Origin of the sequence: Photobacterium sp. GB-36, from assembly GCF_003026135.1 — a bacterium.
In the GTDB taxonomy this organism is placed as follows: Bacteria; Pseudomonadota; Gammaproteobacteria; order Enterobacterales; family Vibrionaceae; genus Photobacterium.
In genome coordinates this window covers 1-57,671 of sequence record NZ_PYNY01000014.1, presented here as the reverse complement: position 1 = coordinate 57,671, position 57,671 = coordinate 1, and the positions used below count along the sequence as shown (strand labels likewise).

The window sequence follows — 57,671 nt, the reverse complement described above, 5'->3', positions numbered from 1 at the left end:
TGCTTTCTCTGTTACGTCATATTTGCGTTAATTCGACTGTTTTTCCAACATTTGAACCCAAAAAACGCAGAGATCTATGATTATTTTCTCCTTACCCCTTGAAATGTTCGTTATAGACCCTATCTTGTGTTTCAGTTGTAGAGCTAGATAGCAGTTTAGTCTATCTCACCTCGACGCCACCTAAGTGTGTCGTTATAATAACGCGCTTTAATTTCTAAGTTGGATGAGCATATCTGACAGTTTAGAAATAAAGTAAAAGAATTGAGGCGTTATGGTTTTCGAGCCGTAACACGAAAAGGATGCCACCGTCAGTAAATGGCTGTTCGGCAACATCACTCAGAAAGCTGAGTAAGTTTTGAGGTTAAATATAATGCAAGTTACCGTTGAAACCACTGAAGGCCTAGAACGCCAACTAACAATCACTGTTCCTGCTGCAAACATCGAAGATGCAGTAACAGCTGAACTAAAGAAAATTGCTAAAACTCGTCGTTTCGACGGTTTCCGCCCTGGTAAAGCACCAATTAAGATGGTTGCTAAAATGTTTGGCGCATCAGTACGTCAAGACATCCTAGGTGAAGTAATGCACCGTCACTTTATCGAAGCTATCGTTAAAGAGAAAATCAATCCAGCAGGCGCGCCAACATTTACTCCAGTAGAAGTTGCTGAAGGTAAAGACCTAGTATTCAAAGCGACTTTCGAAGTATTTCCTGAGATCGCACTTCAAGGTCTAGATAAAGTTGTTGTTGAGAAGCCAGTTGTTGAAGTAACTGAAGCTGACGTTGATACAATGCTTGATACTCTACGTAAGCAACAAGCTACGTGGACTGAAGTAGATGCAGCCGCTGATGCAAACAGCCGTGTAACTATCGACTTCGTTGGTACTATCGACGGTGAAGAGTTCGAGGGCGGTAAAGCTGAAGGTTTCGCACTTGCTATGGGCCAAGGTCGTATGATCCCTGGTTTCGAAGAAGGCGTTGTAGGTAAAAAAGCGGGTGAAGAGTTTACTGTTGAAGTAACGTTCCCTGAAGAATACCACGCTGAAAACCTAAAAGGTAAAGCTGCAGCATTCGCTATTAAACTTCACAAAGTTGAAGCACAAGAGCTTCCTGAACTAACTGAAGAGTTCGTTGCTAAGTTCGGTGTTGAAGACGGTTCTGTTGACGGTCTTAAAGCTGAAGTTCGTAAGAACATGGAGCGTGAACTTAAGCAAGCTGTTAAAGGTCGCATCAAAGATCAAGTTCTTAACGGTCTTGTTGAGCAAAACGACATCACAGTTCCTGCTGCACTTATCGATCAAGAAATCGAAGCACTACGTCAGCAAGCTGCACAACGTTTTGGCGGTGATGCTAAGAATATGCCTGAACTACCACGTGAGTTGTTCGAAGAGCAAGCTAAACGTCGTGTAGTTGTAGGTCTTCTAGTTGGTGAAGTGATCAAGTCAGAAGAGCTAAAAGCAGACGAAGAGCGCGTTAAAGCAATCATCGCTGAAATGGCTTCTGCATACGAAGATCCATCAGAAGTAGTTAAATACTACGAAACTAACGAACAGCTAATGAACAACATGCGTAATGTTGCTCTAGAAGAGCAAGCGATTGACGCACTTCTAGCTAAAGCACAGGTTTCTGATAAAGACGTTAGCTTCAACGAGCTAATGAATCCTGCTGCTTAATTTGCTGAAATTGATGTAGAGATTTGACATTATCTCAAGTCTTCTGCTAACAATGGTCCGTGTGAGTCATTTCATTCGGGCCATTTATTTTAGGGAAATAACGTTATGAGCTACCAAGAAAAAAACGCCATGTCACCAATTTTGGATGCGCTGGTACCTATGGTGGTCGAGCAGACTTCTCGTGGTGAGCGTTCTTATGATATCTATTCTCGTCTCTTAAAAGAGCGTGTGATTTTCTTAACTGGTCAGGTTGAAGATCACATGGCTAATTTAGTAGTAGCACAGCTACTATTTTTAGAGTCAGAAAACCCAGATAAAGACATCTTCCTATACATCAACTCTCCAGGTGGTTCTGTTACTGCGGGTATGTCAATTTATGACACTATGCAGTTCATTAAGCCAAATGTGAGTACTGTATGTATGGGGCAAGCATGTTCAATGGGAGCATTCTTACTTGCTGGTGGTGCGAAAGGTAAGCGTTACTGTCTACCGAACTCACGTGTAATGATTCACCAGCCATTAGGTGGTTTCCAAGGACAAGCATCGGATATTCAAATCCATGCACAAGAAATTCTAACAATCAAACAACGTCTAAACGGTTTATTGGCTGAACATACAGGCCAACCACTAGAGGTTGTTGAGCGTGATACTGACCGTGATAACTTTATGTCTGCAGAACAAGCTGTAGAATATGGTTTAGTGGATGCCGTGTTGAGTCAACGTGACTAAGTACTTATTTAGCTGATTAACTCTAGATAGTTAACGCAGCAAAATAAGCCGACTTGTTATACACTCAAGACAAGGCAATGATGGGAATACCCCAATAAGAGGTTAGCGAATGACAGATAAGCGAAAAGAGAGTGGTAGCAGTAAGCTATTGTATTGCTCTTTCTGCGGTAAAAGTCAGCATGAAGTTCGCAAGCTGATTGCAGGCCCTTCTGTTTATATTTGTGATGAATGCGTTGATTTATGCAACGATATTATTCGCGAAGAAATTAAAGAAGTGATGCCTAAACGCGATGGCGATGAACTGCCGACTCCGCAAGAAATTCGTAACAACCTAGATGATTACGTAATTGGGCAAGCACATGCGAAAAAAGTGCTAGCTGTTGCGGTATATAATCACTACAAACGTCTACGTAATGGCGATACAACTAGTGAAGGTGTTGAACTAGGTAAGAGTAACATCTTACTTATCGGCCCTACTGGTAGTGGTAAAACACTATTAGCTGAAACACTAGCACGAATGTTAGATGTTCCATTTACGATGGCTGACGCAACCACGCTGACTGAAGCGGGTTATGTGGGTGAAGACGTAGAAAATATTATCCAGAAATTGCTACAGAAATGTGATTACGACGTGGCGAAAGCTGAACGTGGTATTGTTTACATTGATGAAATCGATAAGATTTCTCGCAAATCAGATAACCCATCGATTACTCGTGATGTATCTGGTGAAGGTGTACAGCAAGCATTACTGAAGTTGATCGAAGGTACTGTTGCATCTGTGCCACCACAAGGTGGTCGTAAGCATCCTCAACAAGAATTCTTACAGGTTGATACTTCTAAGATCCTATTTATCTGTGGTGGTGCATTTGCAGGCCTAGATAAAGTTGTTGAGCAGCGTGTAGCAACAGGTACTGGTATTGGCTTTGGCGCAGAAGTGCGTTCAAAAGACCAAGCCGACACATTAAGTGATCTGTTTGAAAAAGTTGAGCCTGAAGATCTTGTTAAATACGGCTTAATTCCGGAATTTATCGGTCGTCTACCAGTCACTGCAACATTAGGTGAGCTTGACGAAGAAGCTCTGGTTCAGATCCTTCGTGAGCCTAAGAACGCACTAACTAAACAGTATGCTGCGTTATTAGAGCTAGAGAATGTTGAGCTTGAGTTTCGTGATGATGCACTGGTTGCTATTGCACGTAAAGCAATGGAACGTAAAACAGGTGCTCGTGGCCTACGATCTATTGTGGAAGCGGTACTGCTTGATACTATGTATGAGCTCCCGTCTCAGCAAGGTGTAAGTAAAGTTGTTATCGATGAGTCAGTAATTAAAGGTGAGTCTGAGCCTCTACTGATTTATGAAAACACGGAAGCACCAGCAGCTGCAGCTGAGTAAGTGTCTAATAAGTGCACATAAAGGCTAAAAAAAGGAGGCATAAGCCTCCTTTTTTATTTTCTGTTACTTCTTTCGTTGAATAATCATGTTTCACCCCCATATACTCAATATAAGCTAACTTTCTAGTCGTATTAAGTAAGTGACTCAACCAGTTACTTAATACGATTAGTATTGACAGGAAGAGAGATGAATATGAACCTGGAGCGTTCTGAGCGCCTTGAGATCCCGGTTCTGCCACTACGTGACGTGGTGGTGTACCCTCATATGGTTATTCCATTGTTTGTGGGACGGGAAAAATCTATTCGTTGCCTAGAATCGGCAATGGAGAACAATAAACAGATTCTGTTGGTTGCCCAAAAAGAAGCAGCGACAGATGAACCGTCAATCACTGATCTTTATGATGTCGGTACTGTTGCAACTATTTTACAGCTATTGAAGCTACCTGACGGTACCGTAAAAGTCTTGGTTGAAGGCCAACAACGTGCCAAAGTTGAAGATTTAGCTGATGATGAGTTCTTTACTGCTCATGCTGAATATCTGGTTACGCCTGAAATGGATGAACGCGAACAAGAAGTACTTGTTCGCACCGCTATCAGCCAGTTTGAAGGCTTTATCAAGCTAAATAAAAAGATCCCGCCTGAAGTATTAACTTCACTTAACGGTATCGATGAAGCGGCCCGCCTAGCAGATACCATTGCTGCGCATATGCCGCTGAAACTGGCTGATAAGCAAAAAGTATTAGAAATCGTTGATATTACAGAACGTTTAGAGTTCTTAATGGCAATGATGGAATCCGAGATTGATTTGCTTCAAGTTGAAAAGCGTATCCGTGGACGCGTTAAGAAGCAAATGGAAAAATCTCAGCGTGAGTATTACTTAAATGAGCAAATGAAAGCTATCCAAAAAGAATTGGGTGAGCTTGATGATGCGCCAGATGAGTTTGAAGCGCTAAAGAAAAAGATTGAAGAATCTAAAATGCCAGCCGAAGCTCGTGAAAAAACCGAGCAAGAGCTGCAAAAGTTAAAAATGATGTCGCCAATGTCAGCGGAAGCAACCGTTGTTCGTGGTTACATTGATTGGATGCTAAGCGTGCCTTGGTATAAGCGCTCTAAAGTGAAGAAGAGCCTTGCAAAAGCCGAAGAAGTGCTTAATGCCGATCATTACGGCCTTGAGCGTGTGAAAGAACGCATTCTTGAGTATCTTGCAGTACAAAGCCGTGTAAACAAGCTAAAAGGCCCAATTCTATGTTTAGTTGGTCCTCCAGGTGTTGGTAAAACCTCTCTAGGTCAATCGATCGCTGCGGCAACGGGCCGTAAGTATGTTCGTATGGCATTAGGTGGTGTACGTGATGAAGCGGAAATTCGTGGTCACCGCCGTACTTATATTGGTTCTATGCCGGGTAAATTGATTCAGAAAATGGCAAAAGTAGAGGTGAAAAACCCACTTTTCCTATTGGATGAAATTGATAAAATGTCATCTGATATGCGAGGCGATCCGGCTTCAGCGTTGCTAGAAGTGCTAGATCCTGAGCAAAACAGTGCATTTAATGATCACTACTTAGAAGTGGATTACGATTTATCTGATGTGATGTTCGTCGCTACATCTAATTCGATGAATATCCCAGGTCCATTGCTTGACCGTATGGAAGTTATTCGTCTATCGGGCTATACCGAAGATGAAAAGCTAAACATTGCTAAGAACCATTTACTTGATAAGCAAATTAAACGTAATGGTTTAAAAGCGGGTGAGTTGACTGTTGATGATTCTGCGATTATTGGCATTATTCGTTACTACACACGTGAAGCGGGTGTTCGTAGCCTTGAGCGTGAAATATCTAAACTTTGCCGTAAAGCAGTGAAAGAAATTTTACTTAATAAAGACATTAAACACGTTGAAATCAGCCAAGATAATTTAAAAGATTACTTAGGTGTTCAGCGTTGCGACTACGGTAAAGCTGACGAAAGTAATCGCATTGGTCAAGTGACAGGACTTGCGTGGACGGAAGTAGGTGGTGACTTATTAACCATTGAAACAGAGTCTATGCCAGGTAAAGGTAAGTTAACTTATACCGGTTCACTCGGCGATGTGATGCAAGAGTCGATTCAAGCGGCAATGACGGTGGTACGTTCTCGTGCTGAGCGTTTAGGTATTGCAGCTGATTTCTACGAAAAACGTGATATTCACGTTCACGTACCTGAAGGTGCGACCCCGAAAGATGGCCCAAGTGCGGGTATTGCAATGTGTACAGCACTTGTATCTAGCCTAACGGGTAATCCTGTTCGTGCTGATGTGGCTATGACGGGGGAAATTACACTTCGTGGTGAAGTTTTACCTATCGGTGGTTTGAAAGAAAAACTATTAGCAGCACACCGCGGTGGCATTAAAACAGTGCTTATTCCCAAAGAGAACGAGCGTGATTTGGAAGAGATCCCAGAGAACGTAATCGCCGACTTGGAAGTACGTCCAGTACGTTGGATTGATGAAGTGTTAACTGTTGCACTTCAGAATAATCCAACAGGTATTGAGCTGGTAAATGCTCAAAATAGTGACCTGTAGCAAAATTACCTAAATAAAAAACGCTTTCAAAGACAAAAGTCCTTGTCAGCGTTTTTTTGTCTGGCTATAAGTTAACTCTAATCCGCGCTAAGCGATGTATTATTAAGGCCTGTTAAGTTTCTATCAATACAATCAGGTCTAGAAACAATTTATTGTCTACTATTCACAGCGTCTCAGTGACGAGTTACGGGTAGGCAAGTTCATTAAGGGGATTTAATCGTGAACAAAACTCAACTAGTAGATAAAATCGCAGAAAGCGCAGATATTTCAAAAGCATCAGCGGGTCGTGCTTTAGACGCATTCATCGAAGCGGTATCAGATACATTGAAAGACGGTGAGCAAGTTGCATTGGTTGGTTTTGGTACTTTCTCTGTACGTGAACGTGCAGCTCGTACTGGCCGTAACCCACAGACAGGTGCAGAAATTCAAATTGCAGCTGCAAAAGTACCTGGTTTTAAACCGGGTAAAGCGTTAAAAGACTCTGTTAACTAAGAAATAGTTGGTTTTTTCTGACTGTTTTGTCATGTTATCATGGCTTAAATATTGCTACTGGAAAGGGTATACTGATCCAGTACAACAAAGGCGCATCGGTTGATGCGCTTTTTTTACTTTATAATGATGCCTATTTGACTAGGGATTTATTGTTTTGTTTCTTAACCAATATAAAGATAAAGAACATTTCATTAGTCAAATCGGTATCAAGTTATCATACTATACGCTTTGTGGCTTATTGTGTTGGTGCTATCTTTAGTTTAAAAACTAATACAACAGGTTATTTACGTTTTAGTCAGTAACGGCTTAATAATATTGAAGGTTCGGCTATCGCGTTGATACCGATATTTTGTGCACACATTTGTAGTTCGAAACCGTGCCAGATCGAACAAGTAGGAGAGACGGCAAATTATGATGGAGCGATTGCGCGAAGGCGCTAACAGCATCTGGGTTAAGATTATTCTTAGCTTAATTATTTTTTCTTTTGTATTTGCTGGTGTCGGCAGTTATCTGGCGGGCGGTAATGAGCAAGTTGCAGCAAAAGTTAATGGTAAAGAAATTAGTCAGCGTGCATTCGAGCAGGCTTATCAAAATCAACGTAACCAAATGCAGCAACGTTTAGGTGATTACTTCTCAACACTAATGGGTGATCCTGCTTACGTACAGCAACTCCGTAATAGCGTGCTTGAGCGTATGGTTAATGATGAGTTGATTGAGCAACGCGCAACAAAGCTAGGCCTGAGTGTGAGCGATGCTCAAGTTAAGCAAGCGATTGTAGCAATGCCTGCTTTCCAAGTTAATGGTGTGTTCAATAATGAACAATATAATTTAACGTTACGTCGTGCTGGAATTTCTCCTGAGCAGTTTGCAGAGTCAATCCGTAAAGACATGCTACGTCAACAATTCTTAAGCGCATTAGAAGGCAGTGACTTCGCACTTAAAAATGAATTGAATGAACTTCGTAAACTTGAATCACAAGAGCGCGTTGTTCGTACTTTGAAGCTAAACCTTGCAGACTTTACCGATAAAGTAACGGTAACGGATGCAGAAGCTAAAGCTTATTATGATGAGAATAAAACGCAGTTTACACGCCCAGCTCAAGTGAAAGTGTCTTACATTGAACTGTCAGATAAAAATCTAGTGAACAATATTAAGATCACTGATAAAGAAGCTGAAGTGTATTACAACGAACATAAGAGCAAATACAGTACTGCTGAGAAGATTCAAGTTAGCCATATCTTAGTAAAAGGTGATAGTGATGCTTCTAAAGCAAAAGCGGAAGCATTACTGGCTGAGTTGAAAGCTGGTGCTAACTTTGCTGATGTTGCGAAAAAATCATCCGATGATACTTTCAGTGCAAAAGATGGCGGTAAGCTTGATTGGTTCGGTAAAGGTGTGATGGATCCTGCGTTTGAAAAAGCAGCATTTTCATTAGCAAAACCAGGTGATATGTCTGGCCTTGTGAAGTCACCTTATGGTTACCACATTATTTTACTGGATGGTATCGAAGAGCCTAAAGTTAAACCTTTTGCTGATGTTAAAGCGAGCATTGTCGCTGAACTTCAAGAGCAGCAAGTAGCAGAGCAATTCTATAAGCTACAAAGCAAGCTAGCTGAGACAGCATTTGAATCACCAGATTCACTAGATGAAGCAGCAGAAGCTGTAAAGGCTAAGATCATTAAAACAGGCTTTATCTCATTACAAGATGAGACCGGTGTGTTAAGTGATAAGAAAGTGCAAGAAGCATTACAAAGCCCTGAGGTTCATGATGACGGTATGAACTCTGATGTAATTGAGATTGCACCAGAGCATGTTGTTGTGGTTCGTGTTGATGATGCACGCCCTGAATCAGTGCTGCCATTTACTGATGTTGAAGCAAAAGTGAAAACACTATTGGCTCAACAAAAAGGTGAGAAGCAAGCAACTGAGAAGGCGGATTCTATCATTGCAGCATTACGTGACGGTAAGTCAGATGTTGTAGCAAAAGATGGCTTAAGTTTCTCTGGCGATCAAACCATAACACGTTCAGGTCCTGATGCTAATGTTGCACGTGTTGCGTTTACATTACCTAAACCAAAAGACGGTAAAGTGTCTTATGGTGTAACACGTGACAACAAAGGTAATGTTGAAATTATTGCATTAGATAAAGTTGTGAATGTTACACCATCGAAAGATGATGTTGATACTCAGTTTGCAACCCAAGTTGAGAATATGTTTGCTCAACAAGATCTATCAACAACACTTCAGACTTTACGTGAGTCGGCGAAAGTGACTTACCCAATGTTGGACAAACCAGCAAATTAATTGAAATTTACATTTCTATTAACGGGCCGCTATTGTGCGGCCCGTCGTTTTTTTATCTTTTATTTTTAAATAATCCCCTCATCGTCCCGCTTTTCTTTTTATCCTTTTTAAACACTCATACCAATAAAGGATAAAAATATGTTGCCATCTCGCTTGTTTAAAGCTATTTCGTTGGCTGGTGGATTAGCACTCGCCTCTTTAAGTTACGCTGCTGACAATACGCATGAAGGTATTGATATCAAAATTAATATTAACACTGCTAATGTTGAGCAATTGGATACATTGCTAATCGGCATTGGTGCTGAGAAAGCACAAGCGATAATTAATTATCGAAAAGTGCATGGTAAATTTGCGAGCGTTGATGATCTAACTAAAGTGAAAGGGATCGGTGAGGCGACTGTCGATAAAAATAGAAAGCGTATTGAATTGTAATTATTAATATTAACGGGAGCGAGCGTGCTCCCGTATATTGATCGTCATTTAAAGCGGTTATATTCAACTTGAGCGTTGATTTTTTGCTTGATAAGCAAGGCATACAGTATGCCTGTGATTGCGCCAATCAAATGGGCTTCAGTTGCTACACGAACGCCAATCAATTCTTCAGAACTCACAGAGCCTCCAAAGTATTGTTCCCAACCTATCTTAATGATTAGCCCGAGGAGTAAGAGCCATCCCCCCCGCGTTTTTGATTGGATATCACGAATACAACCCCAAGCGAAGATGCCATGTAGCACACCTGAAAATCCAGCATACCAAGTAATACTGGTAGCAAAGAGCCCAATACCTATAGTGAACGATAAAATTAAGATCAATAAGCTATAAGACTTAGCATGAAAATGGGCACGGAAAATATAGCTAATGATTGCAAAGGCGCTAGCATTCATTGCAAGATGCACCCAATTGGTATGCGTGAAATTTCCTGATAGGATCCGCCATAATTCGCCATTGATAATGTCTTGGCGATCCCAAACTAATAATGGCTGACATTGTGGTAATTGAGCTATAACCATCATGATTATCGCAATAATAATATAATTTCGAATAGACAAGGCAACCTCAATGAGTCGGTACTGTGATAACTGTGGTAAAGCAAACAAAGCCTGCATTTGCCACTGGATTAAACCTATTGCAACTCAAACAGAGTTATGGATTTTACAACATCCATCAGAAGTTAAACGAGCAATTGGTACTGCAAGAATACTATCACTTTCTTTACCCAATAGCCGACTTTGGGTAGGTGAGGATTTTTCGCAGCATGAGGAATTAAATGCAGCTTTAACTGATTCCGAACGTGATATTTATGTAGTTTACCCAGGAGAGCGTGCGATAGCACTGTCTGATGTAGCAGAGCAGGCTCAGCCATCTCGAAACAACGTGATTATTTTACTTGATGGGACTTGGAAGAAAGCCTATAAAATGTGGCAACTATCGACCAATTTACATCACTTACCGTTAGTCAATTTAGATAATGTAGAGACTGGAAACTATCGTATTAGAAAATCGCCAAAAGAGCAGGGAGTATCAACGGTTGAGGCGGGATATTTAGCATTATCAGTGTTAGAGCCAATATCTTTAAATCTTCAGCCATTGCTCGATACATTCGAAAATATGATTAATTTTCAAATTCAACAAATGCCGCCCGGCGTATTTGATAAAAACTATAAGGATTAGTTGGCACACAAAAGGGAGCATGGGCTCCCTTTATATTCACTGGTTAATGATTAAAAACCATAACCATTATTGCTGATACCTGTTTCAGAGGTAGGTAAGAATAATGTGCTATAGAGACGTTGAGAGAATCCATCTGTCATGCCTGAAATGTAATCGGCAATGATCCTAAGCTCGTTATCTTCTTGCTCTTTTGCTTCTAACCACCGCATGCGAGTATTATCTGGTAACAATCGTTCTGGATCAGAAGCAAAAGCTTCAAAGAGTTCCATGATCAATTGCTGCCCTTTATATTCTGACAGTTGTATCTCCGGTTTTTTTACCACATAGATACTTACGAACTGTTTAAGCACCTCTAAAGCGCGCTCCATCGGCTCGGATAAAAAGGCATTCCATTGTAATAATGGCTCATCAAAAAAATCAGTACCGTTTTGAATCGTAGGACTAATGGTTATAGAGGTAAGTAAACCATTGACCAGCGCGCCAATGGCATCTTTGCGCTGATGGTGGCTAGCAAACATCAGCTCGCTGATATCACTTATCCGTTCTTCTAGCCATGGATCACCACATTCTGCTATTTTTGAGGCAACCGCTTCTTGCCAATCATCACGTGTCACAATCCCCATTACGATGGCATCTTCTAAGTCATGGACACCGTATGCAATGTCATCAGCTAATTCCATGATTGAACAATCTAATGATTTAAAACGTGTCTTACAGGGCTCTTTTGGCGATAAACGCTCACAACGCATTTGCGCAAAGAGGGCTTTATCTTTGCCTGATAACGGGCTTAATACCCAGTCAAAGACCTCTTTATCGTCCACATATAAGCCTTTCGCTGGATACCAGTCTTTTGCTTTAAGGTGACGAAAGTTCACGACATCAGGTGCGCGCTCTGGAGCGGTAGTTTCACTGAGTAGAGCTGGGTATTTTAGTAAACCAAGCAAGGTACGTCTGGCGAGGTTCATACCGTATCCTTCGGTATAAGGTTCGAGTAAGGTTACAATACGAAAGGTTTGTGCGTTTCCTTCAAAGCCGCCATGATTTCGCATCATGTAATTTAAAGCGACTTCACCGCCATGACCAAATGGTGGGTGACCGATATCATGTGCTAAGCACAAACTTTCCATTAAACTGGTTGAAGGGAGTAATGATTTAAACTCAGGTTGTTTTAATTTGAGTTGTGCAACAATCCCTGTACCGATTTGGGATGCTTCTAGCGAGTGGGTGAGTCGAGTCCGATAGAAGTCGTGATTACCAGCGCCATGGACTTGAGTTTTTGCTTGTAAACGACGAAAGGCGGCAGAATGAAGAATACGGGCTCGATCGCGCTGAAAAGCTGAGCGATGATCATCACGGCGCATTTTTTGTTCGTTATAAAAGCGTTCTTCCCATATAGGTGAGATAGTAAATTCAGTCATTAACTAATGTCGTCCAAAGTAAGATTAAAGCTATCAGCAAATGTCTCAAGAAAATAGGTCATCTCAGGTGTTTTGCGTTGCTCAAGGGTTTGTTCCAATCTTTTCTTCGCTCGAGTAAATTCATGGTTCCCTGCACTGAGCTCTTCAAGGCATTTTATATAAGCGCATAATGTATCGGCTTGTTTAACAATAGCTGCATTTTCAGTATCAATTTTATGGCTATCAAGCAGAGAGGCATAATCATCCTGAAATTCTGCAGGAAGCATAGAAATAAGTCGTTGCTCTGCCGCTAATTCGATTTTCTTATATTCTTCAGCAATTGCAGGGTTATAGTATTTTATTGGGGTTGGCATATCACCTGTGAGTACTTCACTAACATCGTGAAACATACCTTGCAGCGCGATACGTTCAGGGTTTAGGTTCCCACCAAATTTACGGTTTTTAATTAACGCAAGTGCATGAGCGACAAAAGCAACTTGAAGGCTGTGCTCGGAGATATTTTCAGTTTCGACACTTCGCATTAATGGCCAGCGTTGAATTAAACGCATACGAGCAAGGTGAGCGAAGAAATGACTTTTTTCCATGATGATCAATTCTCTTAAACTAAATGTGCTGATGAGCAGCATCTATAGACGTTATGCACTAAAGGTAACAGAAGTTAGGGAAATATTGACAGTTTTTAGTTAATAAAAAGCCCCGGTTTACCGAGGCTTAAGAATTGTTTGTAAAGGTTATTGACGATAGCTATGTAAGAAGCGCTCTAAGCGTCCCATTGCCAGTTCAAGATCATCGACATGGGGTAAGGTTACAATGCGGAAGTGATCCGGTTGTTTCCAGTTAAATCCGGTTCCATGTACAACAAGCACTTTCTCTTGTAGTAAAAAGTCCATTGCCATTTTTTGGTCGTCTTGAATATTAAATTTCTTCTGATCTAATTTCGGGAATAGATACAACGCGCCTTTTGGCTTAACACAAGAAATTCCAGGGATTTGAGTTAATAAATCATAAGCTTTATTGCGCTGTTCGAGCAGGCGTCCACCCGGCAAGATTAATTCATTAATGCTTTGGTAACCACCTAATGCAGTTTGAATGGCATGCTGCATAGGTACGTTGGCACACAAACGCATTGATGACAGCATTTCTAACCCTTCGATGTAACCTTTAGCTCGGTGTCTTGGCCCTGAAATAACCATCCAACCTGCACGGAAACCACACACTCGGTATGACTTTGAAAGGCCATTGAAGGTTACACAAACTACATCTTCTGCTAATGGGGCAATAGAGGTATGTTGTGCACCATCGTATAGAATTTTGTCGTAGATCTCATCGGCGAAAATAATCAAATCGTGCTGACGTGCAATTTCAACCACTTCGATCAGAAAATCTCGGCTATATACCGCACCCGTCGGGTTATTCGGATTGATTAAAACAATACCGCGAGTATTTGGCGTGATTTTTTTCTTTATATCATCAAGATCTGGATACCAATCTGATTGTTCATCACATGTGTAGTGAACCGGTGTGCCACCAGATAATGAGACTGCTGCTGTCCATAATGGGTAATCAGGTGATGGAACCAATATTTCATCTTTATGGTTTAGCAGTGCTTGCATTGCCATAACGATTAATTCAGAGACACCGTTACCGATATAAACATCTTCGACATCAAGATCAAGTAAGCCGCGCTTTTGGTAGTGTTGAACAACGGCTTTACGCGCAGAATAAATGCCTTTTGAATCACAGTAACCTTGGGATGTTGGTAGATTACGGATCACATCCACGAGAATTTCATCAGGGGCATCAAAACCAAACGGTGCTGGATTACCGATGTTTAGTTTGAGTATTTTTTGCCCTTCTTCTTCCATACGCTTAGCGTGTTTCAGAACGGGACCACGTATGTCATAGCAAACATTATTAAGCTTGGATGACATCCCGAATTTTTGCATATGAGGCTTTCCTGATGATTATTAGGTATAACCACAAATTACACTATAAAAGAGGGATATAGGAACACCTTTTAGAAGATAATTATGTAAAATAGTGTTTTGTTTTCTTTTGGCAGAATGAAAATGGCGTGTTTAACTAGAATCAGCAAAGTTGAACAGAGGTTTCTGCTAGTCAGATAAGTAATACAAATGTGTTACTTCATTAGTCAGATGCTTTCTTGTGAGGTAGAATAATACATCATTCTTCTTTACTAAGAGAATTAGCAGTTATTCTCTCTCTTTAGGAAATAAGTGTCTATTCTTAGTAAGGAAAATATGTCTAAGAGAGTGACATATGTATCTTTCAGCCAGGGATGAGCCGTATTGGTGTAATAGAGCTGAGCGAGGTTATCTTGACTGCGTTACAACAAGCCGTTGAACGATTAATTGCTAAATTAGAGCAAGCATCTGCAACAACCCAGCGTATATTGGTTAAATTAGATCTATCAAAACATATCGACCTGATTGATTGGATGGATACACAAGCTTTGTATCCCAAATTCTATTGGCAATCGCGTAATTGCCGAGAAGAGGTTGTCGCGCTAGGACAAATAAAAACATTTACTGATCCTAAAGCCGCTGAGAAAGTGATTTCTAATGAGCAGCGAGTGTGGGGCGGGCGATCTTTTGATGGAAGAACAGAGCGAAATAAACGTTGTCTCTCCTCCTTTTTCTTTTTACCGCTGCTTGAATTAAGCCGTCTGGATAATGAATGGCATATTGCTGTTAATGTCGGTGAAGATCGCGCACGTATTTTGACGGCATTACAACAGTTGATGTTTGATACATCGTTGATCAGTGGTATTCACAGTAAAATTTTAAATCGCAGTTATACGCCAGATTTTTCTGGTTGGTCAAACATGCTGACACGAGCATTAGATGCGATTGAACATAAAGAATTTGAAAAAGTGGTGCTTGCTCGACGAACAAAGTTACAGCTTGATAAACCTGTATCACCCGCTCAATTACTGAAAGCGAGTTGCGCTAATAACAGCAATAGTTTTCACTTTTTACTGGCGCTGGATGAAAAGCATGGCTTTATGGGCTCAACGCCAGAACGTTTATTTCAACGCCATGAACATGCGATACAAACTGAAGCGTTGGCAGGTACGATTGGGCGTGGTAAAGATGATGTAGAAGATCAGCAATTAGCACAATGGTTATTATCTGATAATAAAAATCGCTACGAAAATCGTTTAGTGGTTGATGATATTGTTAATCGATTGGTGCCCTGTAGCCAATCGATGAATGTGTCTCAAACTCCTGAGTTGGTTCAACTACGTAAAGTCCAGCATTTAAAGCGAAGTATTGATGCTGAATTAAATAGTGGCGTCTTTAGTGCAGATCTATTAGAAAATTTACAACCAACCGCTGCGATTGCCGGATTACCTCGTGATCCTGCGCTTCATTTTATTGCTGAACACGAACCTTTTTCTCGCGGTTGGTATAGTGGTGCGGTGGGTTATATTAGCCAGCAGCATAGTGAGTTTTGTGTGGCTATTCGTAGTGCATTAATCATTGAAGGTGAAGTTCATTTATTTGCAGGAGCAGGCATTGTACCGGGCTCAGTAGCAGAAAGTGAATGGAAAGAACTTGATCGAAAAACATCAACACTCTGTAGTTTATTTGAGCAAGAGACGGATAGCTCGTTAGCTGCTGAAATGGAGTATAAAAGCGCATCATGCAATTAACCTTATCGAATAGTCTTTCTTATAGGGCTGCATTAAATAGTTGTTGGGCTGAGCTGATACTTGAAGAGTTAGTCCGACAAGGTGTTCAACATGTTTGTATTGCGCCAGGTTCTCGTTCCACACCATTGACGTTAGCGGCAGCAAAGCAGTCAAAACTGACTATTCACACTCATTTTGATGAACGTGGTTTAGGCTTTCTCGCATTAGGTTTAGCCAAAGCATCACAAACCCCCATTGCGGTGATTGTGACATCAGGTACAGCAGTCGCTAATTTATTACCTGCCGTTGCTGAATCTGGGCTAACAAAAGAAAAATTAGTGCTGTTAACCTCAGATCGTCCTGTTGAATTACTGCAATGTGGCGCAAATCAAGCCATACGCCAGCATGGTATTTTTTCGCAACATGTAACAGAGTTTGTTGATCTACCCGCCCCTACACTTGATATCTCTCCTAATTGGTTATTAGGCGTGGTTGATGAGTTGATGCATCAACAGCAGTTACGTGGCGGAGCCATCCATTTAAATTGTCATTACCCTGAGCCGCTATATGGTGAGGCGATAGATTTTTCGGCCTATCTAGCGCCAGTTAAAAAGTGGCAGGCAACGGTATTACCGTATTGCCAACATCAACAAGCGACTAGCGCTGATATCGTCATTGATTCAGTGCAATGGCAGCGGTTGTGCGACAAAAAAGGCATAATTGTTGCGGGTAAGTTAGCGACCAATGAACTTGCTGATGTGAAAGCGTTAGCAGCCCGATTAGGCTGGCCATTATTGGTCGATCCTCAAGCTGGAGGCTCGAGCGAATATGCGGGGTTTGATGGTTGGTTACAAAATCCAGCCTGTGCCGAAGTTTTGTCTCAAGCACAAGTATTACTGCAATTTAGTGCACGGATTGTTTCTAAACGTTTATTACAGTTTATTGGCGATCAGCCGTGGGATGATTATTGGTTAATCGATCCACAACAAGGACGTTTAGACCCTCATCATCATTCTGGTTCTCGTATTCAAGCGAATGTGAGCGCGTGGACTTGTGCAGCGCTTCTTGATGAAAAAACATCACCACATAGTGGATGGGCATTACCGTTAGTGGGCGCGTCTAAGCGTTATCGTGAAATAGCGAAGCAGCATTGTGACAATTTATCTGAAATGTCATTAGCGACATTATTGAGAGATTGGCTCGCACCTGATTCTGAGTTGTTTCTCGGTAATAGCATGATTGTTCGACTGCTAGATATGTTTGGTGATTTACCAACTACAGCGACATTTACCAACCGTGGTGCATCAGGTATTGATGGATTAATAGCAACAGCGGCTGGTGTGCAACGCGCTAGAAAAGCACCATTAGTGATGCTATTAGGCGATACGTCATTTTTATACGATCTTAATTCTCTCGCATTATTAAAACAAACTGCATTACCTATGGTCGTGGTGGTTACGAATAATGATGGTGGCGGTATTTTTGATATGTTACCAGTACCAGAGCAGCAAAAAGATGATTTTTATCGTATGCCTCATGGTTTTGAATTTAGCCATGCAGCTGCCATGTTTGGATTTAACTATCAAAGCCCAACAACAGTTGCTGAAGCCCAAACTGCGGTAGTGAATGCACAACAAGTTAACCAGACAACGATCATCGAAATTAAAACGCCTGCTGGAGAAGCTGGGCAGATGTTAAAAGAGATCTTTTCTGAGGTAAAACGTGCGTCTTTACTCTGAAGTATTTGGAAAACGCCCGCAAGCAGGCCAACCCGTGATTGTTTTTCTTCATGGGCTATTAGGCTCAGGGCGGGACTGGCGATTAATTACTTCAGCACTAATGCATCACTATTGTTGTGTAACTATCGATCTGCCTGGGCATGGCTTTAGTGCGTCAGTATCTATGCCACTAGATGATTCTGATATTGGCTTTAAACAGAGTTATCAGGCGATACTCAAAACGTTGGAACACCGTGGTATTCAACGTTTCGTTTTGGTGGGGTATTCGTTAGGTGCGCGACTTGCTATGTATCTGGCAACGCAATTATCAAATGAGGATACCACGAAGCGTGGGCCAAGGTTGCAAGGTATCTTTTTAGAGGGTGGGCACTTTGGATTACCGCTTTTAGACCGTGCGGCGCGTCTTGATAGTGATAAAACATGGGCTGCACGTTTTTCTCAACAATCTCTAATTTCAGTGCTGAATGATTGGTATCAACAAACTGTTTTTTCATCACTGAACCATGACCAAAGACAAAGCTTAGTCGCTAAACGTAGTGATAACCTTGGCCAAGGTGTCGCGAATATGTTGCTAGCAACGTCATTATCTAAACAACCATTATTACTCACACCGCTACAAAACTTAAAATTACCCGTTCGTTATGTTTGTGGTGAATATGATGCGAAATTTCGTCAGATCGCTATGCAATCAGAGCTAAGCGTAGAAGTGATCCCTGATGCTGGGCATAATATTCATGTAGAACAACCACATGCATTTACATCTGCCTTATCTGCTTTTATTCAAAAGTTGTAACGAGCCATTGTAATTAAAGTGATTTAATATGCCGTTAGACTAAGGTTTAGCGTGTTTTATGCTCTGGTATTAATTAAAGGTTATCAAGAATGCGCAGCGTTAAGTTATATCGATATCAGTTACCGATGGATTCTGGTGTTATTTTACGTGATCAACGTTTAGTAACACGTGAAGGTTTGGTTGTCGAACTTACTCAAGGTGACAAAGTTGGTGTAGGTGAAATTGCGCCACTGCCTGAGTTTAGCAATGAAACGCTAGAGCAAGCGTTAGATCAAACAAAACAACTAGTTGAACATTGGCTTGAAGGGAAAGATATCCATATCAACGATGCTTATCCCTCTGTTGCCTTTGGTTTTAGTTGTGCAATGGCAGAGTTAGCGGGCGAATTACCTCTTACTGCAAACTATGCGGTAGCGCCATTATGCTCCGGTGATCCTGACGAGTTGATTGAACGTTTAAATACCGAAAATGGTGATAAAGTCGCTAAAATTAAAGTCGGTATGTATGAAGCGGTGCGTGATGGTATTGTTGCTAATATGTTTATTGAAGCGATCCCTGAGGTTCAGTTACGTTTAGATGCTAACCGTAGATGGACACCGCTTAAAGCACAGCAGTTTGCTAAATATGTGAAGCCTGAAAATCGGCAAGGGATCGCGTTTTTAGAAGAGCCTTGTATTGATCCTCAAGATAGCCTGATTTTTGCAGAGCAAACAGGTATTAATATTGCCTGGGATGAAACTGTCCGCGAGCCTCATTTTGAAGTAAAAGCACAACCAGGTGTTGCGGCAATTATTATCAAGCCCACACTAACTGGTAGCTTAGCCCGTTGTATCGAGCTGGTGGAACAAGCTCAAGCGGCAGGGTTAACGGCAGTGATTAGTTCAAGTTTGGAATCAAGCCTAGGATTAAATCAGTTAGCACGTTTCGCCCAGTGGCAGACACCCAATGTTATCCCTGGTCTAGATACCATGCAGTTGTTTAAAGCACAATTGGTGACACCTTGGCCGGATAGTGAACTTCCAATGATTTCTTTAGCAGAATTAGACCTAGTATGGCAGAAATAAAACACGATTTTCTAACATGGCCTTGGCAGCAATGGGCTGCAGAACGCCCATCAGATATAGCCATCTCTTTAGGTGATAAAACGCGTGATGCACAAACGTACACCTGGGCAGATGTCTCTTCAAACGTTGATGATTACGCACAAGGGTTAGTCGAGCAGGGCGTTAAGCGTGATCAACTTGTGGCCGTCATCGCTGATAATTCGATCCAAGTATTATGGCTGATGCTTGCAATTTTTCGAGTGGGGGCACGCTATGTAGGGCTTAACCCGAAGTTGTCTTCTACTGAATTGCAGCAACAGTTAGTGGTACTCGATAATGACTATATTTGGTCGGATAGTGAACACGATATAACAGCGCTAACTGGGCAAAATATTGTTCTGCAATTCCCCACTGTTGCACGGATGGTACCTGTGACATGGCAAGAGCATCGTCCAATGACACTGACTTTAACATCAGGTTCATCGGGTGTACCCAAGGCAGTGGTTCATAATGCCGAGTCACATTTAGCCAGTGCTTCTGGCTTGCTGAGTCAAATGACATTCACAGCAGAGGATAGTTGGTTATTGTCATTACCGTTATTCCACATTTCGGGTTTAGCGATTGTATGGCGCTGGTTATATCGCGGAGCATGTTTAGTTATTGTCGATAAGGCACAGCAGCAACAAGCATTGCATTGGGTGACTCACGCATCATTAGTACCAACGCAATTACAACGTCTGCTCGAGAGTATTGAGAATACGGCAGCACCATCATCAATGATGCTAAAACAGGTGTTATTAGGTGGTGCACATATCCCAGTTACTCTCACTAATAAAGCGCACAGTGCTGGTATTAGCTGTTGGTGTGGTTACGGTATGACGGAAATGGCATCAACAATATCGGCTAAACAAGCGAATGAGAGTAGTGGTGTCGGTAACGTATTACCGAATAGAGAATTACTTTTACGTGATGGTGAGATCTTAGTTCGAGGCAAAACCTTGTGCTTGGGGTATTACCGCAACCATACTATTTTTTCTATTTTAGATAACCATGGTTACGACGGGGAATGGTTTGCAACTAAAGACATGGGTGAGTGGCATGATGATGAGCTATTTATTCATGGTCGCGCAGATAACATGTTTATTTCTGGTGGAGAGAATGTTCAACCAGAAGATATTGAAGCGGTACTGTTACAGTATTCAGAGATAGAGCAAGCTGTTGTTTTACCCATTGATGATTATGACTTTGGTCAACGACCGGTTGCTATTGTGAAAACAACTTGCCCGATGGATGCGGTATTTATTGATCATGTGATGACTTATATGACAGATAAAGTGGCTGCGTTTAAGCGCCCAGTTCGTTATCTTGCTTTACCTGATGGCGATATTTATCAAGGGATTAAACTCTCTCGGACGAAATTAGCCGACTGGTTATCTAAGCAATAATAAAAAGGCGAAGCTAATATAGCTTCGCCTTTTTAATCTATTTGTTAGTTAGAACCTAACAAAGAAGAGCACTATTTTCTATCGCCCCGTAATTGCGTTACTTGTTGATATAACAATTGGCTATTTGCCTCTTGGGAAGATAGACACTCCCCAGCGACGATAGTGACTTGTGACCAGAAACGTTTTGGCCATTTTAATAAAGCAACGCCACCCTCTCGACTAAAATAACTTCCCCATAGCCCCTGCAGTGCCACAGGGATCACCGTGACATTCGAACGTTTAATGATTAAATCAATGCCACGCATAAACGGGGCTATTTCGCCATCAAAGGTGAGCTGTCCTTCTGGAAAAACACAAACAATATCGCCATTATCCAAATGTTCTGACACTTTTGAAAAAGCATTACGAATAGATGTACGGTCATTCGCATCGACAGGAATTGCCTTACATGCTTTACAGAAGGATTTGACCAATGGCAGGTTATAAATATCACGGTCCATCAAAAAGCGGATAGGGCGTGGGCAGCTGCCTGCTAACAATAAAGCATCCATGTAGCTGACATGATTACAGACAAGTAACACACCACCTTGTTCAGGAATATTATTCAAATTCTGTTTTTTTACACGATACATCGTATGAGTGATCATCCAAACCACAAAGCGCCAAAAAAAATCAGGGGCTTGGAAGTAGATATAGACAACAACTAATGAATTCACCGCCGCTAAGATTAAGAAGAACTCTGGAATGGAAAGCTTTAAAACAGATAAGAAGACAATGGCTGAAATAGCACTGACAACCATAAACACAGCATTCCATATATTATTTGCTGCAATAATTTGTGCACGTTCATCTTCTTTAGAGCGCTGCTGCATTAAGGCATAAAGCGGAACAATAAAAATACCGCCAGCAATACCGAGTAAAAGCAATGACGCAAAGATTGGCCATAGGCTTGGTGCCGTCATAAACGCCATTAGGCTCTGAGTTTGCACTGTAGTTGCTGGGGCGAGGAAATATAAACCTGAACCAAATAACGTGATCCCTAAACTACCAATAGGCACTATTCCTGGGTCTATACGGTGTTGAGATAAGCGATCACAACACATTGAGCCAATAGCAATACCAATAGAAAATAGCATCAGTAAGAAAGAGACCGAAGCGGCATTACCACCGAGGCTGATTTTTGCATAATTAGGGAATTGGGTGAGATAGCAAGCCCCTAAAAACCAAAACCAACTAATCCCCATAATACATTGGAAAATCGTTTTATCTTGTCGTGCAATAGCCATGGTTGAACGAGTTTGTTTAATCGGTTGCCACTTAAAGATTGTTTTCTTTACTGTAGGTGGCGCGCTCGGAATAGCAAGAGATGTGAGATAGCCTAATATCGCAAAAATGATCACGGCTCCTGCAGCAATATAGTGAGCGTTATGGCTGTCGGCAATAAAACCTGCGAGCAATGTGCCAAGTAAAATAGCTAAAAAGGTCCCTGTTTCAACCAAAGCGTTACCTGATATTAACTCTTCTGATTTTAAGTGCTGGGGAAGTAAGGCATATTTTGCAGGCCCGAAGAAAGCCGATTGGGTTCCCATCAAAAAGAGCAACACCAGAAGAGCGGAATAACTGTGATAGAAAAAGGCTATTGCAGCAAGGCTCATTATCACAATTTCAGCGAGTTTAACTCGGCGCATGATCATTGCTTTATCGTATTGATCGGCAATAACACCAGCAGAGGCTGAAAATAAAAAGAAAGGTAAAATAAATAACCCAGCGGCAATGTTAATCAGTAAATTAGCACTCAGTGGAAGGGTATCAACAGAAGCGTAAGCGATCAGGATTAATAATATATTTTTGTAAACATTATCATTAAATGCCCCAAGTGCCTGCGTTAAAAAATACGGTAAGAAACGCCGTTTGGTTAGAAGACTCGATTGGGGCTTTGTGGTCATTTACGCTATCTCTATTACTAATTCCACTTATTTAGATAAGTATTTAAAAGGTTATCAATAAGTGCTTTGCCGTCAACAGGCGTCGAGGTAAATAGCTTATCATCAACAGTCAGTAGTGTAATACCGTGAACACCAGCCCAAATAACACGGCTTGTTTCCAGTACTTCTTCTTTAGACATGTTACTGCTAACTTGACCAATCAATGATTCCAACATGCCCGTCATGTTATTGATTCGATCTGATTGCCATTCTGGTAAATCTTCACCATTCATGGTGTGTTGGAAGATTAACTGCCAGCGGTATGGATGAGCAATTGCAAAGTCGAGATAACAATATGCGAGACTACGAAGTGCCTGCTCTGGATTGGTTGCACCTGTTAAACACGTCTGTGCTTCTTGAGATAATTCATCAAGTGTTTGGGCAACTGCGTGTAGTAACAGTAAATTATAGTTACCGAATACATTCACTAATGTACTTGGAACATAGCCAATCATAGCGGCGACTTTACGTAAACTTAGCTCATGGTGAGGGTGCTCATTGAGAAAGTTTTTTACCTGCTCCAGTGTCATGCTTACCAACTCTTCACGAGTATGGTCATTTCTTCTTGCCATGGGTATTACTCTTTGATGTGTTTGCTTATCGTATTTTAAAAACTAACGTTATTAATTATAGAACGGTGTTCAATATTGTTATTGTTATTTAATCGAAACCATAGTTGTTAGGAATTCGATGCCAGAACAAGTTGTGACAATTTATTTCTAAAGATTGGAAATGATATCTTGTCACAACAAAAATCACCAATACTAAACGCTATACAGTTTTATTCTTGGTATTTTCTAAAGATACTTGATCGTTTAACGTCCAAAAATCGATAAGAATACCTATTAGGAAGAACCCAAAGGTACAAAGATAAAGTATCCCTGTGATCCATTTACCCATGTACATGCGGTGGACGCCAAACACGCCAAGAAAAGTGAGCAGTAGCCAAGCGATATTATAATCAATCTCACCACTAGCAAAACGCAAGTCAGACTCTCTGTTCATTGATGGAATTAAGAACAAGTCAATTAACCAGCCAATACCGCATAGACCTAAGGTTAAAAACCAAATAGTCCCTGTTACAGGTTTGCCATAATAAAAGCGGTGAGCGCCCGTAAAGCCGAATATCCAGAGTAGATAACCAATGATTTTGCTGTGAGTGTTATTCTCTTGCATAAAAATATCCATGTTAGTGTTGAAAATATCGTAAGATAAAAAACAACAAAGACTTAACGTGTGATTACTTATAAAAGACCACTTTTGATGGGGAAAGTGCCATAAAAAGAAGAACATTTTTATAAGTCGTTTAAATAAAAAACAGTATACAAAAATATTTAGGCGCTGTATTTAAGAATGATGAGATTATCACCGATAAATGTTAAGAAATGGTAACAATTTCGCGACGGCTTTGAATTGACATTCTCCGTTATATGGCTACGATGCATACAGGACATGGATAAGGTACTTCAACAATGATGAAACGCTTTTTTACCGTATTTGCTTTAGTGTTTGTGGTCGCATTGTCGGCACCGCATGCTGAAGCAAAGAAATTCGGTGGTGGCAAGTCGTTTGGTAAAAGTTTTAAAACTGCGCCAATGAAAAAACAACAGCCACAACAAACAGATACTATTCGTAAACAAAACTCACCTGCGTCATCGAGCAAGAAAGGCTTAATGGGCGGTCTATTAGGTGGCTTACTTGCAGGTGGCTTACTCGCTGCTTTCTTTGGTGGTTCATTTGATGGTATCCAGTTTATGGATATTCTCATTATCGGTGTGATTGCATTTGTATTGTTTAAATTATTTAAAGCAATGCGTGCAAATAAAGGCACTCCGATGGGGCATCGTGAATCTTATGCAGGAAACTCTCCTCGACAGCAGCCACAACAAGCACAACAGCAATATCGTCAAGCGACAGGTTCGCAATCTCAACCACAAAATGGTGGTTTTGAGTCAACCGATAGTGATGTGCCATTTAATTTGCCGCCTAACTTTAATATGAATGCATTTTTAAGTGGTTCTCGCGATCACTATCGCATTATTCAAGGTGCATGGAATCATAACGAATTAGCGAAAATCAAAGAGTACGTATCACCTGCGTTATTTGCTGATTTACAAGCTGAACGTGCTAAACTTTCAGGTGAGCAACACACCGAAGTGATGTACATTGATGCTGAACTTGTACGTGCAGACTATGACGCAAATTCAGCACAGCTAAGTATTAAGTTCTCTGGTCGTTATAAAGATACCCAAGAAGGGATTGAAGAAGATATTAATGATGTATGGCATTTAGAGCGAGATTTAAAAACGCCAAATGCACCATGGTTAATTGTCGGTATTCAAGCTTAATTTAAAAGCCGCTTTTATTAGCGGCTTTTTTATATCTCTCAACAGGTTAGGGCGTTTTTTGTACAATTGTAAACATCCGAAAAAAGAGTTCTAAAATTATGAGCGCGATCGCATTTCACTGATATAAAGATCGTAAGATGTTGATCTTGGCACCTAGTTTTATCACCAGTAACCGCTAGTATTAACTCATGATATTAAATAGGTCAGTCGTTAGACATTGAGATCTAAATAGAGACTAATAAGAGGTCGTTATGCCATACACTCAAGATATTGTTGAAGAAATGAATCTATTAGTGAAATTCCCTATTCATAGCAACATGGAAGGGGTAAAAGTTCATAGTGATGCAAATCCAGCATTGGTTTCAGCTGCTCAACGTTTATATGCGAAAGGATTGGTTACTCAACTGGATGGTGGTTATTTAACACATACTGGTCATCAGGTGGCGGAAAGCGCAAAAATTGCGTTACGTATTCTGACGGGGAAAACGACAGAATAACGCCGTCGCAAGATAGTGAGCATTGATCAAGTCATTTGCTCTAATTCTGTAATTATCGTTAAAGCTTGCTCATTGGTTTTTCCACAAATATCAGGGCAAGCTTTAAAGTGGTGGCATACAGCAGGGCGTTCAGCTTTGCCAAAAAGTTTACATAAATTTTGCTCATTGAGTTGAACGCAAGGGACACCTGCAGGCTTGCCGTTGGGCATTCCTGGTATGCTTGATGAGATACTTGGAGCTATACAGCAGGCACCACAGCCAAGACGACATTCCATCAATCACTCTCTTCATTGTTTAAATTGGCTGCGCAAATTACCACTCCTTATTCATAAGATCAAAATTAAAGAACTATTTCAGCGATATATTTACTTTATTTCTATAAATAATAATAGCTCTCATTTCGATGCTGTTGTTGATTAATAGGTAATTTAAATTTGCAGTTTACCGTCAGGATCGCTATAAACACCGCGCTATAATAAAATAGTAAATGGTAATTTAGCGCTGTTATAAAGCGCGTAACGTGAATTCGGTGTAGGTATCATGACGCATTTTTGGCAAGAAAAAGACTTAGCAACAATGACCGATCAGGAGTGGGAATCACTTTGTGACGGTTGTGGTAAGTGCTGTCTGCATAAGCTTATTGATGATGATACAGATGATATCTATTACACCAATGTGGCATGCAGTTTATTAGATAATAAAACATGTTCTTGTAAAGATTATCCTAATCGTTTTGAATCCGGAGAAGAATGCCTAAAGTTGACTCGTGATCGTATTGATGAGTTTGTTTGGCTTCCTGAAACGTGTGCATACCGTTTATTAGCAGAAGGAAAACCATTACCTGAGTGGCATCCACTGCTCACTGGTTCAAAAGAAGCGATGCATAAAGCCAACGAATCGGTACGCGACAAGATTGTGTACGAAATTGATGTGATTGATTGGGAAGATCACATCACAAACCACCCCTTACGTCGTTGATTTTAAAGATATATATTAAAGGCTCGTTAGATAACGAGCCTTTTTTGTTTATTTTTATAATCATTTAAAGCAGTGTTCTATCGCCTTGCTCAGTGAAAATAAAATTAACGCCTAGTTTATTATCTGCATTGAGTTCTTGTTCGATAACGGTTTGTGGATTCGTGCCTTTCTTTAAGCTGTGTTTAATGTGTGTGATGATCACATTAAGATCTTTTAATGGTTGTTCACCACCAACATAGCTTGCCAATGAATCTAATTCTGCGAGTAACCATTTTGGTGTTAAGTGACCAAATAGTAATTTATCTGGTGTGCTATTGCTAAAAGAAGTCTCAATGAAGATCCCTTTTAGTTTCTTTTGCTGAATATACGGTGCAATCTGTTGCCAAATAGTATCTAACGCCGTGCTTTTTTCGACCGCGTCAGGACCAGTATCCCCTAAATAAATGACCACTTCGTTGGCGACATTTTTAAATAAGAATGCGGTAGATTCTGCGCCTGAATGACTTAATGGAAAGGCTTTTACTTTTAATTCGGTATTGGCAACGGGTAACCACTGGTTGATAGTCAGTGGTGCTAACTCATATTTGCCGAGTTTAAAGCCTTCACCTTGGCTCGTAAAATTAGGCCATGCCTTCCAATTAAAATAATCTTGGCTGATAGTTTGATGAACAGACGGAAGGGCATAAATAGGTTTATTGCTGTCATCTGGCGAAGCAATAATAAGTCCTGCAATATGATCAAGGTGGGCATGACTAATAAAGTAGCCCTGAATTTTCTGGGTTAGGATATAACCTTCTTGGGTGTAAGAGCTGGATATCGGTGCCATCATGTCATTGAATGCATCTTTATTGGTCGCAGCGATAAGCCCATTGACAATGCTACCAGCATCTAAGGTTATGTAATTGTTGTCAGTGTTTGATTTCAGCATAAATGCGGTCAGGTTGCCGTCTTGGATCCCACCTTTAGCGCCAAGTGTAATAACATCAAACCCAGCAAAACTGAAAGATGAATAGCAACACAGTGCAGCCATAATTAAATGTTTGTTCATAAAAATCCATACTGATAAGAAATGGTTTTAGTGCTGATAAACGCTAAAACGTAACTTGAAAGAGTCCTAATACAGCGAGATATATACAAAATACACGGTTGAGAGCAAAGTGATTTTTATAAGAAGTGAGAGATAGCTGAAATAAAATATAGTCTAATAAATAAGTATGCTAATTAGGCTGATTAGTGAGGAAGTGATTACAACGTGTTAAAGGAATTGCATTGACGAGGATCGTCAGTTTGTAGCCTTTTCTTAAACCATTTAATACGTTGTGCAGAGGTGCGATGTGTAAAACCGTCAGGTTGAACGGCATGGCCTGCCATTTATGCACAAGTGTGAAGAATGGGGAGTATTCAATGATGGTGGAAGGTAAAAGAAGACAGCCTAATTAGGTTGGGCTGTCCATTGATGCTACTACTGCTGCGCGCGCTGAAGCACTTCGATGATGGGGGTAGCTTTATTTAAGGCACGGATGTCGGTGAATAATAGTTTGGCTTGAGGGTACTCATGACGCAGGTAAGAGAACCATTGCTTTACTCGGTTAGGGTAGTAAAGCCCTTTATCACCTTTGATCTCAAATTGAGAGTAAACTAAAAGTAAGTCGAGTACTTCTTCCCAACTCATATGCGCATGGTTATGTTTTACGACATTACCTAAATTCGGCAAATTAAGCGCGCCGCGACAGACCATTAATGCATCTGTATTGGTGGCAGATAGGCATGCTTGACCATCCTGATAATTCCAGACTTCGCCATTAGCAATAATTGGGATAGTGGCACTTTGTTTAAGCTGCTTAATATAATCCCATTTAATCGTCTCTGCACGGTAACCATCTTCTTTAGTACGCGCATGGACCACCATTTCATCGGCACCTGCTTGGGCAATAGCATCTGCAATTTCAAAACATTGGGCAGGATCATCCCAGCCTAAACGTACTTTTGCCGTTAAAGGCTTAACGGGATTGACAGCAGCGCGACAAGCTTTAACTATTTGATAAATACGCTCTGGCTCTTTTAGCAAAACAGCACCACCACGACTTTTATTGACCGCTTTTGCTGGACAACCAAAGTTAATATCAACACCTGCAGAGCCTAGTGAACATGCACGCTGCGCATTTTCAGCCATCCAGTTAGGATCTTGTCCTAAAATTTGTACCCGCACAGGGGTACCTGAGCGTGTTTTTCCACTTTGACGTAACTCGGGACATAGACGATAGAAAACACTGCTAGGCAATAGGCTATCAATGACACGGACAAATTCAGTGACACAAAGATCGTAGTCATTAATTTCAGTCAGCATCTCACGCATTAAATGGTCTAAGACGCCTTCCATCGGGCCTAAAATAACTCGCATAGTGGTTATAGCTCTGCTCGGTAATTACATATAAGGGGCAAGATTCTAGTGCGAGAGGGTTAATTTGTCACCATTGATTTTAAATAGTGCGGAGTTGATGACCCGAAACAATGGTTTTTTGATCAAGTTGATGTTGTTGACAAGATAGCGCCATTTTCACCATGCTACGTGCCACGCACTCCGCAGGTATTGGGGAGAAATGCTTTAGGGGACCGACAACCAATGGATTGATCACATCAAACACGTGTTGTAATAATTGCTCGTCAGTACGCATTTCACTGCGCTCACCTTTTAAAGGGCCTGGTCGAATAAAAATACAGTGTTCAAATCCCATATTAGTGATTGCTTGCTCCATTTTTCCTTTGCAGCGTAAGTAGTGGGAAGGAGAGCGGCTCGATGCACCAAGACTGGATACGACAATAATGTGTCTAACGCCTAGGTTTTTCATTGTGGTGGCGACATCTTTTACCAAATCGAGATCAACTGCTGCAAGTGCCGATTTACTGCCCGCCTTACGTTTTGTCGTACCTAAACAAATGAAGCCATATTGCGGCTGAGGCGTTTCGTGCTCCCAGTTATTTATTCGAAGGAGCGGATCAATGATTTGGTGTAATTTACTGCTGTGAAACGGTAATTCACGACGAGATAGAGCATAAATATGTTTAAATTTTTTATTGGCAAGTAACTGGTGTAAGAGTTCATCTCCAACTAAACCACTCGCGCCAGCAATGATTGCATTTAAATCGTGATTATCCATGGCTATTCCCATCGCATAGATTATAAATGATGACATTTATCTGTAATTAAACAGAATATATGTTTAATTTCGCTGAACTGCATCAAATATCAAGTAATTAACATAATAAATTTTTAATCAGCACGACTTACATTGTTATCAGAAACAATCAATATTGCGATTTATTCTACTCAATAAGTGATGATATGAAGTTAAAGGATGAGTTCAGGTATAATGGCGATAGAAACTTTTATTGGAAATTATCATGAATACATTAATGACACTCCCAACTGGCTGGGATGGCATGTCTGCTCCTTTTATTGAAGGCGCGTTATTTGCTGCAAATGCAAACCCGAAACCTATGGAGCCAGAGATTTGGTTACCTGTGTTATTAACTGGTGTTGCCACAGAATATAATGATATAGCGCTTTCAGAAACCGATAAAGTTGCCGTATTAAACCACTTTGAAATGCAGTATCGCACAGTAAAAGCGGGTGAATACCAATTACCGGTAGAGCTTAAATGGCAAGAAAGTGGTGATACAAATGAGGCACTTTCACAGTTTGCTCAAGGCTTTTTAGCTGTTTGGTATTACATTGAACCAAACTGGGAAGAGATGTCGATTTCAGATGGCACAATGCGTATGTTATCAGCATTACTGACAACGCTAATGTTATGTGTTGATGAAGCAGGTACTCTGGAACAAATGGAGCAAGCGGGCGTAACAGGAATGCCTGCACCAAGTGAGCTTTATTCGCAACTACCATTGATGCTAACTGAAGTAATGATGGCTGCGGATCAACTTCAAATTGGCGCAGGAGCACAAGCGATTAACCCTTATAAAAATATTGGTCGTAATGATCCTTGCCCATGTGATAGTGGTAAGAAATTCAAACAGTGCTGCGGTAAATCACATTAATGCAAAAGCTTAAAACAACCGTTGTTGTTGCGGGAGTTATTGAGAAAGAAGGTAAGTACCTACTTGCTCAGCGATTAGATAATGCGAGCCAAGGTGGTTTATGGGAATTTCCTGGCGGTAAGGTTGAAGTGGGGGAATTACCAGAGTACGCATTAGAGCGTGAGCTTATGGAAGAGTTAGCGATCACGACTAAAACACAACAATGGTTGGCTGATAGCGTGTTTGATTACGGTGATAAAATCATTGAATTAAAAGGTTATTTAACTCGATGGTGTGAAGGCGATATTGTATTAAATACGCATCAAGCAATGGTATGGGTGAGTTTAAACGAATTTAAACGTTATCCATTATGTCCTGCTGATTACCCTATTCTAACCGCCTTAGAACAACATGTATTAACGAAGTAACGACTAACAAAAAAGCGAAGCCTAAATTGTTAGTCTTCGCTTTTTCTGTCTTATTTATTCGCTTCGAACTTAAGCTGATTTCTTACCGAAGAACTGCGCGATAACCATGACAGCCCAAACAATGAGGTTTCCAGCAAAAATAACAACCAACCATTGTGGCATCGTAAGTGTTAAGAAATGCCAAACAATTTTTGCACAATCACCGTATGCTTCAAACATCCAAGGAGCCCAATGATTTATTGGCGCCCAGCTTGGAAATCGGACGAATAAATCACAGGTTGTAAATGGTGATGGGTTTAACTGAAAACCCACATGTTGATAGGCCAATACAACACCACGGTATGCACAATATCCCCAACCGGCTAAACCAATCCAACGGAAAAAGGCATTTTGAGGGGCGAGAAGACCAACAAGAGCGGCAAAACCGATCCCCATCATCGCGACACGTTCATAAACACACATCACACACGGTGCAAGGTTCATTACATGTTGAAAGAATAGGGCACAACCTTCAAAGGTAACAATAGAAAGAAGTAGTAGCAGCCATGCTAAACGTGATTTTGAAAAGGTATTGAGGTATTGCATCATCGATACTCTACGTACTAATTAAGATAAAAGAAAACCCTGAACTATCAGGGTTTTCATATACGTTATGACACTAATCTAACACCAATATTCAATCATAGCTTTATAGAGAAGTAAATCATCTGTCAATTTCGCTATTGTGAATTAGTGAGCAAGTGCAGGTATTGTTGCGGCGGCTGATGATGCATCAGTGATCCAGCCCATGGTATAGAACCAATCTGTCATAGGAACTAGCATTAGCTCAATGCCGGCTAAACCTACGGATGCAAGAACAATAGTGTAAGGTAACGCCATGTATACCATACGACCGTAAGAAAGACGGATAAGTGGTGCAATAGCAGAGGTTAAAGCAAACAGGAATGCCGCTTGACCATTTGGCGTTGCTACTGATGGTAAGTTAGTACCTGTATTGATAGCAACGGCTAACATATCAAACTGACTACGGTTAATAACACCGTTTGTTAGCGCGGTTTTTACTTCGTTAATATATACCGTACCAACGAATACATTGTCTGAAACCATCGATAGCAAGCCATTCGCAATGTAGAACATAGTAAGCTGTGAACTACCTTCAAGGCTTAACACCCAATGAATAATAGGTGCGAATAGCTGTTGATCAATGATGACTGCAACGACAGAGAAGAACACAGCAAGTAGTGCGGTAAAGGGCAGTGCTTCTTCAAATGCTTTACCCAAAGCGTGCTCTTCGGTGATCCCAGTAAACGATGTTGCCAAAATAATAACGGTTAAACCGATTAAACCCACCGCAGCCAAGTGCATTGCAAGGCCGATAATTAACCATACTGCTATTGCCGCTTGAATAATCAATTTCGCGTAGTCAAGGTTAGTACGTGATTTACGTTCTTCATTATCAAAGTCGACTAAGATTTGGCGAACATTTTCAGGTAATTCAGCACCATAGCCACAAATTTTAAATTTCTCAACCAGTGCACAGGTTAACAAGCCACAGAAAAAGACAGGGACAGTAACGGGCGCCATACGAATAATAAACTCACCAAAATCCCATCCGGCTTGATCGGCAATAATTAAGTTTTGTGGTTCACCCACCATTGTCATTACGCCACCTAGCGCGGTACCTACACCAGCATGCATTAGCAAACTACGTAGGAAAGCGCGGTAGTTTTCTAAGTCATCGCGGCTGAGCTCTGGAACGTGATTATCATTGGTATGATCATGATTAGAATGAGGATCTTGCCCTGAAGCAACCTTATGATAAATGCTGTAGAAACCTACCGTTACACTGATAACAACCGCAATAACGGTTAGAGCATCAAGGAAAGCGGAAAGAAAAGCGGCCATCACACAAAAAGCGAGAGAAAGTAAAATTTTAGAGCGGATGCCGATTAATATTTTAGTAAACATGAACAACAAAAGCTGTTTCATGAAGTAGATACCCGCGACCATAAAGACCAGTAAGAGTAAAACTTCAATATTTGCAACAAGTTCATGTTTTACTTGATCTGGGCTTGTCATTCCAATAGCAACAGCTTCTATTGCCAATAACCCACCAGGTTGTAATGGGTAACACTTTAATGCCATTGCAAGAGTAAAGATGAATTCAATTACTAACAACCAGCCAGCAACAAACGGATCAATAAGAAAAAAGACAATAGGGTTAATGATCAAAAAAGTAATGATTGCAATTTTGTACCAGTCAGGTGCCTTACCCAAAAAATTTTTGATAAAGGCATTCCCTAGCGATATAGCCATGTGTTGGATCTCTTTATTATTAGCGCAAAATAGTATGGATCTGATGTTGGCTAAATGCCTTGATTGATCAATCAGCAGGGTAATCAGTCGCTTCTTGCAAAAGATTAATGGTCGAGATTGAGGTATCAAAGTTAAACAAGAATATGGTTCTCGGATGTTTTAACTTTCTTAGGCAGCAGCTTCCATTCGCTCCCAGTTCATCTTTATATAACTCTACCGTTTAAGAGATATTAGTCAATAAGTTAAACAATAATGCAATTATTTCGTTACATTTTCATCTTGAAATGGGAGTTGAATATGTCAGTGTTATAAACCGCACAGTATACAGAAAATATGACTGGAATTGTTAGATGCATTCAAATTCCCTTTTTTTTAGTGATCAGTTTAACAATATCGTTGTATTTTTATACTTCTCTTTCATGTTCATGTCAGAGTTAATAGTGAGGTTTCTTCTAATAAGAAACTAGTGGTATGATGAGTGCAATTATAAAAGTGCATGAAGCGAACTGGATTTTACTTAGATGGTCATTAAGGCAGATAGCCCAGCGACATTTGCTGAGAAATATATTATTGAAAGCATTTGGAATAATCACTTTCCTCAGGGGTCGATTCTTCCTGCTGAGCGTGAACTTTCAGAGTTAATTGGCGTAACTCGAACAACATTACGTGAAGTATTGCAGCGTTTAGCACGTGATGGATGGTTAACCATCCAACATGGTAAGCCAACACGTGTTAATAACTACATGGATACTTCAGGTTTAAATATCCTTGATACCTTAGTGACACTAGATGGGCAGGATGTTCAACGAGTATTAACCGATCTTCTTGCTGCTCGAACTGACATTAGTAGCGTATTTATGCGTTATGCTGTAAGAGGTAATGCAGAAGAATCAAGTCTTCTAATTCAGCATGTCATTGACTCAGTTGAAAGACTTCGAAAAGCATCAAGCTTTGCTGAGTTTATTGAAAACAGCGATGATCGTATTGATCTTATTCAAGAAGTTAAAAAAATCGTAGATAAATACGGCAAAGATGATCCACAGCTTTGTGAAGAAATTTGTTTAGCTCGTGCGTTCAACTATTATGATTATCGTCTATTCCAAGGTATGGCGGGTAAGTCTGGTAATACACTTTATGTTTTAACTATTAATGGCTTACGTAAAATTTATACGCGTGTTGGTGGTTATTATTTTATGAAGCCAGAAGCATGTGAATTAGCATTAAACTTCTACCGCGACATGAAATCATACTGTGATGAAAATAAACCAGAGCTAGTTGCTGATCGTATTCGTTTATATGGACGTGAAAGTGGTGCGATCTGGTATAGTCACCGTGTTGAAATTTCAAAATATATGTACGAAGAAGAGCAATAATTTAAAATTACTGCGGCGAATATTAGACCAAGTGTTAAGCACTTGGTTTTTTTATGCCTGTATTTCTGCTGTTTAAATCAGCATCTTGATGTAAATAGGAATGCTTGAAGGTGAATAACTCGATTGTAAGTTGATTGTATAGTTAGCATAACTAATAATTAAGGATTAATTATGTTAATAAAATGGTCAGTATGGCAAGCAGTGAAGTGTACCGAATTGGTTCCGTAACCTACGACAGTTCCACACGAACTCTTACTCATGACAATGGACAGACAGAGTATTTTACGCCTCGTGTGAGTGATGTATTTTTACTTTTACTGGCGCACCAAGGAAAATGTGTAGAAAAAGAGTTTTTATTATCTCAGTGTTGGGGAGATACGATTGTATCTGAGCAGGCCTTAACAAATGTGATTTCTAAACTTAGAAAAGTATTAGCCAATCATGCTTTAGAGATGATTACGATCACAACCGTCAGTAAATCAGGGTATTTACTTGAAATAAAAAAAAGTTTTATAACTCAATGCCACCAAGAAAGTTGCGATATTACACCTGAACCAGTTTCAGAGGATGATGCTATCGAGAAAGGTGATGATAAGATTAAAGAAATAAAACTGTCATTCTATGCTCATAAACGTTTTTTTTATTTGCTACTTTTTCTGACTGTTGTGTTAGTAAGCATATTTATTTATACAAATAATAAAATACATTCATTACCGTATTTTATTGATACTAAAAATTATAGTAATGAACTCAGTATTGGTAGTAATAATATATATTTCAATAATATCGATAAATATAAGGTTGATAAAGTTTTCTTTATTAAAGATATAAAGAAAGGTGTTTCATCAATATGTGACTCTAAGGTTTTTATACAATTTTATTATAATACGAGAATAGCGAACAATACGGCAGTCGTAGTGTTTATAATTACATCAGATGGTAGAACATTTAATTTTAGAATGTCAAAATTTATTAATGGTAGATTTTCTAAACAGTTAAATGACTATTTGAAGAGTAAAAAAGTAGTATGTTGAAGTATATTAATGCAGTATTAATGGTCGTTGTTTTTCTCCTTATATTAGGTCTTTGTTACTTATTTACAAATAAAGATAATTTAGTGTCAACGACATGGGTATGCGACCAAATAAAGTCGGGGTTTATATCAAAATCTTATACTAAATATAGTCATATATCTGAAAGTATGATCTTAACATTTAGCTCTAAAAGAAGCTTTTTGATTAATGAATTTATACAAGCTCAGGAAGGGGATGATGAGTATAAGCTGATGGAGCTTTATTATGAAGGCGACTATATACAAACGAGAGAACATTTAACCTTGAATTTTAATCGTGTTAGAATTTTAAAAGAACATGATGATCCTAATTTAAATAGAGCCTATAAAGATTATGAAGGCTACAGCATCTATTATCGCTATAAGAGAATAGATAATAGATTGTATTTTTTCACTGATAGCAAAAATGAAGCGTTTGATATGGTTTGTTATACCGACAAGCAGTAACCAATTTAAATGTATCATTATGATTTTGTTTGTTTTTTATGTTGATTTATTTTTAGTGTAGTTAAGGTTTGGTTTTCGTTTGTTTTTTTTATACATGATTTACTAAGCTGGGCACCTCTTTTGTAAAGCAGTTTAAAACGTAAAAATATGGAAAAATTATTATTAGTGACACTTATTGGCACACTAACTTCATCTTATGCTTCAGCATCTGAAAACCCATCTAATAAATATAATGGTTTTTATATTGGTGCTGGTGTGGGTACTACTGATTTTCATTATGATAAATCACTTACAAACAGTTTTGAAAATAACCACGAAATTAGTTATTCAAATAAAGCTGATGGTGAAAGTTATAAACTAATTACGGGTTATCAGTTTAACCGCGTAGTTGCTTTAGAAGCGCAATACACGACCTATGGTGATATTAAAAATACATTAGAAGTAAAAGGTCACAAGTTCACTGGTAAAACAGAGCATCAATCTTTCAGCCTAGCTGCAAACTTGGGTTATACCTTTGATAATGGTTTACGCCCTTTTGCTCTTGTTGGTTTAGGTCAAATCTCTGTTAAAGAGCCTGGATTTAAAGATGATGGTGGTTTAATTCGTTTAGGTGCGGGTTTCGAGTATCAAATTAAACAAGCTCCAGGTTTAGGTATTCGAACAGCTTATGAAGCAGACTTCTATACACTTGAAGCGACGAATAAAGATTATGATATGTCTGTTGGCTCTTGGTACTTAGGCGCAACCTATAAGTTTTAATTACTAATTTACTCTAATAAATAAAACGCCACTGAAATTAAAGATTTCAGTGGCGTTGTTTTTAACGAGAGATAGAAAATTTAAATCTCAGTATTATATTGTGTCTTAATTGGACAAGTCGCAATGATTTGGGTACGTCCGTCCGGTAATTCTTCTTCTAATGTAACATCAAATCCCCAAAGTCGATGAAGATGTTTAATTACTTCTTTATGGCTATCACCAAGTGGGATCCGATTATGGGGAATATAGCGTAGTGTTAATGAGCGATCACCGCGCAAAGCAACATCCCAGACTTGAATATTGGGTTCATTATTACTGAGGTTATATTGTGAAGAGAGTTTTTCTCTTATCGCACGATAACCTTCTTCATTATGTATAGCGCTCACTTCAACATAGTTATGACGATCATCATCATTTACTGCAAACAGTTTAAAATCTCGCATAACTTTAGGTGAAAGAAACTGGCTAATAAAACTTTCGTCTTTAAAATTTTCCATCGCAAAATGTAGGGTATCAAGCCAATTAGATCCTGCTATATCAGGAAACCAATGCTTATCCTCTTCTGTAGGATTTTCACATATTCGACGTATATCTTGAAACATAGCAAACCCTAAAGCATAAGGGTTTATACCACTGTAATAGGGGCTGTTATATTCAGGCTGGGCAACAACATTAGTGTGACTATGGAGAAATTCCATAATGAAACGCTCAGTCACCAAGCCTTCATCGTAGAGGTGATTAAGAATCGTGTAGTGCCAAAATGTCGCCCAGCCTTCATTCATAACCTGAGTTTGTTTTTGAGGATAAAAATATTGGCTTATCTTACGTACTATCCGGACTAATTCACGTTGCCAAGGTTCAAGCAACGGAGCGTGCTTTTCGAAGAAATAGAGAATATTTTCCTGTGGCTCAGAAGGAAATCGTGTTTCTTCAATCACGGTTTCTTTTTCGGCTTGAACAGGAATGGTGCGCCATAGCGAATTAACTTGTGATTGAAGGTAATCTTCACGGGCTTTTTGACGCGCCTTTTCTTCGACTAATGAAATTTTTTGTGGGCGTTTGTAACGATCCACACCGTAGTTCATTAATGCATGGCAGGAATCAATGAGCTTTTCGACGTCATTGACGCCGTATTTCTCCTCACATTCAGTAATGTACTTTCGAGCAAAGAGAAGATAATCGATGATTGAACTTGCATCAGTCCATGTTTTAAACAGGTAATTACCTTTAAAAAATGAATTATGACCATAGCAGGCATGTGCCATTACTAAGGCTTGCATTGTGATGGTGTTTTCTTCCATTAGGTAAGCGATGCAAGGGTTCGAATTGATAACGATCTCATAAGCGAGTCCCATTTGCCCATGCTTATAGCCTCGCTCGGTTTCGATAAAACGTTTACCAAAAGACCAATGATGATAATTGATGGGCATACCAATGCTTGAATAGGCATCCATCATTTGTTCGGCAGTAATGATCTCAATTTGGTTTGGATAGGCATCTAGGCGATAGTGCTCAGCAACTCGCTTGATCTCGACATGGTATTGTTCTAGTAAGTCAAAGGTCCAATCCGGTCCATCGCTGAGTGTTTTTGTTTTTGTCTTTGTATTCATGACTAAGATCCCCTTAAAGCGCGTGATACCGGCCAGAAAGAGTAGCGATATTATTTCAATATCGCTGACTATCGTTTAGTAAGCTTTCAAATATTAACTTACTTGTTTTTTAAATAGCTCTCTAAATACTGGGAAAATATCATCTACAGTCCGTATGTTTTGCATCGCAAAATTATCATGGCTGTTATGTAGCGCTTCATACTCACGCCATAATGTTTGATGTGCTCGTCGTGTGATTTCTATGTATGAGTAATAACGTGAAAATGGCAATATATGCTTATCTAATAGCTCTCGACAACCGGGTGAGTCATCAGCCCAGTTATCACCATCAGAAGCTTGAGCCGCATAAATATTCCACTCTTCAGGACGATATCGGTCTTTTACAATATCATTCATCATACGTAGTGCGCTTGAAACAATGGTGCCGCCAGTTTCCTGTGAATAGAAAAATTCGTGTTCATCCACTTCTTTTGCTTGGGTATGGTGGCGAATAAAAACAACATCCACATTTTTATAGGTACGGTTTAAAAAGAGATAAAGCAAAATATAAAAACGTTTAGCAATATCTTTTGTGGCTTGATCCATCGAACCTGATACATCCATCAAACAAAACATCACCGCTTGACTTGATGGTTGCGGTCGGCGTTCATAATTTTTATAGCGAAGATCAAAGGTATCAATAAATGGTGTTCTATTTATTTTTTGTTTCAATGACTCGATTTCTTGCTTTATCCTTTCTTCTTCAAAAGGTTGTGCAGGTTCAGTGTTAAATAATAAAGTGAGCGCTTGCTCTAAATCACGCAGTTTTCTTCTTTTTCCTGCGGTCATTGCGGTACGTCTTGCTAATGAATTTTGCAAGGTTTTCACAATGGCAATATTGGTGGGAACACCTTGTGATTTATAGCCTGAACGGAAGGTTTTCCACTCGACTATTTTGTTCATTTGGTTTTTTTGTAAATTAGGTAATTCAAGATCTTCAAATAAAAGATCAAGATATTCATCTTTAGATATTTGGAAAACAAACTCATCATTGCCTTCGCCATCAGGACTTGCATCTCCTTTACCAGCCCCACCTTGACCAGCGCCACCTGGCGGTCGCTCGATACGATCACCGGGTGTGAATTGGTCGTTGCCAGGGTGGACAACATCACGTTGTCCACCTTTACCTTGATGAAAGCTAGGTTCTCGGATATCACGAGATGGGATAGTGATATCTTCACCACTATCAACATCCGTGATCGAGCGTTTATTTACCGCATCAGCAATAGATTCTTTAATTTGCTGCTTATGGCGGCGTAAAAAGCGCTGGCGATTAACCGTACTTTTATTTTTACCATTGAGCCTGCGGTCGATAAAATATGCCATAGCTCCCCCTTATTTCATTTGCAGCTGGTTTACGACGATTTACGTACGCGTAAATACCATTCAGACAATAAGCGTACTTGCTTGCGGGTATAGCCTTTTTCCATCATACGAGCGACGAAATCATCATGTTTCTTTTGCTCATCTGTTGATGTTTTTGCATTAAATGAAATAACAGGAAGTAGCTCTTCAGTATTTGAGAACATCTTCTTCTCTATGACTGTTCTGAGTTTCTCATAGCTGGTCCAGTTGGGGTTTTTGCCTGCATTGTTTGCTCTAGCACGTAAAACGAAGTTAACAATTTCATTTCGGAAATCTTTAGGGTTACTGATCCCCGCTGGTTTCTCTATTTTCTCTAATTCGTTATTAAGTGCTTCGCGATTAAAGAGCTGCCCAGTTTCAGGATCACGGTACTCTTGGTCTTGAATCCAGAAGTCGGCGTAGCTGACATAGCGGTCAAAAATGTTTTGACCATATTCGGAGTAAGATTCGAGATAAGCGGTTTGGATCTCTTTACCAATGAACTCGACATACTTCGGTGTAAGGAAGCCTTTTAAATGTTCAAGATATTTTTCAGCAATGTCTTGTGGGAATTGTTCACGTTCAATTTGTTGCTCAAGCACATAGAACAAGTGAACAGGGTTTGCTGCAACTTCTGAATGATCGAAGTTAAAGACCCGCGATAAAATCTTAAAGGCGAAACGAGTTGATAACCCATTCATACCTTCATCGACACCGGCATAGTCGCGATATTCTTGGTAAGATTTTGCTTTTGGATCGGTATCTTTTAGTGTTTCACCGTCATAGACTCGCATTTTTGAATACACACTTGAGTTTTCAGGCTCTTTCAAGCGAGACAGAACGGTGAATCGAGCAAGGATCTCAAGCGTACTTGGTGAGCAAGGCGCGGCTGATAGCTCACTATTTTCAAGTAGTTTTTGGTAGATTTTTATTTCTTCAGAAACCCGTAAACAATAAGGGACTTTGACGATGTAAACACGATCTAAGAAAGCCTCATTCGTCTTGTTATTTCTAAAGGTCTGCCATTCTGACTCGTTAGAGTGAGCAAGGATCATTCCATCGAAAGGTAATGCTGATAACCCTTCAGTACCGTTGTAGTTACCCTCTTGTGTTGCGGTAAGAAGTGGGTGAAGTACTTTTAACGGCGCTTTAAACATCTCAACAAACTCCATTAAGCCTTGGTTAGCTTTACACAGAGCACCTGAATAACTATAAGCATCAGGATCGTCTTGAGAATAATGTTCAAGTTGACGTATATCAACCTTACCAACTAGCGATGAAATATCTTGGTTATTTTCATCTCCCGGTTCAGTTTTTGCGATACCGACTTGGTCAAGGATGGACGGACGCACTTTCACCACTTTAAATTGTGTAATATCGCCACCAAATTCATGGAGTCGTTTTGCCGCCCACGGTGACATGATGGTATTTAAATAGCGTGATGGAATATTGTATTCATTGGCAAGTAGATCACCATCTTCTGATTTATCAAATAAACTGAAAGGGTGATCATTAACTGGGCTACGCTCACCATTTGCCGTTAGAATATAAATAGGCATTTTCTGCATTAAGCTTTTTAATTTTTCTGCTAGCGACGATTTACCACCGCCGACAGGGCCTAATAAATAAAGAATTTGCTTACGCTCTTCAAGCCCTTGGGCTGCATGTTTGAGGTAAGAGACGATTTGTTCTATCGCATCTTCCATACCGTAGAAGTCTTCAAACGTTTTATAACGAGAGATGACCCGATTAGAGAAGAGACGGCTAAGATATGGGTCTTGTGCGGTATCAATCATTTCTGGTTCGCCAATCGCCATCAATAGACGCTCTGCGGCGTTGACGTAGGCGCTGCGATCGTTACGACAAATATCAAGGAATTCTTGTAATGAAAGTTCTTCGTCCTTGGATTCTTCATAGCGATGACGATAGTGGTCAAAAATACTCATGGTATGCCCCCTGAATCGTTCTTTGATCATTTAGACAGGACGAAAATCAACCTCTTTTGCATCCCTTACTGTAAGCCTAGACCGAACTAATCAATTTGCTGTACTGAGTTAATGATTTCTAAATAAAAAATAGCTTGTGATAACGGTTTAAAACTGGATGTTTTTTAACCGTATATTTTTACTATCCTCTTATGGGATGGGTTCTGCAAGCGCTTTTGACGCTAAAATGCTTTTGTTTTTTATTGTTAATATGTAAATCTACTGTTAATTATAGTAATTAATGAAGAATCTTGTTTTTGTGGGTTATGTTGAAGTAAAAAACTATAAAACTTTTTTGTGTTGAATTATTGTTTTGGTCTATTGGCTTTGTTTGGTTTTATTTGTTTTTTTTTGAATTATTGATAGAGAAGGACAATTATTGAGAATTTTTTTGTGTATTTGAGCCTAAGATATTTTTTTTCCACGAAACAGCTTTCTCTGACATAAGCTGAAATGAAGTCCTAAAAATTGTATAGGTAGGTGGCTTTATGACAATTTCACGTGTCGATACTGTTTCCATTCCGGTTTCGGATCAAAATCAGGCTTTGAAGTTTTATAGAGATGCACTTGGTTTTGAATTGATCCGAGATCATTGTTCGAATAATAAAAAACGCTGGCTGCAATTAGCACCAAGAGGTGCAGAAACGACAATCAGTTTAGTGACGCCATTTGGCGGAATGGAAGCTGGTACTGTGCAAGGTTTAGTCGTACAAACGGATGATATACAGCTAACACATAAAGAGCTCAAGCAACGTGGGGTATTATTATCAAGTATTGTTAATTTAGTCGGTGGTAAGTTTGCTACGTTTAATGATCCCGATGGAAATGGCTGGGTATTGATTGAAGCTTCTGCAAAAATGTATGCTTGAACCACGAGCAATAATATTGCCCGTGGTTCGTTTCTAATTAACGGCTAGAAATCGTTGTCGCTAAAGTATGTGACTGTTCAGGCGCTAGCTCAATACTTGGTTGGTGGATTGTTGATTCCACGCATACCATAGTTTCAAAACTATTATCAGCCATATCACCCATACTAATGGATAGAGCTTGCCAAGGGTTCCAAATTACAGCAGCATTGTGACCTTCGTTAGTGACCAAAATTTCACGATTATTGTTTTTATCATTAATCGTGATAGTGGCTTCTGGCTGAGTATATACACGATCAGTTTCGCTGTTGAAGGTCAGTGTAGAACCTCCTTCACACGCTTTACCTTGCTGTGTGCTATCAAGGTAGTTTGGCCCCATTCCTGTAATATCAATATCGTTAATATTGGCAATATCGAAGTAAGTATGCAATGCGCCGCTGTATGACCATGGTTGATTGTCGGTATTAGTCGATGTCAGGCTTACTTTGAGTTCTTGACCAATTTCAAACGTTAAGACGTTTTTAAACTTATGCGGCCAAATCGCATAGGTTTCTTCATTATCTTCCAGTGCTAGGCTGACAATAACGCCGTTTTCATTTTCACGGTGTTCTAATAATGACCACTGCGATGTGCGGGCAAAACCATGAGATGGGGTACCAGCTTTACCAAACCAAGGCCAACAAATTGGAATACCGCCACGTACCGCTTTTGACTGATCAAAAATGGCCTTTTCACTTAACCAAATAATGTCTTTTTCACCTTGTGGTTTAAACCATAACAGGTGGCCACCATGCAGTGAAATTCCAGCTTCAGCAAGAGGGTGGATCACTCGAATGATATTAATCCCTTGATATTCACAAACTGTGACGTTGTCGGATAAAGCGTTAACAGTAGAAAGTTGACGTAGGTTCATCTTCATTCCTTAAAAGTTAAAAGCAGGAAGTGCTTATTTGTTTAGCGTTTATTCGTGCATTAAACATTAAGCAAAAAAACACTTATTTTTCGCTTTAAAATATCAAAAAATATGAAAATTAATTTGTTAAAGCAGTGAAGAGTTCTGATCGTTTTTTGTATTGTACTAGATATAAAAAAGGCGCCGCAAAATGCGCCGCCTTTTTAATTGCTTTCAAAGAAAGCGAGCTAATTGCTTACATTACTTAGAGATGTGAGCGATTAGGTCTAGAACTTTGTTTGAGTAGCCGATTTCGTTGTCGTACCAAGATACAACTTTAACGAAGTTATCAGTTAGTGCGATACCAGCTTTAGCATCGAATACTGAAGTTTGAGTTTCGCCGATGAAATCTTGAGAAACAACTTGATCTTCAGTGTAACCAAGAACGCCTTTTAGAGCGCCTTCTGATGCTTCTTTCATAGCAGCACAGATAGCTTCGTAAGATGCACCGTTCTTAAGGTTAACTGTTAGGTCAACTACAGAAACGTTAGCAGTTGGTACGCGGAAAGCCATACCAGTTAGTTTGCCGTTTAGCTCAGGAAGAACAACACCTACAGCTTTAGCTGCACCAGTTGATGATGGGATGATGTTCTGAGAAGCACCACGACCGCCACGCCAGTCTTTAGCAGAAGGACCGTCAACAGTCTTCTGAGTAGCTGTAGTTGCGTGAACTGTAGTCATAAGACCAGATTCGATACCGAACTTGTCGTTAAGAACTTTAGCGATAGGCGCTAGACAGTTAGTAGTACAAGAAGCGTTAGATACGATATCTTGACCTGCGTAAGTGTCTTGGTTAACACCCATAACGAACATTGGAGTTGCGTCTTTAGATGGACCAGTAAGAACAACTTTCTTAGCACCAGCAGTGATGTGCTTACGTGCAGTCTCGTCAGTTAGGAAAAGACCAGTTGCTTCAGCAACAACGTCAACGTTGATTGCATCCCACTTAAGATCTTCTGGGTTACGTTCAGCTGTTACACGAACAGTTTTACCGTTAACGATTAGGTTACCGCCTTCAACTTCAACAGTACCGTTGAAACGGCCGTGAGTTGAATCGTACTTAAGCATGTATGCCATGTACTCAACATCGATAAGGTCGTTGATACCAACAACTTCAATGTCGTTGCGCTCTTGCGCTGCACGGAAAACAAAACGACCGATACGGCCGAAACCGTTAATACCTACTTTAATTGTCATTACAGTTGCTCCACAACTTAATTTCTAATGAAAGATAACTGGTAGTAAAATTACATAATACTACGTGACCCTGCAAGCAAAAAAATCGTTTATATTGCTTAAAATCAAAAAAAAGATCGGATTTAATTTACATTTCGACTACAACGGCGGTAAATCATACAAATACTGTGTGATTTAACAGCGGCGTAATTTTCAATTTTATATCGCTGATAAATACATTAGACGGTTTTTCTTTAAACTGTGAATTTTTAAAACAGCCATATGTGTTACAGTCTTTATAAATAAAAAATATATTTTGAAAAGTAATATTGAGGGAAAGAAGGGAAGGGTGTGATGAAAAATAAACCTGATACTTATTGGCAAGAGAAATTATCAGCAGAGGCTTATCAAGTTTGTCGACAACAGGCAACTGAACCTCCCTTTAGCGGTACGCTTCTTCATAATCATAAAACAGGTGTTTATTCATGTGTCTGTTGTGATTCCCCACTGTTTTCTTCAGCGAATAAGTATGACTCAGGGTGCGGTTGGCCTAGCTTTGATGCGCCTATTGATAACGATTGTATCACTTATTTAGAAGATAATAGTCATGGCATGCAGCGCATAGAAATTCGCTGTAAGCATTGTGATAGTCATCTTGGACATGTTTTTACTGATGGCCCACAAACAACAGGTGAACGTTACTGTGTTAATTCTGTTTCTCTAATTTTTGCAGATGAATAAAACGTATGAGTGACGGTAATATTTAATTATTTACCGTCGCTGAAATAAATATCTAAAATATAACGCTTAAAATTAAATAAGTTTAATGATTAAATCTTGTATGTATCAATTATAAAATTATTTGATATTTGCAATAAAATTTTAATTAATCATTTTTCGTTCATAGCTGCCATTTTGTAAATTATCTAAAATATTGACTGCTTTTTTATTTAAAACCTTCTGTTCATCTTCTGTTAATAAAAATAAGCTGGCGATATTTTTGGCCTCGACTACAGGCATATTCATATCATTAGCAATTAATACCCAGATATAAGCTTCCTTCAGTTTTTTTTGCTGCTGAGATAAGGTTGCCAATGATTTAATAATATCTTGGTTTACTGTTTCATTTTTCTTATAGAGTGAAAGTGCATGATGCAGTAATTGATAGGTTTTATCCTTATCTTTGCTGATGTAGTAGCTGGCAAGCGCAAGCTGAAGATCCGGGGTTTCTAACTCCTTTTTACCTTCGAGAGCGAGAAATTGTTGTTGTGCTTGTTCATCACCTTGACTCCAACGGTAGTAAATAATCTCTGGATCGGTCGACAACGATAGCTCTTTGTTTAGGCGTGTTACATTGTTATAGCTATCGTAGAGTGCGTTCATACGAATAGTCTTTCGATCTTTTAGCTCTGTTGGTTCAATACGAGCGGCATATTCCAAGCAAAAAATGTACTTTTGCGTCGCTTCAAGCTCTTTAAATTTTTCTTGGTCGGTTGGATTTTTCAACACATCATAACGTTGCCAAATTAATCCTGTTCGTTGAATACGACATTGACCATCATTGACGTTGAGCTGGGTACACAATTCAGGATAACTTTCACATAAGCTATCTGTGGTACGGTGTCGTTCAAAACAGCCAGTTAATAATAAGCTCATACTGATCGTTGTGATAAGACGTTTAGTACTGTTTAAGAGCAACCTTGTCGGCACTACTCTTTTTGATGTTTCTATAATTGCGGAGTAATACGCCATAGTGACCTACATGTTGGTTACGAATAAGGATAAATATAACGATGTCATTTGTTGTTATCGACGGATGATCTCGAAAATGGTGAATTTATTTTGATAGAGCTATCAACCTGTGATCGCTATTACAGTTTGAGGGGAAAGCGTTGACTGTTATTACGTATTTTATAAGCTACAGCGATGTACTTAAACAAGCCTGTTAGTATCAAAATGAGGAGTGGATATGGATGTGTCGCAATTATTGAAGGCTATGACGCCAGAAGTTTTTGAGCGGATATCAACTGCAGTAGAAACCGGAAAGTGGCCTGATGGTTCAGTATTAACGGCTAATCAAAGAGATTCTGCTATGCAGGCTGTGATGCTTTATCAGTCTCGCCATAATAGTGATGCGCAACATATGACGGTTGCAGCCGGTGGCGAAATAAAATTTAAGAGTAAAGCTGAATTAAAACGTGATTTTGCGACTCAAGGGACTCTTGGAAAGTCGCCAGAGATAGCTCGCTTTGAACATGATGATATCTAACATTAGACTTTATCATGCAGGTTAGGCCATATCATAGCTTCGCAATAGAAACTTTGTAATTGATGATCTTCTTCTGACACAATATTGGCTATCCATGGCTCTTGCTCTATACGGTGTAGATAGTGGTGTAGAGTAGGATAATGGGGTTGCAATCGTAGCCCTGCCATCCATCCCGTTCTAAAAATACTCCAGATACTTATTTCAGCCATTGAGAAATGATCGCCAACATACCCTAGCTCGGGGAGTTGCTCTTCAAGGTAATTCAACACATTAGGAAGATGATGAGTAAGGCATTGAGCCACTGCTTCTCCATCACACGACTTATCTTGCATTTTATCGCGCAATACTTTTTGGTAAAACAAAACGCCACCGAGTAATGACGTGACACGCGTTGCAGCATAAGCTTCAAACCAACGAATTTTCGCTCGTTGTTTAGCGTCGCCCGGATAAAGTGGGGGAACGGGGTAGGTATCGTCAAGATAATGGGCAATAACGGTTGAATCAATGATTGTTGTATCGTTATGTTCAAGTACAGGGACTTTTCCCATTGGATGGCGTTTGTGCGCAAGCTCTTTTTCTAAAAAGGGGTTGAGAGGTTGGAGTTCATAACGTATCCCTTTGTAATTAAGTGCCAACATGATTTTTCTGACGAAGGGCGAAATAGAGGCACCGTGTAAAATCATCATTGTTTCAACCCATGAAGGTAGATTGCTATTAGCTGTAATTGTAGTTCGGTTGGAAAATTTTGGGGGAGTGGTGTTTTTATTTTATGATAGCTAAAAATAAAAAAGAGCCCGTTCGGCTCTTTTCGTTATAAAACAAGTACTGCTAACTTACAAGGTTAACTCACCACGGAGATCTTGCTGCATCAGCGTGCGCATTGTTTCTATCGGTAAATCTTGGCTGAGTAAGTAATGTAATTTAGCCAATGCCGCTTCAGGTGTCATATCATAGCCACTTAGCACGCCAGCATCTGCTAGCGCACAACCCGTTGCGTATCCACCCATATTAACTTTACCTGATAAACATTGGGTTAAGTTCATGACAATCACACCGCGACTCGATGCTTCTTTTAACTGATCAAGCAGCTCTTTATTTTGAGGCGCATTACCTACGCCAAAAGTCAGTAGGATCATCGCATTTACAGGTTGGCGTAGGGTATTACGTATAACCTCTGGTGAGATCCCTGGATACATGGTGATCACACCAATAGGCTGTGGCGTAATGGTGTGAACTTTAAATTCACCGTTCGGTTTTTTGTTTAATTCCGTTCCGCTATTAACGGTTATGTTAATGCCTGCTTCTAATAATGGTGGCAAGTTTGGTGAGATAAACGCGCCAAAACCATCGGCATGAGCCTTAGTACTGCGGTTACCACGGATCAGTTGGTTGTTGAAAAATACGGTCACTTCATTGATCGGGTAATTAGCCGCAATGTGTAACGCATTCAATAAGTTGCTCTGACCATCAGAGCGAAGTTCAACTAACGGGATTTGAGAACCGGTGACAATGACAGGCTTATCTAAATTTTCGAACATAAAAGATAAAGCAGAAGCGGTGTACGCCATAGTATCTGTGCCATGAAGGATCACAAAACCATCATACTTTTCGTAATTATCTTTTATATCGTCAGCAATGCGTTGCCAATCCGCAGGTGTCATATCTGATGAGTCGATTAAAGGTGAATACTCATGGATAGTGAACTCAGGCATTTCTGGGCGATGGAATTCTGGCATGCTAGCTAATTGCTTTTGCATAAAACCTGATACAGGAATATAGCCATGATCAGATTTTTGCATACCAATGGTGCCGCCAGTGTAGGCGATATAAATATGTTTTCTTTCCATTTTTAAGCACAGAGTTAACGGTTGGTGTGCGCATTATACGCAAACTGTATGAAGATGCGAGTTAAGCGATTTTTAGAGTGATACTTATTGCATTGAAATGTGAACTAAGATTGATGTGCTTATCTTTTGAGTTATTGCGGTTTTTATCACTAATGTTGATTGGCTGGCTTATTTAAGCGTTTATGCATAATAAAAAGCTCGACATATCGCCGAGCTTTTTAATTATTGGTTGCTGATAACGTTTTTGTTACTAGTTAACGGTGCTGCAATTTAAGCAGAACGCATAACGACCATTAGGATCGTTAAAGTTACTAAGAGAAGTCAGATCTTTTGCAACTTTAGTCACTGGCGCTAATGCATTTGGTGTGTCACCAAGAACCATTGCCACAACCTGTGCTTTTACTTCACCTGACATTTCTTTAAAGAATTGCTGGATAGGAGAAAGAGGCTGTTGCATCCACACCAATTGGTAATCATCTACTTTAGCGAGCGACACCGCTTCCGTTATTGCAGTATCAAAGTCACCGAGTTCATCGACTAAACCACGTTCTTTCGCGTCCTTACCTGTCCATACTCGGCCTTGGGCAATTTTATCTGCTTGCTCAAGTGACATATGGCGGTATTTGCTGACTAAACCAATAAAGCGCTGGTAGCCATTATCAACCCCAAGCTGGAAAACTTTGCCGACATTTTCAGGTAGAGCACGTGTTACGCCGACACCTGAGAAAGGAGTCGTTCCCACCCCATCACTGTAAACGCCTAGCTTTTCTAAGCTTTTTTCAAATGTGGTTAAAATCGCAAAGATACCAATAGAGCCGGTGATCGTTGTTGGTTGTGCGATAATTTTATCGGCACTTGAAGAGATCCAGTAACCACCTGATGCTGCAACACTCGACATCGAAACAACAACAGGTTTCCCCGCTGCTTTTAAGGCATCGACTTCATTACGGATCACTTCAGAAGCAAAGGCGCTGCCTCCTGGGCTATCGACACGTAAGATCACAGATTTAACATCGTTATCAAAGCGAGCTTTGCGAAGTAGTGCTGCAATCGTGTCACCACCTGCTGTACCTTGACTACTCTTGCCATCAACAATGGCGCCACTTGCAACAACGACAGCTACTTTGTTATTGGATGGTTGTTGATCATCAACCAGCATCGATAAGTAATCGTAGTAGCTGATCTGTTTAAAGCTGTGCTCACCGTTATCACCAAATTCTTTGATTAAGATTTGGCTTAATTGAGGACGGGTTATCAACTCATCAACAAGACCCATTTTTTTACTCAGTTGAGCAAAATCGCCATTAACAGCAGTGAGTTGTTCAACAAAGCTGTTCATTTCAGGCGTCAATGATTTAGCATCGATATTGCGGTTTTTCGCCACATCGGAGGTATAAGCATCCCATAATTGATCTAACCAAACCGTATTGGCTTCTTTCGCTGCGGCTGACATGCCATCACGGATATACGGTTCGACAAATGATTTGTAAGTACCGACACGGAAAACGTGAGTAGTGACATCTAGCTTTTCTAATAATGTTTTATAGTAAAGCGTATAGGTGCCATAACCCGTTAACATGATACCGCCATCAGGTGACATAAAGATCTTATCGGCATAACTTGCAAGGTAGTATTGGCTTTGGCTGTAATGACCGCCATAAGCATAAACAGGTTTACCGGATGCTTTAAATTCTTGAATGGCTTTTGCAATGTAACGTAGTTTTGTCAGGCTCGTTTCTGGCATGTTTTTAAGATTTAATACAAGGCCAGTGATAGAGCTATCGGTAGTTGCAGTGCGGATGGCTTCGACAATATCGAATAAAACGTTTTGTTCAACAGGTGGTTGCCCCATCACATCACTAATAACGTTATCTAATGGATTATCATAGTTTTTCTGCTCAACAATCGGGCCTGATAGGTTTAGTACCAGCGCCGATGCTTCTGGCTTTTCAGCGTTATCATCGTTATCACTAAAAGCAAAAATAATGGCACCTACAATCAGTAGGAAAATTAAGTTAAGAATAAACTTACGGGCAAAGTTGATTAACTTCCAGATTGTTCTGAAAAACGCTCCAATCCCTTTGAATATGGCTTTCATGGATGCTCTCTTTAATGATTCTTGAGACATATCGTATCGTACTCATTAACTAATTTCAGTAAATTTACTATTAAGAAGAGATATCAAAACAAGGTATTGAATAAATAGCCGTGTTGTTAGTCATCCAAGGCATAAGAAAAGTGCGCGAAAGCACAAATGTTAACTTAATGTAAACAAATGTTTGAAATGGCATAACAGGGTTAATATACTGGTCAGACCATAATAAAAAGAGAAGCAAAAGCCATGGACAATAAAGCATACCCTCATTTGTTAGCGCCATTGGATCTTGGTTTTACTACCCTACGAAACCGTGTGTTAATGGGCTCTATGCACACAGGGCTTGAAGAATCACGAGATGGATTTAAAAAATTATCTGCGTTCTATGCCGCACGTGCGCGTGGTGGTGTAGGACTAATTGTCACTGGCGGTTTCTCTCCCAACTTTCGTGGGCGACTACATCCGTTAAGTGCTGAATTTAGTTCATCACGTGCAGCTCGGGCACATAAAAACATTACAGATGCAGTACATAATGAAGGTGGAAAAATAGCGCTTCAGTTACTACATGCTGGGCGCTATGCAATGTCGCCTTTTGCAGTGAGTGCCTCTGCTATTCGTTCACCTATTTCTAAATTCACCCCAAGTGAAATGTCTGAACGTCAGATTTTAAAAACCATCAATGCTTTTGCAAAAAGCGCCGAGCTTGCTCGCGAAGCTGGCTATGATGGGGTTGAACTGATGGGATCAGAAGGCTATCTGATTAATCAGTTCATCTGTCAGCGTTCGAACTTACGTTATGACGATTGGGGCGGGAGTTATGAAAATCGAATTCGTTTCCCACTAGAAATTGTGAAAGCAGTTCGCGCGCGAGTTGGACGTGACTTTATTATTATCTTCCGTCTTTCAATGCTGGATTTAGTTGAGCAAGGCAGTACTCATGAAGAAGTGGTAATGCTTGCAAAGGCTCTAGAACAAGCTGGTGTAACCATTTTAAATACCGGCATTGGTTGGCATGAAGCACGTGTTCCGACGATTGCCACGCAAGTCCCACGTGCCGCATTTGCTTGGGTTACAGAAAGGCTTAAACAAGAAGTCTCTATTCCTTTAGTTACTTGTAATCGTATTAATACCCCACAAGTGGCTGAAGATATTCTATCGTCAGGGCAAGCTGATATGGTATCGATGGCACGACCGTTCCTTGCCGATCCTGATTTTGTCGAAAAAGCCGCGCAAGATCGCGCTGATGATATTAATACCTGTATTGGATGTAACCAGGCCTGTTTAGATCATGCTTTTGTTGGTAAACGTGCGAGTTGTTTAGTTAACCCTCAAGCGTGTTATGAGACCGAACTGGTATTAACCTCGGTAGCACAAAATAGAAAAGTGGCGATTGTTGGAGCTGGACCTGCTGGAATGGCGTGCGCTGTTGCTGTTGCAGAGCGAGGTTTTACCGTCGATGTATTTGAGAAAAATGACCACGTTGGTGGGCAATTTAACCTTGCGATGCAAATACCAGGAAAAGAAGAGTTTAAAGAAACGATTCGTTATTTTACTCGTCGTTTAGAACAAACAGGTGTAAACGTAAAACTTGGTTATGCTGCAACGGAAGATGATTTAGCTAACTATGATGAAGTCATTATCGCAACGGGGGTTAAACCGCGTATTCCGCCTATTCCTGGCGTCGATAATCCTAAGGTTATCGATTATCAAACTTTGATTAGAGATAAAGTACAGTTAGGACAAAAAGTCGCTGTTATTGGTGCTGGTGGTATTGGGGTTGATGTATCTACCATGCTAACCGAGCCTGAAAATCAAAATCTTGATCAATGGCTTGAAGAGTGGGGGATTGATAAAACATTGACTCATGAAGGTGGCTTATTACCGCATGATGAATACATTAGCCCGCGACAAGTATGGTTAATGCAGAGAAAACCGGGCAAAGTCGGTAAAGGTCCGGGCAGAACAACAGGCTGGATCCACCGTAGAACATTAGAAAAACGCGGTGTTGAACTGCTTGGTGGGGTTAGTTATGACAAAATCGATGATGCAGGTTTACATATTACTGTTGAAGGACAATCTCGAATATTAGATGCCGATAATATTGTACTTTGTACAGGTCAAACATCGGTTGAAGAACTGTCAGAAAAGCTCACTGAGCAAGGCATTAATGTTCATGTGATTGGCGGTGCGGATGTTGCCGGAGAGGTAGATGCTAAACGTGTAATTCGTCAAGGTGTTGAATTAGCTGCAAAGCTATAAACAGTAATTAAAGCATTATTGCTCCAAAAGGTGAGGTTTATATCTCACCTTTTTTATATTTTAAAAATAAAAAACTGTAAAAAGCTATTTAAATAGATTTATTACTATTTTTATTTAATTGTCATACTTATGTGTTTTTTTTGATTGTGGGTTATATTTCATTAATTATTATGATGTTGGTCATTAAAAGCATACATAAATACTATGCAATGAGTTTTTATGATTCTTATTTGGTATAATTGTTATCATTTATTGACTTATGAATATTTAAATAATGCCCTTCTATAGATGTAAAGCTTTACAAAATGTATGTTTAGTTGGTTTTTTTTGTCTGTTTTTTCTCTCCGGTTGCAGTATGCCTGGAATGCATTTGAATATAAAAAATAAAGAGATAAAAAACACTAAAAATGAATCTATTTTGAACAAGGTAAATATTTATTATTTAGATAGTAGTGTGATAAACAAAGTAAGAAAAAAAGAAGTAAAAGCTAAGACGAATGAACAGTTACAAACAGATATAAACAATTATAGTTATATTGTTGGACCCACTGATGTATTAAATATTACCGTTTGGAATCATCCAGAGCTAACAATTCCGCAAGGACCGGAACGTACACCTGAAGAGGCGGGTACTCGCGTGCATGCTGATGGGCGTATTTTTTATCCTTATGTTGGCTTTATTCATGTTGCAGGACACAAATTATCTTATATACAAAGTGTGTTAACAAAGAAGTTAGCGAGATATATTGAAATGCCACAAATTGAAGTTTCAGTGGCAGCTTATAAATCAAAACAAGTTTATGTAACAGGTTCAGTGAAGCTTCCTGGAGAGCAAGCTATTACAGATAAGGCATTAACATTATTGCTTGCTATTAATAAGGCGAGGGGTTTTAGTATTGATGCTGATTGGCATAATGTTACTGTAACAAGAAATAATAATGTTATTCATTTATCGGCTTACGATCTTATTCAAAACGGCGATTTAACTCAGAATATATTATTAAAAAATAATGATATTATACATATAGCTAATAATGACGATTTAAAAGTATTCGTAATGGGGGAGGTGAATAACCCCCAAACGCTTCAAATTGACCGTTCAGGAATGAATTTAACTGAGGCGCTCAGTACCGTTGGCGGGATTAATGAAATCAGTGCTGATGCTGAAGGTGTCTTTGTTATTAGAATAAATAAAGAGGATAAAGTTGCAGATATTTATCAACTGAATATGAAAAGTGCAGCAGCTATGATTATTGCCAATCAATTCGAATTAAACCCTCAAGATATAATCTATGTTACCGCATCACCAATGGGAAGGTGGAATAGAGTGATGGCGCAGGTTCTACCAACCATTACAAACTTTACCACACTAACTCAAGGTGTGGATTATTATACGGACCTTAAATAACATGATTAAATTAGGGATGAAATAAGAATGGATAGTAATAGTAATTTAAATCATGATGAGATTGATCTAATATATTTATTTAAATCAGTTCTTGAATCTTGGAAGCTAATTTTAAGTATCACGTGTTTATTTACTATACTAGGTGTGCTCTATGCGAAGTCAACACCTTTAACTTATCAAGCGGTAGCAAGACTACAAGTAGAGACACAGCATCAGCATTTAGATTTTCACGTGAATGATATTTCAAACTTATTTATATCACAGTCTACAGCAAATACAGAAATAGAGATTATTAAGTCTCGTATGGTGCTGGGGAGAACTGTTGATAATCTAAATCTAACTTTATATTCTTCACCCATATTTACGCCTATCATAGGTAAAAAGATAGCGTATTTTTTAGGTGATGTACCTGAGATTAAAGTTTCACTATTGATAACACCTGAAAATGATAATAAATCAAGTGGTAATAGAGGTGGTGAGTATATTGTAAAAATAAGTGATGCTAAGAAAGGGGTATACGATTTTTTTAATAAAAATAATGAACTGATTTTCTCCGGTGAAGTTGGAAAACTAGTAAATAAAAATGGATATCAGTTACTTATTTTACAGCTGAATGGTGAGGTTGGGCAGAAGTTTATCATTAAGAAACTTAATCGTTATAATACGGTATCATCTCTTAGAAAAAGCTTATCTATAAAGGAGTCTGGCCAAGACACAGGTATTTTACAGCTCTCATTAGTAGGTAGTAATCCTCTGCGGATGGAGACTATTTTAAATGATATCGCTAATAATGAGTTGGCACAAAATATCGATCATAATGCGCTAGAAGCAGCTAAAAGTTTAGCTTTTATAGAAAATCAGTTACCTGAAGTTAAAAAAGAGTTGGATATTGCTGAAAATAAACTAAATGCATTTAAAGTGTCTAGCGATTCTATTGATATGGATTATCAAGCTAAGTCGACACTTAATGTTTTAGCATCAGTTGAAAGTAAATTAATTGATTTGGGTTTCAAAGAGTCTGAAATATCTAAATTATATACCAAAGAGCATCCTGCATATGTTTCATTATTACAACAACAAAGGACACTACTAAAAAGAAAAGCTGAATTAGAAAATGAAGTTAGCGCTATGCCTAAAACAAATCAAAAAATAATTACGTTAAATCGTGATGTGATGGCAGCTCAACATATATATATATCGCTTATTAATAAAGTTCAGCAATTAAGAATAAGTCAGGAAAGTACAGTTGGTAGTGTAAGATTAATTGACTCAGCAGAAACGTCACCAATTCCAATTAAACCTAAAAAAGCCCTTATCGTTGTTCTCGCTACCTTACTTGGTGGGATGCTTTCTATTGTAATTGTTTTATTAAAGAAAACTGTTATGAGTGGTATTGATGATCCTCGTCAAATATCATCGTTAGGACTTCCTCTTTATGCAACTGTGCCATACTCCGTTAATCAAAGTAAATTACTTAAAAAAAGTAAAAGCAGTCGTGAATTTAATGAAGAGGGGATGTTACTTGCGTGTCTTTACCCTGATGACTTAGCGATAGAGGCAATAAAATCGTTACGAACAAGTTTATATTTTTCAATATCTACTGCGAAAAATAAGATAATAATGATTTCAGGTTCAAGTCCTGATCTTGGTAAGTCATTTTTATCGAAAAATTTAGCCATAGTATTTTCTCAAGCTAAAAAGAAAGTATTATTTATTGATACTGATATGCGAAAAGGAAAGAGTACTAAAGTATTTAATTTAAAAGGTAAAAATGGACTTTCTGAATATTTAAGTTATCAAGGTAATTTAGATGAAATTGTACAAAAAGCTAATGTTGATAATTTAGATGTTATTTCTTGTGGTTGTATACCCCCCAATCCTTCTGAGTTACTAATGGGAAATAGGTTGTCTGAATTAATGGACTGGGCTAATGAAAACTATGATATTGTTATTGTAGATACCCCATCATTATTAGCTGTGACTGATGCAGCATTAGTTGGTAAGTATGCAGGGGCTAATTTCTTAGTTGGTCGATTTAAAAAGACATCTATACATGAAATTGAAGTAGCAAAAGAGCGATTTAATCATGCTGGCGTAGAGATCACCGGCTTTATACTTAACTCGGTAGAGAAAAAAATCAGTAATACCTACGGATATTATAATTATAGTTATGTTGATAAATAAATATTTTTAACTAGCGAAGTCCTAAATATTCTTAATAAAGGATAAGATATTTATCTTATCCTTTATTATTTTACTCTACGGTTACTTTCATATATTTGATGTATGCATTTCTTAAACGTTGAGTGTTTGCTTTGAAGTAAGCAGGAGAAAGTCGGCCACGGTTCTCATATTGACGAACAATATTATGCTGAAGATCCGATGAAGTCCCTAAACCAGAGTTTAAGTTATTGTGGCTTTCACCGACGCGTGTTTGCAATGAGTATACAAACTGATCGATACCACGTACCTGAGCATAGTTAGGCTTCATATCACGCCAAGATGTTAATGGGATGGCAATACTAACGGCAACAAAGTCTTCATATTCATTATGTAGTGGTACATTAAATTTGGCCACCTACTCAGAGGTGATATCATCACCTCTTAACATGGATAGGTGACATCATGACAAAACGAACAAGACGATTATTTAGTGCTGAATTTAAATTAGAGGCAGCA

General features: G+C 39.5%; 52 protein-coding genes. 28 read left to right on the top strand and 24 right to left on the bottom strand.

The genetic code is table 11. The features are described 5' to 3' along the window. Positions 1 to 370: 370 nt before the first annotated feature. The 7 genes from tig to C9J46_RS13420 all read left to right on the top strand — a co-directional run bounded on the left by tig (position 371) and on the right by C9J46_RS13420 (position 9,572). Positions 371 to 1,669 carry a trigger factor gene (gene tig / locus C9J46_RS13450; RefSeq protein ID WP_105059697.1) on the top strand — a complete coding sequence of 433 codons (1,299 nt, stop codon included), beginning with the start codon at positions 371 to 373 and terminating at the stop codon, positions 1,667 to 1,669. Positions 1,670 to 1,774: 105 nt separating this feature from the next. After that, positions 1,775 to 2,398 carry an ATP-dependent Clp endopeptidase proteolytic subunit ClpP gene (gene clpP / locus C9J46_RS13445; protein ID WP_005369103.1) on the top strand — a complete coding sequence of 208 codons (624 nt, stop codon included), beginning with the start codon at positions 1,775 to 1,777 and terminating at the stop codon, positions 2,396 to 2,398. 109 nt (positions 2,399 to 2,507) lie between these two features. Further along, positions 2,508 to 3,788, top strand: coding sequence for an ATP-dependent protease ATP-binding subunit ClpX (gene clpX, locus C9J46_RS13440; protein WP_107206068.1), 1,281 nt, complete (start codon positions 2,508 to 2,510; stop codon positions 3,786 to 3,788). Between the two features lie 192 nt (positions 3,789 to 3,980). Continuing rightward, entirely contained in the window at positions 3,981 to 6,344 is a 2,364-nt protein-coding gene (gene lon / locus C9J46_RS13435) for an endopeptidase La (RefSeq protein WP_105061295.1), read from the top strand. 219 nt (positions 6,345 to 6,563) lie between these two features. Beyond that, the gene (locus C9J46_RS13430; RefSeq protein ID WP_005369098.1) at positions 6,564 to 6,836 is read left to right on the top strand and encodes an HU family DNA-binding protein; all 273 of its coding nucleotides are present in this window, start codon (positions 6,564 to 6,566) and stop codon (positions 6,834 to 6,836) included. 411 nt (positions 6,837 to 7,247) lie between these two features. After that, a complete protein-coding gene (gene ppiD, locus C9J46_RS13425; RefSeq protein WP_107291041.1) occupies positions 7,248 to 9,140 on the top strand; it encodes a peptidylprolyl isomerase in 1,893 nt (630 codons plus the stop codon). A gap of 138 nt (positions 9,141 to 9,278) precedes the next feature. After that, positions 9,279 to 9,572: a ComEA family DNA-binding protein gene (locus tag C9J46_RS13420; protein ID WP_107206070.1), complete on the top strand. Its 294-nt coding sequence runs from the start codon at positions 9,279 to 9,281 to the stop codon at positions 9,570 to 9,572. A gap of 44 nt (positions 9,573 to 9,616) precedes the next feature. Here C9J46_RS13420 and rrtA read toward each other — a convergent pair whose 3' ends face one another. Continuing rightward, a complete protein-coding gene (gene rrtA / locus C9J46_RS13415) occupies positions 9,617 to 10,153 on the bottom strand; it encodes a rhombosortase (protein ID WP_107206071.1) in 537 nt (178 codons plus the stop codon). Positions 10,154 to 10,199: 46 nt separating this feature from the next. Here rrtA and C9J46_RS13410 point away from each other — a divergent pair, with 46 nt between their 5' ends. Then, positions 10,200 to 10,811, top strand: coding sequence for a tRNA-uridine aminocarboxypropyltransferase (locus C9J46_RS13410; protein ID WP_107291040.1), 612 nt, complete (start codon positions 10,200 to 10,202; stop codon positions 10,809 to 10,811). A gap of 50 nt (positions 10,812 to 10,861) precedes the next feature. Here C9J46_RS13410 and C9J46_RS13405 read toward each other — a convergent pair whose 3' ends face one another. The 3 genes from C9J46_RS13405 to C9J46_RS13395 all read right to left on the bottom strand — a co-directional run bounded on the left by C9J46_RS13405 (position 10,862) and on the right by C9J46_RS13395 (position 14,175). Further along, on the bottom strand, positions 10,862 to 12,229 hold the full coding sequence (locus C9J46_RS13405; RefSeq protein ID WP_107291039.1) for an anti-phage deoxyguanosine triphosphatase: 1,368 nt from the start codon (positions 12,227 to 12,229) through the stop codon (positions 10,862 to 10,864). After that, complete coding sequence (yfbR, locus tag C9J46_RS13400) at positions 12,229 to 12,813, bottom strand: 5'-deoxynucleotidase (protein ID WP_107245757.1); 585 nt, start codon at positions 12,811 to 12,813, stop codon at positions 12,229 to 12,231. Before yfbR ends, C9J46_RS13405 begins: the two co-directional genes overlap by 1 nt. 147 nt (positions 12,814 to 12,960) lie before the next feature. Next, positions 12,961 to 14,175: a pyridoxal phosphate-dependent aminotransferase gene (locus C9J46_RS13395; RefSeq protein ID WP_107206075.1), complete on the bottom strand. Its 1,215-nt coding sequence runs from the start codon at positions 14,173 to 14,175 to the stop codon at positions 12,961 to 12,963. A 392-nt stretch (positions 14,176 to 14,567) separates the two neighbouring features. On the opposite strand from C9J46_RS13395, the gene C9J46_RS13390 reads away from it, so the two are divergent. From C9J46_RS13390 to menE, 5 genes are all read left to right on the top strand, one after another. Beyond that, entirely contained in the window at positions 14,568 to 15,905 is a 1,338-nt protein-coding gene (locus tag C9J46_RS13390; RefSeq protein WP_370444986.1) for an isochorismate synthase MenF, read from the top strand. Next, positions 15,896 to 17,623 (top strand): 2-succinyl-5-enolpyruvyl-6-hydroxy-3-cyclohexene-1-carboxylic-acid synthase, encoded by a 1,728-nt coding sequence (menD, locus tag C9J46_RS13385; protein ID WP_107206077.1) that lies wholly within the window; start codon positions 15,896 to 15,898, stop codon positions 17,621 to 17,623. The genes C9J46_RS13390 and menD overlap by 10 nt, the downstream gene beginning before the upstream one ends. Then, positions 17,607 to 18,416, top strand: a complete 810-nt coding sequence (gene menH, locus C9J46_RS13380) for a 2-succinyl-6-hydroxy-2,4-cyclohexadiene-1-carboxylate synthase (protein ID WP_107291037.1) — start codon at positions 17,607 to 17,609, stop codon at positions 18,414 to 18,416. Before menD ends, menH begins: the two co-directional genes overlap by 17 nt. Positions 18,417 to 18,505: 89 nt before the next feature. After that, on the top strand, positions 18,506 to 19,480 hold the full coding sequence (gene menC / locus C9J46_RS13375; protein WP_107206079.1) for an o-succinylbenzoate synthase: 975 nt from the start codon (positions 18,506 to 18,508) through the stop codon (positions 19,478 to 19,480). Then, positions 19,468 to 20,904: an o-succinylbenzoate--CoA ligase gene (gene menE / locus C9J46_RS13370; protein WP_107291036.1), complete on the top strand. Its 1,437-nt coding sequence runs from the start codon at positions 19,468 to 19,470 to the stop codon at positions 20,902 to 20,904. The genes menC and menE overlap by 13 nt, the downstream gene beginning before the upstream one ends. Positions 20,905 to 20,975: 71 nt before the next feature. Here the strand turns inward: menE and C9J46_RS13365 are convergent, their stop codons facing one another. The 3 genes from C9J46_RS13365 to C9J46_RS13355 form a co-directional block, all read right to left on the bottom strand. Beyond that, on the bottom strand, positions 20,976 to 22,850 hold the full coding sequence (locus tag C9J46_RS13365) for an MFS transporter (protein WP_107291035.1): 1,875 nt from the start codon (positions 22,848 to 22,850) through the stop codon (positions 20,976 to 20,978). Between the two features lie 17 nt (positions 22,851 to 22,867). Further along, on the bottom strand, positions 22,868 to 23,461 hold the full coding sequence (locus C9J46_RS13360; protein WP_107206082.1) for a TetR/AcrR family transcriptional regulator: 594 nt from the start codon (positions 23,459 to 23,461) through the stop codon (positions 22,868 to 22,870). Between the two features lie 199 nt (positions 23,462 to 23,660). After that, positions 23,661 to 24,065, bottom strand: coding sequence for an NINE protein (locus C9J46_RS13355; RefSeq protein ID WP_107206083.1), 405 nt, complete (start codon positions 24,063 to 24,065; stop codon positions 23,661 to 23,663). 299 nt (positions 24,066 to 24,364) lie between these two features. On the opposite strand from C9J46_RS13355, the gene C9J46_RS13350 reads away from it, so the two are divergent. Further along, on the top strand, positions 24,365 to 25,237 hold the full coding sequence (locus tag C9J46_RS13350; RefSeq protein ID WP_199190635.1) for a Tim44 domain-containing protein: 873 nt from the start codon (positions 24,365 to 24,367) through the stop codon (positions 25,235 to 25,237). A 251-nt stretch (positions 25,238 to 25,488) separates the two neighbouring features. Further along, a complete protein-coding gene (locus C9J46_RS13345; protein WP_107206085.1) occupies positions 25,489 to 25,734 on the top strand; it encodes a TIGR02647 family protein in 246 nt (81 codons plus the stop codon). Between the two features lie 26 nt (positions 25,735 to 25,760). On the opposite strand, the gene C9J46_RS13340 is transcribed toward C9J46_RS13345, so the two are convergent. Next, positions 25,761 to 26,009: a zinc/iron-chelating domain-containing protein gene (locus tag C9J46_RS13340; RefSeq protein ID WP_006646428.1), complete on the bottom strand. Its 249-nt coding sequence runs from the start codon at positions 26,007 to 26,009 to the stop codon at positions 25,761 to 25,763. A 265-nt stretch (positions 26,010 to 26,274) separates the two neighbouring features. On the opposite strand from C9J46_RS13340, the gene C9J46_RS13335 reads away from it, so the two are divergent. Next, positions 26,275 to 26,712: a YcgN family cysteine cluster protein gene (locus C9J46_RS13335; protein ID WP_080896326.1), complete on the top strand. Its 438-nt coding sequence runs from the start codon at positions 26,275 to 26,277 to the stop codon at positions 26,710 to 26,712. Between the two features lie 64 nt (positions 26,713 to 26,776). Here C9J46_RS13335 and C9J46_RS13330 read toward each other — a convergent pair whose 3' ends face one another. The 4 genes from C9J46_RS13330 to C9J46_RS13315 all read right to left on the bottom strand — a co-directional run bounded on the left by C9J46_RS13330 (position 26,777) and on the right by C9J46_RS13315 (position 29,870). Beyond that, entirely contained in the window at positions 26,777 to 27,760 is a 984-nt protein-coding gene (locus C9J46_RS13330) for an MBL fold metallo-hydrolase (RefSeq protein WP_107291033.1), read from the bottom strand. A gap of 197 nt (positions 27,761 to 27,957) precedes the next feature. Continuing rightward, positions 27,958 to 28,083, bottom strand: coding sequence for a neutral zinc metallopeptidase (locus C9J46_RS13325; protein ID WP_233217760.1), 126 nt, complete (start codon positions 28,081 to 28,083; stop codon positions 27,958 to 27,960). Between the two features lie 91 nt (positions 28,084 to 28,174). Beyond that, positions 28,175 to 29,113 carry a tRNA dihydrouridine(16) synthase DusC gene (gene dusC / locus C9J46_RS13320; protein WP_107260108.1) on the bottom strand — a complete coding sequence of 313 codons (939 nt, stop codon included), beginning with the start codon at positions 29,111 to 29,113 and terminating at the stop codon, positions 28,175 to 28,177. A 79-nt stretch (positions 29,114 to 29,192) separates the two neighbouring features. After that, a complete protein-coding gene (locus C9J46_RS13315; RefSeq protein ID WP_107291032.1) occupies positions 29,193 to 29,870 on the bottom strand; it encodes an NAD(P)H-binding protein in 678 nt (225 codons plus the stop codon). Positions 29,871 to 30,114: 244 nt separating this feature from the next. Here C9J46_RS13315 and C9J46_RS13310 point away from each other — a divergent pair, with 244 nt between their 5' ends. Continuing rightward, positions 30,115 to 30,768 (top strand): SEC-C metal-binding domain-containing protein, encoded by a 654-nt coding sequence (locus C9J46_RS13310; RefSeq protein WP_107291031.1) that lies wholly within the window; start codon positions 30,115 to 30,117, stop codon positions 30,766 to 30,768. Continuing rightward, positions 30,768 to 31,175, top strand: coding sequence for a (deoxy)nucleoside triphosphate pyrophosphohydrolase (locus C9J46_RS13305; protein ID WP_107291030.1), 408 nt, complete (start codon positions 30,768 to 30,770; stop codon positions 31,173 to 31,175). Before C9J46_RS13310 ends, C9J46_RS13305 begins: the two co-directional genes overlap by 1 nt. Before the next feature lie 69 nt (positions 31,176 to 31,244). Here C9J46_RS13305 and dsbB read toward each other — a convergent pair whose 3' ends face one another. Further along, entirely contained in the window at positions 31,245 to 31,760 is a 516-nt protein-coding gene (gene dsbB / locus C9J46_RS13300) for a disulfide bond formation protein DsbB (protein WP_107291055.1), read from the bottom strand. A 144-nt stretch (positions 31,761 to 31,904) separates the two neighbouring features. After that, positions 31,905 to 33,491, bottom strand: a complete 1,587-nt coding sequence (gene nhaB, locus C9J46_RS13295) for a Na(+)/H(+) antiporter NhaB (RefSeq protein WP_107206091.1) — start codon at positions 33,489 to 33,491, stop codon at positions 31,905 to 31,907. A gap of 521 nt (positions 33,492 to 34,012) precedes the next feature. Between nhaB and fadR the strand changes: the two genes are divergently transcribed. The 4 genes from fadR to C9J46_RS13275 all read left to right on the top strand — a co-directional run bounded on the left by fadR (position 34,013) and on the right by C9J46_RS13275 (position 37,142). Then, complete coding sequence (fadR, locus tag C9J46_RS13290) at positions 34,013 to 34,864, top strand: fatty acid metabolism transcriptional regulator FadR (protein WP_045084018.1); 852 nt, start codon at positions 34,013 to 34,015, stop codon at positions 34,862 to 34,864. Between the two features lie 191 nt (positions 34,865 to 35,055). Beyond that, the gene (locus C9J46_RS13285; RefSeq protein ID WP_233217759.1) at positions 35,056 to 35,898 is read left to right on the top strand and encodes a winged helix-turn-helix domain-containing protein; all 843 of its coding nucleotides are present in this window, start codon (positions 35,056 to 35,058) and stop codon (positions 35,896 to 35,898) included. An 83-nt stretch (positions 35,899 to 35,981) separates the two neighbouring features. Then, positions 35,982 to 36,383 (top strand): hypothetical protein, encoded by a 402-nt coding sequence (locus C9J46_RS13280; RefSeq protein ID WP_233217659.1) that lies wholly within the window; start codon positions 35,982 to 35,984, stop codon positions 36,381 to 36,383. Between the two features lie 147 nt (positions 36,384 to 36,530). After that, a complete protein-coding gene (locus C9J46_RS13275) occupies positions 36,531 to 37,142 on the top strand; it encodes an outer membrane protein (protein WP_107291029.1) in 612 nt (203 codons plus the stop codon). Positions 37,143 to 37,222: 80 nt separating this feature from the next. On the opposite strand, the gene C9J46_RS13270 is transcribed toward C9J46_RS13275, so the two are convergent. From C9J46_RS13270 to C9J46_RS13260, 3 genes are all read right to left on the bottom strand, one after another. Next, positions 37,223 to 38,752, bottom strand: coding sequence for a SpoVR family protein (locus C9J46_RS13270; protein ID WP_107206094.1), 1,530 nt, complete (start codon positions 38,750 to 38,752; stop codon positions 37,223 to 37,225). Positions 38,753 to 38,845: 93 nt separating this feature from the next. After that, on the bottom strand, positions 38,846 to 40,117 hold the full coding sequence (locus C9J46_RS13265) for a YeaH/YhbH family protein (protein WP_107291028.1): 1,272 nt from the start codon (positions 40,115 to 40,117) through the stop codon (positions 38,846 to 38,848). 29 nt (positions 40,118 to 40,146) lie between these two features. Next, positions 40,147 to 42,081, bottom strand: a complete 1,935-nt coding sequence (locus tag C9J46_RS13260; protein WP_107206095.1) for a PrkA family serine protein kinase — start codon at positions 42,079 to 42,081, stop codon at positions 40,147 to 40,149. A gap of 527 nt (positions 42,082 to 42,608) precedes the next feature. Between C9J46_RS13260 and C9J46_RS13255 the strand changes: the two genes are divergently transcribed. Beyond that, positions 42,609 to 42,989 carry a VOC family protein gene (locus C9J46_RS13255; protein WP_107206096.1) on the top strand — a complete coding sequence of 127 codons (381 nt, stop codon included), beginning with the start codon at positions 42,609 to 42,611 and terminating at the stop codon, positions 42,987 to 42,989. 37 nt (positions 42,990 to 43,026) lie between these two features. On the opposite strand, the gene C9J46_RS13250 is transcribed toward C9J46_RS13255, so the two are convergent. Then, positions 43,027 to 43,899, bottom strand: coding sequence for a D-hexose-6-phosphate mutarotase (locus tag C9J46_RS13250; protein ID WP_107291027.1), 873 nt, complete (start codon positions 43,897 to 43,899; stop codon positions 43,027 to 43,029). 240 nt (positions 43,900 to 44,139) lie between these two features. Further along, the gene (gene gap / locus C9J46_RS13245; protein WP_105059727.1) at positions 44,140 to 45,135 is read right to left on the bottom strand and encodes a type I glyceraldehyde-3-phosphate dehydrogenase; all 996 of its coding nucleotides are present in this window, start codon (positions 45,133 to 45,135) and stop codon (positions 44,140 to 44,142) included. 333 nt (positions 45,136 to 45,468) lie between these two features. Here gap and msrB point away from each other — a divergent pair, with 333 nt between their 5' ends. Continuing rightward, positions 45,469 to 45,855, top strand: coding sequence for a peptide-methionine (R)-S-oxide reductase MsrB (msrB, locus tag C9J46_RS13240; RefSeq protein ID WP_107206098.1), 387 nt, complete (start codon positions 45,469 to 45,471; stop codon positions 45,853 to 45,855). Positions 45,856 to 45,996: 141 nt separating this feature from the next. On the opposite strand, the gene C9J46_RS13235 is transcribed toward msrB, so the two are convergent. Continuing rightward, positions 45,997 to 46,770 carry a DUF2989 domain-containing protein gene (locus tag C9J46_RS13235; protein WP_107206099.1) on the bottom strand — a complete coding sequence of 258 codons (774 nt, stop codon included), beginning with the start codon at positions 46,768 to 46,770 and terminating at the stop codon, positions 45,997 to 45,999. A 313-nt stretch (positions 46,771 to 47,083) separates the two neighbouring features. On the opposite strand from C9J46_RS13235, the gene C9J46_RS13230 reads away from it, so the two are divergent. Then, on the top strand, positions 47,084 to 47,383 hold the full coding sequence (locus tag C9J46_RS13230; protein WP_107206100.1) for a YeaC family protein: 300 nt from the start codon (positions 47,084 to 47,086) through the stop codon (positions 47,381 to 47,383). Between the two features lie 2 nt (positions 47,384 to 47,385). On the opposite strand, the gene C9J46_RS13225 is transcribed toward C9J46_RS13230, so the two are convergent. From C9J46_RS13225 to sppA, 3 genes are all read right to left on the bottom strand, one after another. Continuing rightward, complete coding sequence (locus C9J46_RS13225) at positions 47,386 to 48,069, bottom strand: glutathione S-transferase family protein (protein ID WP_107260126.1); 684 nt, start codon at positions 48,067 to 48,069, stop codon at positions 47,386 to 47,388. A gap of 147 nt (positions 48,070 to 48,216) precedes the next feature. After that, the gene (gene ansA / locus C9J46_RS13220) at positions 48,217 to 49,230 is read right to left on the bottom strand and encodes an asparaginase (protein WP_107206102.1); all 1,014 of its coding nucleotides are present in this window, start codon (positions 49,228 to 49,230) and stop codon (positions 48,217 to 48,219) included. Positions 49,231 to 49,480: 250 nt separating this feature from the next. Beyond that, a complete protein-coding gene (sppA, locus tag C9J46_RS13215) occupies positions 49,481 to 51,328 on the bottom strand; it encodes a signal peptide peptidase SppA (protein ID WP_107291026.1) in 1,848 nt (615 codons plus the stop codon). A gap of 243 nt (positions 51,329 to 51,571) precedes the next feature. Here sppA and C9J46_RS13210 point away from each other — a divergent pair, with 243 nt between their 5' ends. From C9J46_RS13210 to C9J46_RS13200, 3 genes are all read left to right on the top strand, one after another. Continuing rightward, positions 51,572 to 53,584, top strand: a complete 2,013-nt coding sequence (locus C9J46_RS13210; RefSeq protein WP_107291025.1) for an NADPH-dependent 2,4-dienoyl-CoA reductase — start codon at positions 51,572 to 51,574, stop codon at positions 53,582 to 53,584. Positions 53,585 to 53,858: 274 nt separating this feature from the next. Then, positions 53,859 to 54,992, top strand: a complete 1,134-nt coding sequence (locus C9J46_RS13205) for a polysaccharide export protein (RefSeq protein WP_255419027.1) — start codon at positions 53,859 to 53,861, stop codon at positions 54,990 to 54,992. A gap of 27 nt (positions 54,993 to 55,019) precedes the next feature. Further along, a complete protein-coding gene (locus C9J46_RS13200; RefSeq protein WP_107291024.1) occupies positions 55,020 to 57,176 on the top strand; it encodes a polysaccharide biosynthesis tyrosine autokinase in 2,157 nt (718 codons plus the stop codon). A gap of 70 nt (positions 57,177 to 57,246) precedes the next feature. On the opposite strand, the gene C9J46_RS13195 is transcribed toward C9J46_RS13200, so the two are convergent. Beyond that, on the bottom strand, positions 57,247 to 57,570 hold the full coding sequence (locus C9J46_RS13195) for a hypothetical protein (RefSeq protein WP_233217756.1): 324 nt from the start codon (positions 57,568 to 57,570) through the stop codon (positions 57,247 to 57,249). Positions 57,571 to 57,671 lie beyond the last annotated feature (101 nt).

Coding starts and splice junctions, on each gene's coding strand:
- C9J46_RS13330 (WP_107291033.1), bottom strand. CDS start 27,760: ATGAACAAACATTTAATTATGGCTGCACTGTGTTGCTATTCATCTTTC.
- clpX (WP_107206068.1), top strand. CDS start 2,508: ATGACAGATAAGCGAAAAGAGAGTGGTAGCAGTAAGCTATTGTATTGC.
- C9J46_RS13315 (WP_107291032.1), bottom strand. CDS start 29,870: ATGGATAATCACGATTTAAATGCAATCATTGCTGGCGCGAGTGGTTTA.
- C9J46_RS13335 (WP_080896326.1), top strand. CDS start 26,275: ATGACGCATTTTTGGCAAGAAAAAGACTTAGCAACAATGACCGATCAG.
- dusC (WP_107260108.1), bottom strand. CDS start 29,113: ATGCGAGTTATTTTAGGCCCGATGGAAGGCGTCTTAGACCATTTAATG.
- gap (WP_105059727.1), bottom strand. CDS start 45,135: ATGACAATTAAAGTAGGTATTAACGGTTTCGGCCGTATCGGTCGTTTT.
- C9J46_RS13345 (WP_107206085.1), top strand. CDS start 25,489: ATGCCATACACTCAAGATATTGTTGAAGAAATGAATCTATTAGTGAAA.
- C9J46_RS13360 (WP_107206082.1), bottom strand. CDS start 23,461: ATGGCAAGAAGAAATGACCATACTCGTGAAGAGTTGGTAAGCATGACA.
- C9J46_RS13310 (WP_107291031.1), top strand. CDS start 30,115: ATGAATACATTAATGACACTCCCAACTGGCTGGGATGGCATGTCTGCT.
- C9J46_RS13250 (WP_107291027.1), bottom strand. CDS start 43,899: ATGAACCTACGTCAACTTTCTACTGTTAACGCTTTATCCGACAACGTC.
- tig (WP_105059697.1), top strand. CDS start 371: ATGCAAGTTACCGTTGAAACCACTGAAGGCCTAGAACGCCAACTAACA.
- C9J46_RS13325 (WP_233217760.1), bottom strand. CDS start 28,083: ATGGCAGGCCATGCCGTTCAACCTGACGGTTTTACACATCGCACCTCT.
- clpP (WP_005369103.1), top strand. CDS start 1,775: ATGAGCTACCAAGAAAAAAACGCCATGTCACCAATTTTGGATGCGCTG.
- sppA (WP_107291026.1), bottom strand. CDS start 51,328: ATGAAAGCCATATTCAAAGGGATTGGAGCGTTTTTCAGAACAATCTGG.
- rrtA (WP_107206071.1), bottom strand. CDS start 10,153: ATGATGGTTATAGCTCAATTACCACAATGTCAGCCATTATTAGTTTGG.
- C9J46_RS13350 (WP_199190635.1), top strand. CDS start 24,365: ATGAAACGCTTTTTTACCGTATTTGCTTTAGTGTTTGTGGTCGCATTG.
- C9J46_RS13235 (WP_107206099.1), bottom strand. CDS start 46,770: ATGAGCTTATTATTAACTGGCTGTTTTGAACGACACCGTACCACAGAT.
- C9J46_RS13225 (WP_107260126.1), bottom strand. CDS start 48,069: ATGATGATTTTACACGGTGCCTCTATTTCGCCCTTCGTCAGAAAAATC.
- ansA (WP_107206102.1), bottom strand. CDS start 49,230: ATGGAAAGAAAACATATTTATATCGCCTACACTGGCGGCACCATTGGT.
- C9J46_RS13410 (WP_107291040.1), top strand. CDS start 10,200: ATGAGTCGGTACTGTGATAACTGTGGTAAAGCAAACAAAGCCTGCATT.
- C9J46_RS13255 (WP_107206096.1), top strand. CDS start 42,609: ATGACAATTTCACGTGTCGATACTGTTTCCATTCCGGTTTCGGATCAA.
- ppiD (WP_107291041.1), top strand. CDS start 7,248: ATGATGGAGCGATTGCGCGAAGGCGCTAACAGCATCTGGGTTAAGATT.
- dsbB (WP_107291055.1), bottom strand. CDS start 31,760: ATGCAATACCTCAATACCTTTTCAAAATCACGTTTAGCATGGCTGCTA.
- C9J46_RS13260 (WP_107206095.1), bottom strand. CDS start 42,081: ATGAGTATTTTTGACCACTATCGTCATCGCTATGAAGAATCCAAGGAC.
- menD (WP_107206077.1), top strand. CDS start 15,896: ATGCAATTAACCTTATCGAATAGTCTTTCTTATAGGGCTGCATTAAAT.
- lon (WP_105061295.1), top strand. CDS start 3,981: ATGAACCTGGAGCGTTCTGAGCGCCTTGAGATCCCGGTTCTGCCACTA.
- C9J46_RS13285 (WP_233217759.1), top strand. CDS start 35,056: ATGGCAAGCAGTGAAGTGTACCGAATTGGTTCCGTAACCTACGACAGT.
- C9J46_RS13270 (WP_107206094.1), bottom strand. CDS start 38,752: ATGAATACAAAGACAAAAACAAAAACACTCAGCGATGGACCGGATTGG.
- menE (WP_107291036.1), top strand. CDS start 19,468: ATGGCAGAAATAAAACACGATTTTCTAACATGGCCTTGGCAGCAATGG.
- C9J46_RS13305 (WP_107291030.1), top strand. CDS start 30,768: ATGCAAAAGCTTAAAACAACCGTTGTTGTTGCGGGAGTTATTGAGAAA.
- C9J46_RS13275 (WP_107291029.1), top strand. CDS start 36,531: ATGGAAAAATTATTATTAGTGACACTTATTGGCACACTAACTTCATCT.
- C9J46_RS13340 (WP_006646428.1), bottom strand. CDS start 26,009: ATGGAATGTCGTCTTGGCTGTGGTGCCTGCTGTATAGCTCCAAGTATC.
- C9J46_RS13405 (WP_107291039.1), bottom strand. CDS start 12,229: ATGACTGAATTTACTATCTCACCTATATGGGAAGAACGCTTTTATAAC.
- C9J46_RS13355 (WP_107206083.1), bottom strand. CDS start 24,065: ATGCAAGAGAATAACACTCACAGCAAAATCATTGGTTATCTACTCTGG.
- C9J46_RS13205 (WP_255419027.1), top strand. CDS start 53,859: ATGCCCTTCTATAGATGTAAAGCTTTACAAAATGTATGTTTAGTTGGT.
- C9J46_RS13230 (WP_107206100.1), top strand. CDS start 47,084: ATGGATGTGTCGCAATTATTGAAGGCTATGACGCCAGAAGTTTTTGAG.
- menC (WP_107206079.1), top strand. CDS start 18,506: ATGCGCAGCGTTAAGTTATATCGATATCAGTTACCGATGGATTCTGGT.
- C9J46_RS13420 (WP_107206070.1), top strand. CDS start 9,279: ATGTTGCCATCTCGCTTGTTTAAAGCTATTTCGTTGGCTGGTGGATTA.
- C9J46_RS13395 (WP_107206075.1), bottom strand. CDS start 14,175: ATGCAAAAATTCGGGATGTCATCCAAGCTTAATAATGTTTGCTATGAC.
- C9J46_RS13265 (WP_107291028.1), bottom strand. CDS start 40,117: ATGGCATATTTTATCGACCGCAGGCTCAATGGTAAAAATAAAAGTACG.
- C9J46_RS13365 (WP_107291035.1), bottom strand. CDS start 22,850: ATGACCACAAAGCCCCAATCGAGTCTTCTAACCAAACGGCGTTTCTTA.
- C9J46_RS13200 (WP_107291024.1), top strand. CDS start 55,020: ATGGATAGTAATAGTAATTTAAATCATGATGAGATTGATCTAATATAT.
- fadR (WP_045084018.1), top strand. CDS start 34,013: ATGGTCATTAAGGCAGATAGCCCAGCGACATTTGCTGAGAAATATATT.
- msrB (WP_107206098.1), top strand. CDS start 45,469: ATGAAAAATAAACCTGATACTTATTGGCAAGAGAAATTATCAGCAGAG.
- C9J46_RS13210 (WP_107291025.1), top strand. CDS start 51,572: ATGGACAATAAAGCATACCCTCATTTGTTAGCGCCATTGGATCTTGGT.
- yfbR (WP_107245757.1), bottom strand. CDS start 12,813: ATGGAAAAAAGTCATTTCTTCGCTCACCTTGCTCGTATGCGTTTAATT.
- nhaB (WP_107206091.1), bottom strand. CDS start 33,491: ATGGCTATATCGCTAGGGAATGCCTTTATCAAAAATTTTTTGGGTAAG.